We start from the raw sequence: 57,671 nt of genomic DNA on the forward strand, positions 1-57,671 counted from the left end.
GTATGTCCCGGCATATCCACTTCGGGAATAATCATAACATTTCGCTCTTTTGCGTATGCCTGTAACTCTTTATATTCTTTTTGCGTTAAAAAACCGGCACGACCATTTTTTACGGCAGACTGCCCTCCTATTTCGGTTAATTTTGGCCATTTCTTAATCTCAATTCTCCAACCCTGATCATCGCTTAAATGTAAATGAAAACGATTCAATTTATATAGGGCCATGCGATCTACGTGCTTTTTCAAGTAATCCAAATCAAAAAAGCTTCGTGCCACATCAAGCATACTGCCGCGCCATTCGTAATAAGGCTTATCGGAAATGTTAGCCGCCGGAATATTAAATGCCGAGCCAATTTTACCTGATTCCACTTCAGCAGGAAACAATTGTCTAAGTGTGGTTATTCCGTAGAAAAGTCCGGCATTATCTGCCGCTTCAATCATTATTTTTTCTGAAGTAACCTTGAGTTGGTACCCTTCATTTCCTAAGGAAGAAGAAAGATCCTTATTGATTTTTAATGAAATCTTAGCTTCTTTCTCTGAAGCTTTTTCAAACTCACTTCCTGTAGTATTCAATAAAGCTTTAAGCCATTTTAAACTTTCTTCGGCCCTGGCATCTGCATAAAAAGTTACGGTAGACGGAAACTGAAATTCGCTATTTTTCCATTCAATTTTGGAAGGCATTGGAATAATAGCTGGTTTATCCTGAGCGTAAGCACCTATAAAAATAAAGGCTACAAGGAAAACAGAAAAGAAAGAACGTTTCATACTTATATTTTTTACACGAATAAATTTAGGCTAAACATTTAATTTTCCAATTTTTAAATAATTAAACAGCTTTCCCTGGCTTTAATTCTCTTGATATTTGGCCTTTAGAGGCATTTTGGTTTGGCTATTCAAACTCCTCAATAAGATTTTTATCTAATTTTATATCCCTTAACCGCAAAGAAAAGGATATATAAATAACATGGAATCACCACCCAGTATGCCTGTTGCAATCCGAAACTATCTGCTAAAGAACCATAGGCTAAAGGTACAATCGCACCACCGGCAATCGCCATAATTAAAAACGACGAAGCAATTTTGGTAAACCTTCCCAAACCGTCTAAGGCTAAAGGCCAAATGGCCGGGAAAACTACTGCATTTGCCAATCCTAACATCGAGATACAAAGTACAGAAACAAAACCATCAGTAAAAATTGCAGCTAATCCCAGCAAAATACCCAAAATTCCGGAAATTCGAAGAGCTTTTGCCTGACTAATATATTTTGGAATCGTTACAGTCCCTATTAAATAACCAACGATCATCGCTGCTAAGGTATACGAAGTAAATTGTAAAGCTGCTTCTGAAGGTATTCCCTGCCCGTCTTTCGCGTATGTAATTACGGTATCACCAGCAATTACCTCAACTCCTACATATAAGAACATGGCCAATGTTCCCAGAAGCAAATTAGGAAACTGGAATACACTGGTTTTATTTTTATTAGCTTCAGCAAGACTTTCATCTTCTTTATCGGTTTCGATTTCTGGTAAAGAAGAAAAATAAATAAGTACCGCTAAACCAACAAGAACAATCGCCATAACGATATAAGGCATTTCTACCCGGGACGAAAGCAAATCTAATTCGGCTTCACGCTCAGCACCGGTCAATGTACTAAGTTTAGCCTCAACCTGATCCATATTTTTAAGCAAAATAGCACCAATGGTTAAAGGAGCTAAAATCCCGGCAACCTTATTACAAATTCCCATAATACTAATACGCTTTGCTGCACTTTCAATAGGCCCTAATACGGTAATATAAGGATTGGCAGCAGATTGTAACAGCGCCAATCCTGTACCCTGAACAAATAATCCTGTAAGGAATAAGGCATACGTTCTGGAGGCTGCCGCAGGAATAAATATCAAAGCACCTACCGCCATTACTATTAATCCCAGCCCCATCCCTTTTTTAAACCCGGTTTTCTCTAAAACCTTTGCTGAGGGAATAGCCATTACGAAATATGAAATATAAGAAGCAAAAGCCACAAAAAACGATTGGAAGTTATTCAGCTCGTTTGCGGTTTTTAAATAAGGGATTAACACTGAATTTAACCAGGTGACAAATCCAAAAATAAAAAATAAGATTCCTATAATAATGATCGACCTGCTGGTTCCTGAAGTATTCGAGTTATTGCTCATAATATTTATTTACCCCTATTTTAAATTAGCATATTAAAAAAGCTTAAATTCAAATCATTAAAATTTTACAGAAAGCCTCTTACAAAAAAAAGAAACTTTTTTATAAAACTTAAACACTTTATTAACTTTTTTTATAATTAAAAAGAACATAGATTAAATTTTTACTTAGAATTATGTATTGAAACTTTTAAATTCCTGAATTTTTAAACAGCTTCGTAAAGTTTATATCAGGTATTTGAAATACACTATATTTGCAGCCCAAAAATTTTATAACTATACTGTCAAAAATCGATATTTTCTGACTTTTTTTATTTTGGATTTTTGGATGGCGTTTATTTTAATAAGTCACGAAGGCTTTAAGATATTGAAAAACGCTTAATAATTTTAAAATATCCGAGTTTTAAACTCAGCGAATAAAGCCTTATAGGTTTAAACAAATTAATGTTCACAATTGCATGAAACACATTCGTAATTTTTGTATCATCGCCCATATCGATCATGGAAAGAGTACACTAGCCGATAGACTTTTAGACTTTACAGGATCGGTAACAGAACGAGAAAAGCAGGCACAGCTTTTAGATAATATGGATTTGGAGCGGGAGCGTGGTATCACTATTAAAAGTCATGCAATCCAAATGGATTATGTTCATGAAGGTGAGCATTACACGCTAAATTTAATCGACACCCCGGGACACGTGGATTTCTCTTACGAGGTTTCCAGATCTATCGCCGCCTGTGAAGGTGCTTTACTGGTAGTTGATGCCGCACAAAGTATACAGGCACAAACAATTTCTAACCTTTATCTGGCTTTAGAAAACGATCTTGAGATTATCCCGGTTTTAAATAAAGTAGATCTTCCCAGCGCAAATCCCGAGGAAGTTACCGATGATATTGTGGACCTTTTAGGCTGTGATCCTGATGATGTTATCCCTGCAAGTGCTAAAACAGGAATTGGTATAGAGGAAATATTACATGCTATTATTACCAAAATACCAGCTCCCAGCGGCAAAGTAGATGCACCATTAAGAGCTTTGATTTTCGATTCGGTTTACAATCCGTTTCGCGGAGTAGAAACGTTCTTTAGGGTGATTAACGGAAGTATTAAGAAGAACCAACACATCAAATTTGTGGCAACTGGTAAAGATTATTCCGCAGATGAAGTTGGTACACTAAAGCTTATTCAGCATCCAAAACAGGAAATTAAAACCGGAGATGTTGGTTATTTAATCACCGGAATCAAAGACGCTAGAGAAGTAAAAGTAGGGGATACCATTACCGATGCTAAAAATCCAACTACCGAAGCTGTTGCCGGATTCGAAGATGTAAAACCTATGGTATTTGCCGGGATTTATCCTGTAGATACTGAAGATTATGAAGAATTACGAGCTTCTATGGAAAAACTTCAGCTTAACGATGCCTCTTTGGTGTTCACTCCAGAGAGTTCTGCAGCATTAGGTTTTGGTTTTAGATGTGGATTCCTGGGAATGCTTCACCTGGAGATAATTCAGGAACGATTAGAGCGTGAGTTCGACATGACAGTAATTACCACCGTTCCCAACGTATCTTACAACGCTTATACCAATAAACATCCGGACGAGGTTATTTTGGTAAATAATCCATCAGATCTACCCGAACCCTCTACATTAAATAGGGTAGAAGAGCCATATATTAAAGCGACGATTATTACGAAATCTGATTATGTTGGCAATGTAATGTCTCTTTGTATCGAAAAACGAGGAGAAATTACTAACCAGACATATTTAACTACAGAGCGTGTAGAATTATCTTTTGATATGCCTTTAGCTGAAATTGTTTTTGATTTTTATGATCGCTTAAAAACAGTTTCCCGTGGTTATGCTTCTTTCGATTATTCTCCTGTTGGATTACGTACTTCTAAACTGGTAAAAGTTGATGTTTTACTTAACGGAAATAAAGTAGACGCGCTTTCAGCTTTATTACACCAGGATAATGCTTATGATATTGGTAAGAAGATGTGTGAAAAACTGAAAGAATTGATCCCAAGACAGCAGTTTGATATTCCTATTCAAGCGGCGATTGGAGCAAAAATTATCTCCAGAGAAACCGTAAAAGCGCTTAGAAAAGACGTAACTGCGAAATGTTATGGTGGAGATATCTCCCGTAAAAGAAAGCTCTTAGAGAAGCAGAAAAAGGGTAAAAAACGTATGCGCCAGGTTGGAAACGTAGAAATACCTCAGGAAGCATTTATGGCGGTATTGAAATTAAACGACTAGTAAAAGTTTAAAAGCTGATTTTATATAAAAAACCCCTCATAGTTTTGAAGCTATGAGGGGTTTTGTTTTTCATAAACGCTTCAGACATTTTAAATCATTTAAACCACTTAAGCTGTAAAAACTTCTAATTAGAATACGTTTACTCGAACCTGTAAAACTTCAAATTTTAGCATTGTACTTCAATTTCTTAAATTTGTGAAAATTGCTTCATTTTTCATTAAAAACGACCTAAATTGAATGAAAATTGAGTAAAAAGCACTAAAAAGAAGAGGAAAATGGCTGGACATAGTAAATGGGCGAATATAAAACACCGTAAAGGGGCACAGGATAAAAAACGGGCTAAACAGTTTACCCGGGCAATTAAAGAAATTAGTGTAGCTGTTAAAGAAGGTGGAGGGGCAGATCCTGAAGCTAATCCAAGCTTGCGTAATGCGATAAGCAACGCAAAAGGGGTTAATATGCCCAAAGACACTATAGATCGTGCAATTAAAAAAGCAAGTGGGGCAGATGCGGATAATTACGAAACCGTAACTTTTGAAGGGTATGGGCCTAACGGAATTGCCATTTTTGTAGAATGCACCACAGATAATACCAATAGAACTGTAGCCTCAGTAAGATCAATTTTTACTAAAAATGGTGGAAGTCTGGGAACTAATGGTTCGTTAGAATTCTTATTCGATAAAAAAGGAGTTTTTGTGCTGGAAAAGGAAAAAATTGAAATGAACCTTGAAGAATTTGAGCTTGAACTTATTGAAGGGGGTGCGACCAAAATCGAAAAAGAGGACGACCTCATGACGATTTATACCGATTTTAATGACTTTGGAATGATGTCCTCCAAACTGGAAGAATTAAACATCGAGACAAAATCTTCTGAGGTACAACGAATTCCTTTAAATACCTTAGAACTTCCGGTTGAAGACGCTAAAAAGATCTTAAATCTCGTCGAAAAATTTGAAGATGATGATGATGTTCAAAATGTATATCATAACCTTGATATTACAGACGAACTGATTGGGGCAATGGAAGCCGAATAATGCTAAGAAGGCTAGCATGATTAAATTCAAAAAAATTAGCTAAAAATATAACTAGAAACGCCCAATTTCAATAATTGAAATTGGGCGTTTCTCATATAATCTGAATCTATATTAATCTTCCTCAGTATTGGTTTTCGTATCTTCTGCGTCTCCAGTATTCGAATTATCTTCAACCTCCATCTGCTTTCCTAAATACACCAGCTTAAAACCTTCTTCAATTTCTACTTCTTTACTATTAGACGGAATAATACTAAGATTTCCTTCGTTATTTTTTACAAATAGTGGAATAATATCTGGATCGGTTTTGGAAATTTCTATTAATCCTTCATAATGCTCTTTAGAGTTCAGCGTAATCTCATGCACCTGTGAATATTTTCGGGCAAGATTGGTAAGTTTAACATAATCATCTGTTTGAGAGAACAATCCTTCTTTTGGATTATTTTCGGGATCCTGCATTTCTTCTGGAGAAACTACTCTAAAAGAGCCGTTTTCACCAAAATGCTTTCTAAATTTTTCTATGGCATTCTTATTAATTTCACTGTTACTGGTCATCGCCATTAAATAACCTATGTCATTAAGCTCGATATTATTAATAAGATCTTCAGAATACACATTTTCTTCTATCGCATCTAAGCCCATGCTCTTGGCCTTTCTAACATTCATCCCATTATTATCAACCAAAACAACATGTCTTCCATTCTCCTCCATATACTTACCGATAATTCTTGAAAAAGACGAAGCTCCAATAATTAAAATTCCTTCAGAATCCTTTAAAAATACACCCACAAGCTGAGCAAATAAACGGGCAGTGGTAGCGTTTAATAATACCGTTCCCAACACGATCATAAACACCAGCGGTGTAATATATTCAGCACCTTCCACACCTTGATTCGCCAGCTCTATACCAAATAAAGAGGCAATACCCGCAGCTACAATTCCGCGAGGTCCAACCCAGCTTATAAACAGTTTTTCATTGAATTTTAATGAAGAATTGATACTACTTATAAAAACACCTAACGGTCTTACGACAAAAACAATTACTGCAAATAGCCAGATCGCCTTACTGGTAAATATCAGGTACAGATCTTCCATATTGATATTTGCAGCCAGCAAAATAAATAAAATAGAAATTAAAAGGACACTTAAGGATTCCTTGAAATATAACAGCTCTTTTAAGTTTGGAAGGTCGATATTTCCCATCACCATCCCCATCACTACCACAGCCAAAAGTCCGCTTTCGTGAGCAAACTGATCTGATAACACAAAAACCCCTAATACAGCGGCCAGGGTAAGCACATTTAATAAATAATGCGGAATAATATTTTTCTTGATACTGTAGGCCAGGGCATGGGCAAAAGTGAAGCCGAAAGTGAAGCCGAAAAGTACGATTTTACCAAATTCCAGTAACACGGTTGAAGTATACTCTTTTCCTTTTCCTGCACTAATAAACTCAAAAACCAACACGGCAAACAATGCCCCTATAGGATCGATAAGAATCCCTTCCCATTTTAAAATGGTAGAAACATCTTTTTTAAGCGGAATATTACGTAGGATAGGCGTAATTACTGTAGGACCGGTAACTATAATTAATGAAGCAAATAAAAACGAAATTTGCCAGCTTAGATCGAAAATATAGTGAGCAGCTATCCCTGCTCCTATAAATGTTATAATTACAGCAACCGTAATTAATTTCACAATTACAAAACCTACGTTTAAAATTTCTCCCTTTTTAAGGGTTAAACCACCTTCAAAAAGGATAATCCCAATGGCAAGCGAGACAAAATAAAATAAACTTTCGCCCGGGAACAATCCAGATTCCCCAGTCCAAATAGGCTCTATTAGTTTACTTCCATCATCTGTAAACATGGTAGCAATTGGCCCTACACAAAGTCCGATCAAAATCAATGGAAGGATTGCAGGAATTTTAAATTTCCACGCCACCCATTGTGCCAATATTCCTAAAATTACTATACCTGCTAATTCTAACATTAATCTTTTTGATTTGATTTAAAAGCTAAAAATATTAAAAATAGTTTAGTTTGCTCACAAGCTCGTCTTAAACTAAAATTATTTGTAATCTGATGTTAAATAGATTCAATAAACTGCTTTTAAGCATTTGATTTAATAATTTGCGATATATTTTGAAAATTTGATAATTTATGCAACTATATCCTATCGAAGCAGGGAATTTTAAGCTGGATGGCGGGGCTATGTTTGGCGTGGTTCCAAAAAGTATTTGGCAAAAAACAAATCCTGCAGATAGCAATAACATGATCGATATTGGCGCTCGAAGCCTTTTAATCGAGGATGGTAATCGATTAATTCTTATTGATACCGGCCTGGGAGATAAGCAAAGTGAAAAATTCTTTAGTTATTACTACCAGTGGGGCGATGATTCGCTAGACAAATCTTTACAAAAAAACGGATTTCACCGCGACGATATTACCGATGTATTTACTACCCATCTTCATTTTGATCACTGTGGTGGTTGTGTACAATGGAATAAAGATCGCACCGGTTATGAAACGGTTTTTAAAAATGCAAAATACTGGAGTAATAAAGATCACTGGCAATGGGCAACAACACCTAACGCTCGTGAAAAGGCCTCTTTTTTAAAGGAAAATATCTTACCAATAGAAGAAAGCGGACAATTACATTTTGTAGATAGAAACAATAAAGAGCATTTTACAAATATTCCAGAGCTTGGCTTTGGCGTACTCTTTGTAGATGGGCATACTGACAAACAAATGATACCTCATTTGGAGTATAAAGGAAAAAAGCTGGTTTTTATGGCAGATTTGCTTCCAACGGCAGGACATATTCCATTACCTTATGTGATGGGATACGATACCCGCCCGTTATTAACCTTGCCGGAAAAGAAAAGCTTTTTAGATAAAGCCGCAGATGAAGAAATTTATCTTTTTATGCAACATGATGCGCACAACGAAGTTATAACCGTAAAACACACCGAGAAAGGTGTAAGACATGACCAAACATACACGTTTAATGAATTATTTAACTAAAATGAAAATTCCATTTTATAAACCATTACTGGCTGCTACCTCAGCAGCCATTCTTGCGTCTTGTGGGAGTAGTGCTCCTGCAATTGTTTCAACTCCAATTGCAAGTATCGATACGATTCCGCTTAAGGTGACTGCACTTACCGATGCTCAGTTTAAAAACTGGCCAGAAGCCGATTTGGTGTATGATACCATTCCGGGTATGAGTGTAGATAGGGCGTATTCAGAAATTATCAAAGATCAAAAAGGCACCAAAGTGATTGTGGGGGTAATTGATAGTGGTACAGATATCGAACACGAAGATCTTAAAAATGTTATCTGGACAAATGAAGATGAAATTCCGGGAAATGGAATAGACGATGATAACAATGGATATATCGACGATATTCATGGCTGGAACTTTTTAGGCGACGCTGTAGATGAAAATTTAGAATTTGTAAGAATTTACAGAAAATTAAAACCTAAATACGAAGGAAAATCGGCAAGTGCCATCAGTGAAGCCAATCGCGAAGAATTTATTCTTTACAAAGATGCTGAAGCCGAATACAACAAGAAATTAACCGAAGCACAACAAAACCTGGCGCAGTACCAACAAATAAAATCTCAACTGGTAGCTGCACATCAGGCGGTTTCTTCTCAATTAGGAAAAGAAGATTACACGATAGATGAACTAAAAGCAATGCAGGCTACCGCACAACCTTTAAGCCAGTATAAAGCCATGTTGCTTCAGATTCAGCAAAATGTAAATGAAAATATTCCAAAAGCAATTGAAGAATTAGATGGTGCCATTGATTATTACTCAGATCAGGTTAAAATCAATTTAAATCTGGATCTTAACGGTAGAGAACTGGTTGGTGATAATCCTGATGATCTAAGTGATCGTAATTACGGAAATAACAACGTCATGGGACCTGAAGCCGATAAAGAAAACATAAAGCATGGTACGCACGTAGCCGGTATTATTGCCGCCCAAAGAAATAACGGCATAGGAATGAACGGTGTGGCGCAGAATGTTGAAATTATGGCCATAAGGGCGGTACCAAATGGAGATGAGTACGACAAGGATATTGCTCTTGCTATTAGATATGCAGTGGATAATGGTGCTAAAGTAATCAATACCAGTTTTGGTAAATATTTCTCTACACACCCAGATTGGGTAAGAGATGCTATTAAATATGCAGCAGATCACGATGTATTAATTGTAAATGCAGCCGGTAATGAAAGCTTAAACCTGGATGAGAAAATGGTGTATCCAAACGATCAAACACCAGATAATGCCATAGAAATTAGCGATAACTTCTTAACTGTGGGTGCCTTAAATTATGATTATGGTTCTAAACTGGTAGCCGATTTCTCTAACTACGGGAAGAAAAACGTAGATGTGTTTGCTCCGGGAAATAAAATCTGGTCTACGACACCAAATAATGAATATGAATATTTACAGGGAACTTCTATGGCTTCACCTGAAGTTGCCGGTATTGCAGCAATGATTAGATCATATTTTCCTAAATTAACAGCACCACAGGTTAAAAAGATTATTATGGATAGTGGTTTACCGGTACAGGCCAATGTAATTGTTGGTGGCGATCGTTTAAACACGCAGGAATTTAGTGAACTTTCTACCTCTGGAAAGATTGTTAATTTATATAATGCACTAATTTTAGCATCTAAAGTTTCTAAATAATAACCCACATTTATGAAAAAACTAATTTTTAGTCTGGCACTTTTGGTTTCTGCATTTTCGCAGGCACAAAATAATACCTGCTACTGGCAACAACATGTAGACTACGATATGAACGTAGATATGAATGTTGAAAATTACCGTTATACCGGTACTCAGGAGTTGGTTTATACCAATAATTCACCAGATACCTTAAATAAAGTATATTACCATATGTTCTTTAACGCTTTTCAACCGGGAAGCGAGATGGATCGACGTTTACAGGATATCAAAGATCCGGATGGAAGAATGGTAAATAATAAAGGAGATCGACAAAATCCAGATTACGAGAGTAGAATCGCCAAACTTAAAGAAGATGAGATTGGTTATTTAAGAGCTACTTCGTTAACCCAGGATGGCAAAAAAGTAGAAACAGAAGAAGAAGAAACGATTCTTATCGTACATCTTGCCGAACCTATTTTACCAGGAAAATCTACTACTTTTAAAATGGAATTTGAAGGCCAAGTACCCGTACAAATCAGAAGATCTGGTAGAAATAATGCCGATGGTGTCGCGCTTTCCATGACACAGTGGTATCCTAAATTAGCTGAATATGATTTTGAAGGATGGCATGCAGATCCTTATATCGCCAGAGAATTTCATGGCGTTTGGGGTGATTTTGATGTAACCATAAATATCGATAAAGATTATATTATCGGTGGGACAGGTGTTTTACAAAATCCTGAAGAAATTGGTTACGGATACGAAGAAAAAGGCACTAAAGTAAAACATAAAGGTAAAAAACTGGCCTGGAATTTTAAAGCCGAAAAAGTACATGATTTTGCCTGGGCTGCAGATCCAGATTTTATCCATGATAAACTGGAAACCAAAAGCGGTGTTATGCTTCACTTTTTATACAAAGATGATCCAAAAGTAACTGAAGCCTGGAAAAAAATTCAGCCCGAAACAGCTAAATTATTGGCGTTTTTTAACAAACATATAGGTCCTTATCCATGGCCACAATACTCTGTTATACAGGGTGGCGATGGTGGTATGGAATATGCCATGTGTACTTTAATTACCGGCGGAGAAGACTACAATAGCTTACTGGGCACTACTGCTCACGAATTTGCACATTCCTGGTTTCAACAATTATTAGCTACTAACGAATCTGAGCATCCTTGGATGGATGAAGGTTTTACCACTTATATTTCTGGGCTGGCTCAAAAAACGATCAAAGGAACTTCGGGAAATCCTTTTGCCGGATCTTATAGAGGCTATAACTACATTGCTACCTCTGGAGCAGAGCAACCTCAAACAACCCATGGTGATCGTTACGATATCAATACCGCTTATTCTATCGCCGCTTATAGCAAAGGAGCTGTATTTTTAGCACAACTGGGATATATTATCGGGCAGGAAAATTTAGCCAAAACGTTAAATCGCTATTACGACGAATGGAAATTTAAACATCCAACACCTAATGATTTTATTAGAGTTGCTGAAAAAGTATCTGGAGCCGAATTACACTGGTATCTAACCGATTGGACAGAAACTACTAATCAAATCGATTATGCAATCAATAGTGTAGAGGAAGCTGAAAACGGAACAAAAGTAACTTTAGAAAGAAAAGGTTTAATGCCCATGCCTGTTGAAGTTACGGTGACTTTAAACGATGGTAGTAAGAAATTATACTATATGCCATTACGTATGATGCGTTGGGAAAAACCGGCTGAAGGCGATGTAGAACGAATTGTAAAAGAAGACTGGCCCTGGGCTTATCCAACTTACGATTTGGAAATAGATACTCCTAAAGCTAATATAAAATCTATAGAAATTGACGAATCTCAGCTTATGGCTGATGTTAATCGTAGTAACAATACTTACGGACAAGTAGATTCTGAATAAAATATTATTATATTCTATTAAGGTCCGGCATAAGCCGGACTTTTTTATTTTAAAAAGCTTCTATTATAAATTTCATTTAAACCCTCAATTTTATATTTTTAAATATTCAAGATCAGAAAAATGAAATTAGCCTTTTTTAGCACTAAATCTTACGACAAAGAATTCTTTGATCCTTATCACAAGAAGGACATCGACTTAAAATACTTTGAGGTTAGATTATTTAAAGATACCGCCAATCTTGCCAAAGATTATGATGGTGTTTGCGTCTTTGTACATGATGATCTTAATGAGAAACCTTAGCTATTTTAGCTAAAAATGGCGTGAAATTCGTGGTTTTACGCTGTGCTGGTTTCAATAACGTGGATCTTGTCGCAGCGAAAAGATTTGGAATTAAAGTTTATCGAGTGCCGGCTTATTCACCCGAAGCAGTGGCAGAACATGCTATTGCCTTAATCCTTACCTTAAATCGAAAAACACATAAGGCCTATAATAGAATCAGAGAAGGTAATTTTTCTTTAGAACGCTTACGTGGTTTCAATCTTCATGGGAAAACAGTAGGTGTGATTGGTACCGGGAAAATAGGTAGCATTTTCGCCAAAAACATGATAGGTTTTAGTTGTAACGTTATCGCCTACGATAAATTCGAAAATCGAGAGATTTTAGCGCATGGCGGTACATATGTTTCTTTTGAAAAGCTTTTAGAGCAATCTGATATCATCTCTTTACACTGCCCATTAAATCCAGAAACCAAACATATTATTAATAAAGAAAGCTTTAAACTAATGAAAGATGGCATGATGTTAATCAATACCAGCCGCGGCCCATTAATTAACACGGTAGACACTATTGAAGCTTTAAAATCTGGAAAATTAGGCTATTTAGGCATCGATGTTTACGAGCAGGAAGAACAATTATTTTTTAAAGATTTATCTGAAAGTGTGATCAAAGATGATGTCATTGCTCGATTAATTTCGTTTCCAAACGTACTTATTACAGCCCATCAGGGATTTTTAACCAAAGAGGCATTACAGCAAATTGCTGAAGTTACCATACAGAATATTAAAGATTATAAAGCAGGAAGCGAGACCCAAAATCAGCTTAAGCTTTAGTTTGTAAATATCCATTTACAATACCTATTTTTGGGGCATGGAAGAAGGCTTCAATAAACAGGAAAAATTAAAAAGTAAAATTCTTATTGATACACTTTTTGCGGAAGGTGTTTCGATAAAGAATTATCCGTTACGATTGGTTTATATTCCTATCCCTTCCAGGAATTCAAAAACAGTTTCAGTTAAAAATCCATATTTTAAGACGGGATTTTCTGTTCCTAAGAAATTTATAAAAACTGCCGTACAGCGAAACCGCATTAAGAGACTAATGCGAGAATCTTTCAGAAAAAATAAGTATATTGTTATGACCGGGGCAAAGCAGCAATATGCATTGATGTTTATTTATCTTTCCCGGGAAGATATTTCTCAGATAAAGATGGAACAGTTGATGGTGAATCTACTGGAACGCTTAAAACAAAAGGAAAAAATAAGCGTTTTAAACTAGGATGAATCCATACTTCATCTTTAAACTAAAAAAAGGATGAAAAAGAAATTCTATAAAAAAACACTAATCTTAATTTTTGGTGGTGCGGTATTATTCACAAGTTTTGGTTTTAAATCTGATTTCTTTGAAATCGCCAAACAAATTGAAATTTTTACCACGCTTTTTAAGGAAATCAACATGAATTATGTTGATGAAACCAGCCCGGCAGATCTAATGGATACGGCAATAAAATCGATGTTGACCGATTTGGATCCTTATACCAACTTTTGGAGCGAACAGGATGTGCAAAGCTCCAGGATTAATATGGAAGGAGAATATACCGGCATTGGTGCTGCTTTAAAACAAGATGAAGATGTATTGTTAATAACTGAAGTTTACAAAGATTATCCTGCCGATAAAGCCGGACTAAAACCCGGCGATAAAATCACTAAAATTGGAAATACCAAAGTCTCAGATTTTACTGAAGGTGCGCAGGCATTATTAAACGGTTCTGTAAATTCTGCAGTAAATATTACCTACCAGCGGCAGGGCAAAACTCAACAAACCAGCATTAAAAGAAGTTCGGTTGAATTAAAAGCTGTTCCGTTTTATGCGCTTTTAGAAGATAATAGCGGCTATGTGGTGCTTAGCAGATTTAACCAAAAAGCTTATGAAGAAACCAGTAGAGCGGTAAAAGATCTTAAGAGCCAGGGCGCAGATAAAATTATTCTGGATCTTAGAGGTAATCCCGGTGGTTTATTGAGCGAAGCAATAAATGTAAGTAACATTTTCCTTGACAAAGGAGAATTGATTACCAGCACCAAATCTGTTATTGAAAAATATAATAAGGAATATTATACACAAAAAGAACCTATAGACACCAAAATTCCATTAGTAGTTTTAGTGAACGGTCAAAGTGCCTCGGCTAGTGAAATTGTATCTGGCGCCATTCAGGATCTGGATAGAGGAGTCGTGGTAGGTGCGCGTACTTTTGGTAAAGGTTTGGTACAACGACCAAAGGAAATCGCCTATGGCACTCAACTTAAAATTACGATCTCACGTTATTACACTCCAAGCGGACGTTGTATACAGGCCTTAGATTACCGCAAACGGGATGAAAACGGTAAAGCCGTTCGCACCAAAGTAGAAGATTATAACGCTTTTAAAACAAAAAATGGAAGAACGGTTTACGATGGTGGCGGAATTTTACCTGATGTGAGATTAGAATCCTCAGAATACAGTAGTATTACCAGAGCCCTTTTAGAGAAAAATGCAATTTTTAATTATGCTACTAATTACTATTATCAACATGATGTTCAAGATCCGGTAAAATATACGTTTAGCGATGCCGACTTTAATGATTTTAAAAGCTATTTAAAATCAACAGATTTTACCTATAAAACCAATACTGAACAGGAATTAGAAGAATTGTTGATAACTGCACAATCTGAAGGTTTTCAGCAAGATATACTTGATAGTTATAAACAAATCTCCTTAGAAATCGATAAAAGTAAGGCTGAAGAATTGGATCATAAAAAAGATGAAATCAAGTCGGTTTTACAAGACCAGATTATTAAACACTATTTTTACCAGGAAGGTTTATATCAGAACCATGTAGCCAGCAGCCAGGAAATAAAAAAGGCCAGGGAAGTTTTAAACAACCCAGGCCAATATGCTAAGATTCTACAAAATTAAACACTATTTTTTCATGGCAATGTGCGGGATACCATCTTCCAGGTATCCTTCGCCTTCACTTTTAAAACCATGACTTTCATAGAACTTGATTAAATATTGCTGTGCGGAAAGTTTTATATGATCTGTATTAAACCGATCTTTAATCGCTTTTATGGATGTGGTCATAATTTGGTGACCATAACCATATTTTCGCTGCTCCTGTTTTACGACCACACGACCAATCGAAGCTTCTTCAAAATAAAAACCTTTATCAAAACAGCGGGTATAAGCAACCATTTCACCATTATGTTTTCCTATAATATGTAAAGCTTTTTCGTCCTTTCCATCAATATCCTGGTATACACAATCCTGCTCTACCACAAAAACTTCAGCTCTCAATTGTAAAATATGATATAATTCGCTTAAGCTAAGTTGGTTGAATTTTTTTATACTTATTTCCATTATTTATCTTTAAAAAAATATATCCCGATTTTTTATAAAACCGGGATATAGCAAAATAGTTTATTAATTACTGGCAGGGAATCTTATCAATCCTCTTTTGGTGTCTTCCCCCTTCAAATTCAGTATTTAAAAAGATCTTTACCATATCTACCGCCTGTTGTGTCGACACAAAACGTGCGGGAATACTTAAAATATTAGCATCATTATGCGCTCTTGATAATTTAGTGATTTCACCGGTCCAACATAATGCACAGCGTATTTTCTGGTGCTTATTAGCGGTCATACTGGCACCGTTACCGCTACCGCAAATAATAATTCCAAAATCTGCTTTTCCGCTTTCAACATCTTCTGCAACGGGATGTACAAAATCGGCATAATCTACACTATCATCTGTATTCGTACCATAATTTTTTACTTCTATACCGGCTTCGTTTTCTAAATATAGCTGAATAAGATTCTTATACTGCGTCCCGGCGTGGTCATTACCAATGGAGATTTTCATAATACTGGTTTTATTAACTACATACAAAGGTATAAAAAGTGCTTATTAACCTACGAATATTGCATTGTTAATTACTTTTAAAACATCCTTTATTATCAGCGTTTTACAATTGACAACAACATGTGGATAACCTTTGATGAGAAAATAAAAACCTAATTTGTTTTATTGATTAAAAATTACAATACCAGCTATAGAAGCATATATCCAAATTATAAGTGGGTTATTTCTCTTCAAGTTTTCAGCAATCAATAACAGGTTATAAACAACCGATGAAATTTAAAGTTTCAAGATTTTATATGTTAATTGAAAATTTTAAAATTGTTAAGTAAAGCTTAAAAGTATAAGAAGATCAATAACTTAAGATTTTAATCACCTGTTGATAAGTTGTTATCAAATAATCACAAGTCAAATTCCAAATTATTCATCAGAATTTTATTGCACAAATTAACACGCAATCATATACCATCATTTAAGTTTAAAAAAAAAGAAAAGAAAAATAATAGATATATATAATGTGAATAACTATTAAAGATTAAACGATACGAAGATGATTGTTACGTCTAAAAGTTTGGTCTAAAATTTTTTTTGCTTTAGTTAGATGTGATTTATGAATATAAAGTTTAATCCCACCCAATGCAAATGAAGATAAAGGAATTAGATCGATAAGTGTTTCATTTTTAATGTAATAGATAATATTTTCATTATCTAAAAGATGTCTAACCACATGACATTCGTAGGTATATGTAAAACTTTGTAGGTAAATATAATCTTTCATGAACCTGATTGATAGGTACTTAAAGATACATTTTATTTATTAATTGTAATAGGTAATTTTATGCTGGCCGGAAGTTTGTGTAGGATGTAGCTGGGATCTATGATTTAATGACTTGTTGATATAAGTAAAAAATCCAATAACCCCAAGTAGAAAAATGAGGAAAAATAACAGAAAAAATCTTCTTGATTTGGAGGCTAACAACTTCATTGGTTTAAAACTAGCTAAAATTCTCTCTGAAAATTAGATTACAAATTTAAGAAATTATTAAGATAACTATAACATTTTTAACGTTATAAAATAAAGTTTATTTTATCCCAGAACCGTTAAATTTTGACGGTTTTAGTAAATTTTATCGAAATCACTTAACAAAACTTTACATTCATTTTCATCTAAAATCAGTTATATACACTAATTTTACCGGTATATGAGAATGAAACGAAAGAAAAAAAACAATAAATCCAGTGCAAAACTGGGAAATCTTGATAAAAAGATTACAGATATCCTGCGAAAGGATGCAGGTAAAGCTTATAATTACAAACAAATTGCATCGAAGTTAGGTGTAGACGATCCGAGCAGTCGAAACCAAATTACCAAAAAATTAGCTCAATTAGCTGCAAAAAAAGAAATTAACCAGGTTGATCGTGGTAAATTTATGATAGAAAAAGGAGCTAATTACTACACAGGCGTGCTCGACATGTCGAGCAAAGGATACGGATTTGTAATTGTAGACGAATTTGAGGATGATATTATGATTCCTCAACAAAACTTAAATTCCGCTTTTCATGGGGATGAAGTTGAAATTTATGTTTATAAACATCGACGTAGAAAAAAATCTGAAGGAGAAATTACCAGGATCATCAAACGTAAACGAACCAGTTTTGTAGGGGTGTTGCAACTGAAGAAGGACTTTGGTTTTGTAGTAGTCGATGATCCTAAAATGTATACCGACTTTTTTGTTCAGAAAAATAAGTTGGGAGAAGCGCAGGATGGGGATAAGGTTTTGGTAGAATTTGATGACTGGCCAAAAAAAGCCGATTCTCCTTTTGGAGTGATTACCAGAGTGCTGGGTACTCCAGGACATCATAATACAGAAATACATTCGATTTTAGCGCAATACGGCTTACCGGCAGATTTTCCTGAAGAGGTGGAAGAATTTGCTAATAAAATCGATACTTCAATTTCAGATCAGGAGATTAAAAAGCGTCGTGATATGCGCGATGTGCTCACTTTTACCATAGATCCAAAAGATGCCAAGGACTTTGATGATGCTTTAAGCTTTAGAAAACTTGACAACGGAAATATAGAACTGGGAGTTCATATCGCCGATGTTTCACACTATCTGCAACCTGATACTATTTTAGATCAAGAAGCCTACGATCGTGCGACTTCGGTTTATTTGGTAGATAGGGTAGTACCGATGCTTCCTGAAATTTTATCAAACGGCGCCTGTTCCCTACGACCAAATGAAGAAAAATATACGTTTTCTGCGGTATTTGAATTAGATAAAAATGCTAAAGTAAAAGATCAATGGTTTGGTAGAACGGTGACTTATTCTGATGCCAGATTTGCTTATGAGGAAGCACAGCATATTATCGAAACCATGGAAAATAAAATTCCGGAAGATATTTCTATTCGTGAAGAAGGTTCCTATACGGTGGATAATGCTATTGTAGAAGCTGTTTTAGAATTAGATCGTTTGGCAAAGAAAATGCGATCGGTAAGAATGCGTGAGGGTGCAATTTCCTTTGATAAGGTAGAAGTGAAATTTCATTTAGATGAAGAAAATGAACCTATAGGGGTATTCTTTAAAACTTCTAAAGATGCTAACAAACTTATTGAAGAGTTTATGCTCTTGGCCAATAAAAAAGTAGCGGAATTTATAGGAAAGCAAAAACCTAAGAAAACTTTTGTTTATCGATGCCACGACGAGCCCAATGAAGAGAAATTAGCGTCTTTACAAACCGTTGTAGGTCGCTTTGGTCATTCGCTTAATCTAAGTGACAGAAAAAGCGTTACGAGCTCTCTAAATAGCCTTTTAAAGAATGTACAGGGTAAAAAAGAACAAAATCTTGTAGATACGCTGGCAATTCGTACCATGAGTAAAGCTTATTACGGAACAGAAAATATAGGGCATTATGGTTTAGCTTTTGAGTATTATACTCATTTTACTTCACCAATTAGGCGTTATCCGGATGTGATGGTACATCGTTTGTTACAACAGTATCTGGATGGTGCAGCATCAGCCAGTGAAGATGTTTACGATGAAAAATGCCATCACAGTAGTGAGATGGAAAATCTTGCGGCGAATGCCGAGCGGGATTCCATAAAATACATGCAGGTGAAGTTTATGCAGGATCATCAAGATGAAGAGTTTCTTGGGGTAATTTCTGGAGTGACCGATTGGGGAATTTTTGTGGAGATCGAACAAAATAAATGTGAAGGAATGATTCGTTTAAGAGACTTATCAGACGATCATTACGAATTTAATGAAGAGCATTATGCTGTGATTGGCCGAAAAACCAAAAAGGTATATCAGCTTGGGGACGAGGTGTATGTAAAAGTTAAAAATGCCGACCTGGTGAAACGTCACCTGGATTTTACCATGTTGGGATTAAAAGAAGATTTTAAAGGATAGTTTTTAATAATTGTAAAAATGAAAAATTTATTAATTATTGCTTTTATGGCTTTTGGATTCGCTGTAAATGCGCAGGAAACAAAACATGATCTTGCCGATTTTCAGAAGATTTTCGTGTATGATGGTTTGCCGGTAAAACTGGTACGATCTGATGAAAATAAAGCGGTAGTAACCGGAGAGAGTAGGGAAGATGTTGAATTTGATATCGAAAATGCGACCTTAAAAATTAAATTAGGGATTGATAACATTTTTGATGATGACGATGATACTCAGGTGTTGCTTTATTATAAAAGTATCGACGAAGTTAGAGCAAAGCAAAATGCTTCAGTGATGATAGCTGACAAAATTAATGCTGAATTTTTCACGTTGGAAGCTCAGGAAGGGGCTGATATTACTGGAGAATTTGAGGTGGATAATTTAATTGCTCTTATAAGAAGTGGAGGAGAAATAACACCCTCAGGAAACGTAAAACATCAGGAAGTGAATATTAATACCGGAGGAAAGTATTATGCTAAAAATCTTCAATCTGATTATTTAAACGTAGATATTAAGGCAGGCGGTGTAGCCGATGTTACTGTTTCTGGAAAAGTAACCGCTAAGGTTAGGGCGGGAGGTACCGTAAACGTTTATGGTGATCCCGAAGAGATCGATAAAAGCACTTTATTTGGTGGTAAAGTCGTGAGAAAAAACTAATCTTTTATTTTTGCACTCTAAATAAAGCTTATGCTACATGATATTTTAGCAGCCATGCCATTAGGCTTATTTCTGGCTTTTATGTTAGGACCGGTATTTTTCGTATTACTGGAAACCGCAGCCATAAAAGGATTTAGGGCAGCTATATCTTTTGATTTAGGTGTAATAATAGCAGATACCGTTTTTTTATTTATTGCTTATCTAAGTACAACTAAATTACTGGAAAGAATAAAAGACGATCCTGCATTGTTCATTTTTGGAGGTGTAATTCTTACCACTTATGGTATCATGACTTTTATCCAAACCAAAAAAGCATTGCCACAGGAAGAAGAAAGTCCGGATATTCGTAAACTCGGCAAAAGTGACTATCTGGGATTGGCATTAAAAGGTTTTTTACTTAATTTTATTAATGTTGGTGTACTTGGTTTCTGGTTGGGATTAATCATTGTTTTTGGTCCGCGATTAGAAATGGATGGTAATAGAATCCTTGTGTTTTTTAGTACTGTTTTAATCACTTACCTAATTGTTGATATCTTTAAGATTTTACTCGCCAAAAAATTAAACCGTAAACTCACTCCGGGTAGAATTTACATCATGAAAAAAGGTATTAGTGTGATGTTAGTGGTCTTTGGTATTGTATTGATATCACAGGGTGCATTTCCAGGTGAAGTAAACGAAATAAGGGAACAAATCGACAATATTACTCCGGGAGAAGGCATAGGCTTTTTCGAATAAAATGAAATAATTAGTCCTACTGAAAATCTAATTTTTATCCCTGATCCAGGTTCTAAACAAAGAATTATTTTTTAACAAATGCCTCATGATCTTGCACTGAGTTAATTTACTGAAAATAATAGCTATAAAAAAAGGCTTTCCATCAATATGGAAAGCCTTTTGTTTGTAGAGGCATCGAGCGGATTCGAACCGCTGTACATGGTTTTGCAGACCACTGCCTAGCCACTCGGCCACGATGCCCTTTTATTAGGGAACGCAAATGTAATAAAAATTTTAAGTTCTAAAACTAAAAATCTATCTGGATTTACTTCTGGTTACGCTAACCATTGCCACATTGCCTCCTATTGGAGGATTAATTTTTGATACTGAAACGGTTACCTTTTGTACCAATATAATTTCTTTTAGTACCCGATTGTTAATTCGTTCTGCAACACTTTCTAAAAGTTTAGAACGTAAAGCCATTTCTTCTTTCACAATGTTATTTAAATGAACGTAATCGATGGTATCTGCTAATTCATCAGATTTTCCCGAATTAGAGAGATCGCCCTTTACTTTAAGATCAACACTATAATCACTTCCTATCTTTCCTTCTTCCTCCAAACAACCGTGATAAGCGAATACCTTGATATTTTTTAATTTTATACTTCCCAAAATTATTTTTTTGTAAAAATAAGGTTTAAAATTTTTTCTTGGGTGTTTCGCCGGTAACAACTTTTAAGCTATCAATATATTTTCCTTCGATGCCCATAATAAAGCAAGTATATAACTTTTGAGATTGAATAGCGAGTTGTTCTTGTGCTACGTTTACTTTACTTCCTTTTAATTTCCAGTTCACTTTTTGCTGAAGTGGCAAAAGCGCTTTTGTCTTGGAAACTTTGGGATAGGTAAGTGAAGACAGTGACACTGTTTTTTTATCTGAAGTGGCTACTGCCGAAATCTCTTCTACACCGGCAGCTAAATGAACCCATCTTATTTTTGCTTCGTCTTTACCGCATTCAAATTCATCGTTCAAAATTTTGAATTGCGGTAAATTTCCGTTTGGCATCGTCGCTTCTTCACCTTCTACAATTTCGTGTAATTTTGTTTTGCTGGTTTTTTCATTGGTAGTGGGATTTTCCTGTAAAATTCCATAAAGCATCAAAGTATAAACTCCGCTGTTACCAATACCTACTTTTTTCTTTAACAATGACTGGTTTTCAGCTTTTACTTCTACTGTATAAGTTCCAGAATTTATAGATTGATAATCTGTTAATTCGGTATACTTCAGTTGTTGTTGAAGAGTAGATTCACCATCTTTTGTAAAGATAATTTTTACCGGGCGATCAGTGAACATAAACTGTCCTATGCGTAATTTTGAAGGTTTTTGTTGAGAAGAATGACAACTAAAAAGCAGTAGCATTCCCATGAATAGCGTTATAAATTTAGTTTTCATCTACCTGGGCTTTTTGTTGTGTTTTTTCTTTCTTCTTCAGTAAGTAGGGTCTTCCCATAATGATAAGTAACACCACGGCTAAAATTCCGCCTAGGGCAACGGGTTTAGAAATCACCAATCTAAAAATTAAGGCTACTCCCACTAGAATCCCAATGATAATGCCCATTAACGGGATCCATTTTCGTTTTTCAGATTCGCGATAAGCAATCCAGTTTACAATCCCAAAGGTAAATAAGAAGGCCAAACTTGCTGCTTCTACCAATGAACTCAACGAGCCTACAATAGCTAAGGTCCCGGCTAAAGTACCTAGAACAATGATCGATCGATCGGGTACATCGTTTTTATTGGTGTGATCAAACCAGGAAGGAAGTTCGTTTTTAGAGGCAATACGTTTGGATAAATTGGCCGTGGAAAATAGAGTGGAATTGATGGCTGCGGCTGTTGCAAATCCTGCAGCAACCGTCATTACTATAAGTCCGGTTTTTCCAAAAGCCGATTCGGCCGAAATGGACAAAGCAATTTCTTTAAAACTAATCATAGACGTAGCACCACCCACCATGGTTGCTCCTAACGCTACTACCGCATAAAGGATGACCACAAATATGACAGCGCTCATTAAAGTAGGCATAAAGCTCTTTTCAGGATTTTTAATTTTATCGTATTCGTAGGTAAGTAGCTGAAAGCCTTCGTATGCCATAAATATGGAAGCTCCTCCAATTAAACTTGACCAAATAGGTCGAGGACTGATTCCCGCGGTAAGTTGAGAGGTGTCCCAATTGGCCAGTCCGTAAATGCCTAAAGCCAATAATACTAGTAGGTTCACCGATACGATAATAATCTCTACATTGGTCAGTTTTCCTACTCCGGCTAAATTCAATAAAATTAAAGCGATGACAATCCCGGCGGCAAGTAAACGCATTAATAAAGGATTGCCATGAAAAGCAAACGATAGGTAATGTCCAAAAGCATAAGCGTAAACCGATATCGTTAAGACATACCCGATAATTAACAACCAGCTGAGGTTTCCGGCCATTTTTTTATCGTTTACTTTTTCCAGAAATACAAAGGCACCGCCTTCTTCGTGAAATTTATTAGTTAGGAACACATAACTATAGGCTGATGGTATGGCGATTAGTCCTGTAAGGACAAAAGCGAGCCAGGTCCACTGTGCCGAAACGGCAATGACAACACCCAGCACGGTGTATATACCACCGCCTACCATTCCACCTGCGGCAAGTGCCCAAACTGATAACGGATTTAGTTTCGAGGAATTATTGCTCATCTTAATACAGGTTTTAAAGATGGAATAATAGAGGTTTTGTAGTAGTTCATCATTATTTTTTTTGCTCTTATAAAATTAAAGAATATCGATGTGAAGAACTTTGTATAACTTAGGTTTAGGTTTATTTTAACCCAATTAGTTCATTCCGGTTAGTCTCCAGTGAATTATAAATCAGGAAACTTATCTAAGATTTAGAGACGTGATTATGGGATTATACTTTTAAAGAATGATTATTTTTTATTTTCTAATTGTTTTACTCCTGCAAGGCGATTTTATTTTTGATAACTTTGCTTTTTTACAAGAAAAATTATGGCGGAAGAAAAGAAGTCTCTAAATTTTATTGAGCAAATTATAGAAGAAGATCTAAAGGCAGATTATAAAAGGGAAAAACTGATGTTTCGTTTCCCACCAGAGCCTAATGGCTATCTGCATATTGGGCATGCTTCTTCTATTTGTTTAAATTTTGGTTTGGGAGAAAAATATGATGCTCCTGTAAATTTAAGGTTCGACGATACCAATCCCATAAAAGAAGAAAAGGAATTTGTTGAAGCTATTAAGAGAGATGTGGAATGGCTTGGCTATAAATGGGCTAAGGAATGTTATGCATCAGATTATTTTCAGCAGTTGTACGATTGGGCGGTAGAAATGATTAAGAATGGCGATGCATATGTAGACAGTCAGACTTCTGAAGACATTGCGCAGCAAAAAGGAACACCAACACAGCCAGGTACAGAAAGTCCTTACAGGAATCGTAGTGTAGAGGAGAATTTGGATTTATTCGAACAAATGAAGAATGGAGAAACTCCTGAAGGTGCTCATGTGCTTCGCGCTAAAATCGATATGTCCAGTGGTAATATGTTAATGCGGGATCCTATTATGTATCGATGTGTTCATAAACCACATCATCGTACGGAAGGGGAATGGAAAATCTACCCAATGTACGACTGGGCACACGGGGAAAGCGATTTTATCGAGCAGGTTTCCCATTCTTTTTGTACCCTGGAGTTTTTACCGCATAGAGAGTTGTATAACTGGTTTATTGCCAAAGTAAGTAAACCTGGAGAGTTTATCCCAAAGCAGCGGGAATTTGCGCGAAGAAACCTTAGCCATACAGTGGTAAGTAAACGAAAACTGGCACAACTTGTAGAAAAGGGAATTGTAGAATCATGGGATGATCCCAGGATGCCAACCATCTCTGGGTTAAGAAGACGTGGATATACTCCTGCCGCTATTAAAAATTTTGCTGATTCTATTGGTGTTGGGAAGCGTGAAAATATGATCGATGTAGCGCATTTAGAATTTTGTGCACGTGAAGATCTAAATAAAATCACACCCCGTGTAATGGGTGTTCTAGATCCTGTGAAGTTGGTAATTACTAATTATCCTGAGGGAGAAGAAGAGTGGTTAGAAGCCGAAAATAATCCGGAAGATGAAACCGCGGGTACAAGACAGGTTCCCTTTAGCCGCGAATTATATATCGAGAGAGAAGACTTTAAAGAAAGTGCAAATCGTAAGTTCTTTAGATTAACTTTAGGTAAGGAAGTTCGTTTAAAGAATGCCTATATTATTAAAGGAGAAGATGTAGTTAAAGACGAAGAAGGTAATATTCTGGAAATTCATTGTACTTACGATCCCAAGAGTAAAAGTGGTAGTGGGACTGAAGAGTCCTTAAGAAAGGTAAAAGGAACATTGCACTGGGTTTCTATAAAGCATGCATTAAAAGCTGAGGTTCGTCTTTATGATCGCTTGTTTACAGAAGAAGCTCCCGATGGAGTAAAGGATAAGGATTTTCTTGAATTTGTAAATCCCAATTCTTTAAATACTATTACAGGTTTTGTTGAACCGAGTTTAAGTACTGCTGAAGAATTAGAGAAATTCCAGTTCCAGAGAATAGGTTATTTTTGTATTGATAGAGATAGTACTAAAGATCATCTGGTTTTTAATAGAACAGTGGGTTTAAGAGATAGTTGGGCCAAAATGCAAAAGTAAATTTTGGATAAGTGCTTGTTTAAGAATATTTTAGTATTGGTAAAATACATATTAACCGGTTATTAACAGGGCTTAAGCTGTTGATACCGTATATTTGATAGAAAGTATTAATCAAAAACTTATTTATTATGGCAAATACAGGAAGCACATTGTTAGCATTAGTAACTGGCGCAGCTATTGGAGCTGGAATTGGGTTATTATATGCTCCTGATAAAGGTGAAAAAACAAGAAAGAAACTTAAGAAAGATGCTTTAGACGCACAGGATCGTTTTAATAAGAAATATAACGAAACAGCTTCTAATCTAACAGAGAAAGCTAAAAAAGCAAAATTTGATTTTGAAGAAAGATTAGAAGAAACACTTTCTAATGCGAGCCATAAAGCAGATGATATCCTTTCAGCAATGGAATCAAAATTAGAAGAATTGAGAAAACAAAACGCGAAGTTACAAAAGGAAGTTAAGAAGGAAGAGGCTGAAACTAAAGCGAATAAAGTAGTGGTATAATATTTATGGCGTTTGAAAAACTAAGTAATAGTATAGACGAACTTAATGACAACGTTAGGGCATTTACGCATAGTAATGCTGAATATTATAAACTTTTAATATTTAAACAAACAACAAAGTCGGCAATATTGCTGGTGATGTTTTTGATTGTAGCTTTTGCGCTAAGTACTGCCGTGGCTTTTTTATCCCTTGGGGTTGCTTTTGCAATTAGTGCTGCCTTGGATCAACCATCTTCTGGATTTTTTATAGTCGGTGGTTTTTATTTGGTTGTGATTGTTTTATTTGTGATATTCGGAAAAAAACCGCTAAGCAAGTTTATGCTTAAGAAGTTTTCACGGGAAATTTTTAATGAAGAGAATTAAATGAAGCAGTATACCAGTTTTGAAGAAATAGACAGGGATCTGAAAATTTTAAAACTTCAGGCTCAAATCGATAAGGAAGAAATTAAACTAACGATAGAGGAAGTGAAAGATTCTTTATCTCCACTTCGTATTGTAGGAAATACTATTGGCGCAATAATGCAAAAAGCAATCGTTTTAAAGGCTGTAGCGAAGATGTTTGGAATAAAACGTGTATAACCTTACCTAATTTAAGAAACTCGCTTAAAAGATATTAAAAAGGCTTCTAATTTTAGAAGCCTTTTCTTTTTTTTATTACATACTCAAATGTTAGCGAAGCGTTTCATTAGCTTTTTTAATTCGTGCTATCGTTTCGTGTTTTCCAATAGCTTCAGATATTTCAAAAAGATCTGCTCCCTGTAAGGATCCTACTAAAGAAATTCGATAAGGTTGCATTATTTTACCAAAACCTATTTCTTTTGCGGTAATCCAGGATTTTACTTTTTCAGCAATTATATTGGCCTTAAAATTTTCAATGCCCTGTATCACTTCTATAAGTTCAGTCATTAAAAGATGGGTATCTTCTTCCCAGGCTTTTTTGGTATTTTTAGGATAGTATGAAGTAGGGGAGGTGAAAAAATAAAATCCCTGCTCCCAAATGTCTTCGATAAAAATGGCCCTTTCTTTTACCAATTCTATAACATGTTTAGTATATTCTTTAGTAGCTTCAATTTCTTTCTTTTTTAAAATGTCTAAAAATTGTTCAGCTATAAAATTATTATCGGCTTCCTGTAAATAGTGTTGTTGAAACCATTTGGTTTTCTCAGGATCAAATTTTGCGCCGCCTTTATGAACACGTTTAAGATCAAAAGCTTTTGTCAATTCTTCTAGTGAAAAGAATTCCTGTTCGGTTCCCGGGTTCCATCCCAAGAAAGCTAACATGTTGGTAACGGCTTCCGGGAAATAACCATCTTCGCGATATCCAGCAGAAATTTCTCCGCTCTCTGGATCTTTCCATTGCAAAGGAAATACTGGGAAACCTAATTTGTCACCATCACGCTTACTCAATTTGCCTTTACCCTGAGGTTTTAGAATAAGTGGTAAATGCGCAAATTTTGGAGCAGCCCATCCAAAGGCACGGTAAAGCATAAAGTGTAGAGCTAATGAAGGTAACCATTCTTCACCGCGAATTACATGAGAGATTTTCATTAAATGATCATCTACGATATTGGCTAAATGATAAGTTGGCATGCCGTCACTTTTATATAGTACCTTATCGTCTAATATATTCGTATCGATCTCCATATTTCCCCTAATTTCATCTGAGATTTTTAAGATTTCATCTTTGGGAGATTTAAAGCGCACTACGTAATGTTCGCCATTTTCAATTCTCTTTTTAACTTGCTCTTCCGGTAGTGCTAAAGAATTATCAAGCTTTTCACGATTATGCCAGTTGTAAATAAAAGTTTTACCTTCTGCTTCGTGAGATTTTCTATGCTTATCTAAATCCTCTGCGCTATCAAAAGCATAATAAGCATTACCGCTTTCAATTAATTTATCTGCATAGGCTTTATAAAGACTTTTACGCTCACTTTGGCGATAAGGGCCGCAATCTTTTTCTTTTCCTGGTCCTTCGTCATATGGGATGTTACACCAGTTTAAAGAATCAATAATATATTTTTCAGCGCCTTCAACATAACGGTTTTGATCGGTATCTTCAATTCTTAATATAAAGTCACCGCCATGTTTTTTCGCAAACAAGTAATTGTATAAAGCTGTTCTTACTCCGCCAATGTGTAAAGGCCCTGTTGGGCTAGGTGCAAATCTTACGCGTACGTTAGAAGACATAATTGGTTTTATTTTTGTAGCAAAGATACAACCTAATTTATGCAATCCTAAAATATGTGATCTTTCGATTTGGGTTATTGTTGAAATTTTAATCTGCTGTTATTTATGATGAATATTACTTACATTTAGGCAAATCAATAGGATAGAGAATTTGAGTGGAATTTTAAAGGAGGAATTTCTTTAAATTGTTGATGTCCATCCTTTAAAATTAGTCGCGTAAACCGGGAAGTGAAGATAGAATTTTATGGCAGAGTTTGAAGCAATTAAAAATCAATTACAGTCTTTTATCAGAAAATATCAATTAAATCTTCTGATTAAAAATACTGCGTTGTTTATTTTAATCGGATTATTATTTTGGCTGCTTCTAGTGCTTTTTGAGAATTTTATTTGGTTTGATACGAGTGTAAGATTCTTACTTTTTCTTTTTTTTATCATTGTTGAATCCGCCTTATTAATTTTTTTTATCGGCTTACCGCTTATAAAATTTTTGGATATAAGACGTGGAATTTCTGATAGAAAGGCCGCTGTACTTATTGGAGACTATTTTCCTGAAATTGATGATAGGTTGCTAAATTTGATAGAATTAAAATCACAAGATAATTCTGAATTTCTACAAGCTGCTATTCATCAGAAGTCTTTGGAATTAAAATTCTATAATTTTAAAAATGCGGTAAGTTTTGGTGAATATTTAAAATACGTACTGTCCGCTGGAGTTCCTTTATTGTTAATTTTAGCTTTAATGATTAGCGGAAGAGGGGATTGGTTGTTTAGTTCTTTTGACCGCTTAAAAAATTATGATCAGGTCTATGAGAAACCAGCTCCTTTTAGTTTTGTACTGAAGGAAGAAAATCTTAGAGTTATTGAAGGCGAGGATTATAATTTAGAAGTTAATGTGGTGGGGGATGAAATTCCAGGTCAGTTAAAGATAATATTTAAGGATTCAGAATATTTCATGAGGCAGTTGGAACCAGGCCGATTCACTTATACTTTTAAAAATATTACTAAAAATCAGGAATTTAGACTTTTAGCTAATAATATAAGTTCAAGAACTTATAATTTGGCCATTATTGCTATACCTGAATTGGTTAATTTTAATATTGAAATTGTATATCCTAACTATTTGGGTCTTGAGGATGAACAAACAAACGGAGAGGGAAATCTAACTATTCCTGAAGGAACATGGCTTAAATGGAGGTTTGAACATAGAAATACCGAGACGGTCAATTTGGAATTTTCTGATACACTGGTAAGCGTAAAGAATAGTTTCGAAAGTCGCTTTTTGCAATCTGTAAATTATACCTTATCAACTTCAAATTCTTTTTTAAAGAACTATCAACCTCTTTCTTTTCGGTTGGAAATTATAAAAGATAAATCGCCATCAATACAGGTTGAGGAAAAAGTGGATTCATTGAATCCATCTTTAAAGTATTATGGGGGTAAGATTAGTGACGATCATGGAATCTCTGGTTTAATGTTACGTTACAGAGAAATAGGAGAGGAGAGCTTTCAATCTGAATACATTAACTTTAGTGCAGGTACGATTAGTCAATTTTATGTTTCTTTTCCGGGTGATTTGGATTTAAAAGCTGGAAGGAATTACGAATATTTTTTTCAGGTTTTTGATAACGATGCCGTGAATGGTAGAAAGTCCGCTTCATCATCATACTTTACCTATTATAAAAAGACTGCTGAGGAAATCCGTGATCAAAATTTACAAGGCCAGAAGGAGAACATTGGTAATTTATCTGATGAATTAGATAAGTTTAAACAAGAGGATCAATTAAATAATTTACTGAATGATGAGTTGGAAAACAAAGATTTTGATTATGAGCAGCAACAAAAGTTAGAGAGTTTTATTAAATCTCAGGAGCGTGAAAATGCTTTAATGAAAAAGTTTTCCAAGAATATTAAAGATAAATTAGACACTGAAAATCTTGAAAATGACAAGGGGAGACGGCTTAAAGAGAGACTGGAAAATACTGAAAATAAGCTACAGGATAATAAAGCCTTATTAAATGAATTAAAGGAATATTCAGACAAGATTCAAAATGAAAACTTGCAGCAAAAATTACAGGAATTATCCAAAAACAAAAATTCTTCTAAGCGTAGTTTGGAGCAGTTAGTGGAGTTAACAAAGCAATACTATGTAGAACAGAAGTATAATCAATTAGTAGATAAGTTGGATAATTTAGGAGATGATCAAATAAATTTAGATAAATCCGGAAAATCCCAAAAGGAAATTGATGAGAAATTTGATGATATTCAAAGGGAACTGGATCAGCTGGATAAAAAGAATGGTGAACTAAAACGTCCAAAATCTCTAGAACGTAATAAAGAGGCAGAATTAGATATTCAAGAAAAATTAGAGAATTTAATTAATACTTCTGGATCTGCAGAAAGGGAAAAGAAAAACAAGCAGGATAATACGGGTCACAAAATGAAAGAGCTCGCGAAAGAAATGAAGCAAAGTTCTGCCAATATGGATATGCAGACCTTAGAAGCAGATATTGAATCGCTGAGAAAGGTTCTTGACAATTTGGTTATTTTTTCCTTTAAGCAAGAAAATTTAATGAATGCTTTTCGTGATATAAATACCGGTAGCCCGGAATTTTCTTCTCAGCTTAAAGAACAATATGTCCTAAAAGAAAATTTTGAGCATGTAGATGATAGTTTATTTGCTTTGGGGTTAAACAATCAATTTATAGCTGAAAAGGTTTTTGAGTTTTTGGAAAATGTGTCTTTTAATTTAATTAACTCTTTAGAAGAATTAGCTGATCTGCGTCTTTCCAAGGCACTTTCTTCCCAACAATATACAATTACAGGAGCGAACGATTTGGCGGTGTTATTGAATGAAATTTTAGATAATATGAATGATCAAATGAATTCTTCTGGAAGTGGAGGGGAGGGAACAGGTCCACAATTGCAGGATATTATTGAGAAGCAGCAAGATTTAGGGAAGCAATTAAAAGAACAAATGGGTAAAAATATGAAAGGAGAGGGCCAAGAAAATACTGACGAAGGAGAGCATTCTAAATTATTTGAAATCTATAAGCAGCAGGAGGAAATTAGAAGAAATTTAGAGCGTATTCTGAAGGAAAATGATGAGCATCTTAATGATTTAAATCAAGACTATGATGAGCTTGAAAAAGATATTTTAAATAATGATATTAATCAAAATTCATTAAATACCTTAAACAAGCTTAATCAAAAGATGCTTAATCTAAAAGAATCTTTAAACGAGAAAGGAGAGCGTAACGAGAGGGAAAGTAAAACAAGTATGCGCGATTTTGATAATCAGTCTCCTAAAAACAATATAGAGATTAAAGATTATTTTAATAGCATTGAGATATTAGATAGACATAGCTTACCTTTGCGGCCCAATTTGAAACAACGCGTTAATACTTATTTTAATGATTAATCAAGACGGTATTATTAATTTTTATTCTGAAAATGACTTTGATATAATTGAGAAGGAAGTCTATAAAAAATGGATAGAACGTGTAATTTCTTCGGAAGGAAAACGACTTGGAGAGATAAGTTATATTTTTTGTGATGATGATTATTTGTTAGATATTAATCAACGTTTTTTAAATCATGATACGTATACAGATATTATTAGTTTTGATGATTCTATTGGAAATCTTTTAAACGGTGATATTTATATAAGTACTGAAAGGGTGCGTGAAAATGCGCTTGAATTTAATGAAGATTTTGAGACCGAATTAAAAAGGGTCTTAGTTCATGGTATATTGCATTACTGTGGTTATAAGGATAAATCTGATGAAGAGGCTATGCTAATGCGAGAAAAAGAAAGTGAGAAAATTAAATTGTTCCACGTGGAACAATCATAAATAATTCTAGATTTTATGTTCAATAAGGAGTATGATGTTATTGTTGTAGGAGCTGGACATGCCGGTAGTGAAGCTGCAGCCGCAGCCGCAAATATGGGTTGTAGTACCTTGTTGGTTACAATGAATTTGCAGAATATAGCGCAGATGAGTTGTAATCCTGCAATGGGTGGCATTGCAAAAGGACAAATAGTACGTGAGATAGACGCTATGGGAGGTTATAGCGGATTGGTAAGTGATACAAGTGCTATTCAATTTAAAATGCTAAATAAATCTAAGGGACCTGCGATGTGGAGCCCGCGGGTACAAAGTGATCGTATGCGCTTTGCTGAAGATTGGAGATTACGTTTAGAGCAAACGCCAAATCTTGATTTTTATCAGGAAATGGTGCATGGTCTAATTATAGAAAATGGCAAAATAAAAGGGGTTCGTACTTCTTTAGGAATAGAAATTAGGGCCAAATCTGTGGTGTGTACCAATGGTACTTTTTTAAACGGATTAATTCATATTGGTGATAAGCAACGTGGTGGCGGTAGAGCAGGAGAAGCTGCCGCAACGGGAATTACTAAAGATTTGATCGATGCAGGTTTTGAAGCAGGTCGTATGAAAACCGGAACTCCTCCAAGGGTGGATGGCCGTTCATTAGATTATTCAAAAATGATTGAGCAACCTGGTGATGAAGTACCCGGAAAATTTTCATACTCGGATGAGACAAAACCGCTAAGTAAACAGCGTTCTTGTTATATGACGTATACCTCGAATGAGGTTCACGATATTTTACGTTCCGGCTTTGATCGTTCTCCAATGTTTAATGGAAGGATAAAAAGTTTAGGTCCGCGTTATTGCCCCTCTATTGAAGATAAGATTAATCGTTTTGCGGATAAAGATCGTCATCAACTTTTTGTGGAACCTGAAGGCTGGAATACGGTAGAGGTTTACGTAAATGGCTTTTCAACTTCCTTACCTGAAGATGTTCAATTTGCTGCATTAAGCTCTGTCGCAGGCTTTGAAAATGTAAAATTTTTTAGGCCTGGTTATGCTATTGAATATGATTATTTTCCGCCTACACAGTTACAACATACCTTAGAAACTAAATTGGTTGATGGTTTATATTTTGCCGGACAGATAAATGGAACGACAGGTTATGAGGAGGCGGCTTGCCAGGGAATGATGGCCGGTATAAATGCTGCTTTAAAAGTGCAGGAAAAAGATCCTTTCATTCTGCAAAGAAATGAGGCTTATATAGGGGTATTGATTGATGATTTGATTACAAAAGGAACAGAGGAGCCTTATCGTATGTTTACCTCCAGAGCAGAATATAGAACTTTATTGAGGCAGGATAATGCTGATTTTAGGTTGACTGAACGTTCTTATAAATTAGGTTTGGCTTCGGAGGATAGGATGAGAAAAATGGAAGAAAAGAAGGAGAAATCTTTAGCTTTTGTGTCTTTTTTGAAAGATACTAGCGTTGTTCCCGAAGATGCAAATCCTGTATTGGCTGACTATAATTCTTCACCTATGAAACAGTCTGATAAGATTTTTAAGATATTTTCAAGGCCTAATATTGCAATGGATGATGTACGAAAATTTCCTGGTGTAGAGGAGTATATTCAGCAGCACCATCTAGATACAGAAATGCTGGAGCAAACCGAAATTCAGATTAAGTATTCAGGATATATTCAGAAGGAAAAAAATAATGCCGATAAGCTTAATCGATTGGAAGATGTGAAAATTCCTAAGCATTTTGATTATTCTAAAATCAAATCTATGTCGTTTGAGGCACGTGAAAAATTGAATAAAATTCAGCCTGCTAATGTATCACAAGCCTCAAGAATTAGTGGTGTAAGCCCAAATGATATTTCGGTTTTATTGGTTTACATGGGGCGTTAAAATACAACGTTCCACGTGGAACATTCTATTTGAATGAGGCAAAAATTTATAATTTCAGGATTATTATTTGTTATTGTAGCGTGCCAGGTTACCACTCATTCGGTACCGGATATCGAAGGGTCGAGAATACTAGAAAATAAAGATCATTTTAATTATTATCTTTTTCAAACAAAATTACAACGGCCTATTGCTAAATCCTGGTTTAAAAAATATCTGGGTTTAAAAAGAGAAAATGATTTAATAAATAGTGAAGTTATTCTTTTTCCAGAGTTAGAAAAAGAGTTTTTGGTTAGCATAATTGTAAAAGACGATCGTGAAGAATATACGGATGTGCCTATTGTAGAAAAAATTTTTGATGGAATTTTAGGAATTGATGATGACGATAAACCAATCAAGAGGGAAGAAGATGAAGAGGAGCAAACCGGGCCCGTAAAATTTTTTGTAAATATTACAATTTCCGATCGAAAAGGTGTCGATCATATTTCAACCTCGTCTTTATATTCCAGTAGAGTTAGAAATTATCTCCAACAATTAGAGAACCATTTTTTCGAATATCAGAAAAATTATAAAGCATTACCTTAAGTGGAAGATTCAACATTTTATTGCAAAGATTATTTAGTAAGTGGGGAAATGTATCGATTGGAAAGATGGAAACATTACGATATTTTAAAAACTGAACCTGTTCCAGAAAATCTTTCAGCATATTATAAAAGCGAAAGCTATATTTCGCATACCGATGCTTCAAAATCTTTTACTGAAAAATTATATAATATTGTAAAAACCTATATGCTTCAGAAAAAAGTTGGATGGATCTTAAAGGAAAAATCTGCCGGAAAACTTTTGGATATTGGAGCAGGTACCGGAGATTTTTTAAAGGCAGCTTCACGTTATTTTAAAGTAGAAGGAGTAGAGCCTAGTAAAGTCGCAAGAGAAAAAGCACAAAAGAAACATCTTAGGCTGAAAAAGAAATTATCAGAAATTTCTGATAAATATAATATAATTACGATGTGGCATGTTTTGGAACATGTCCCTAATTTAGAACAGCAATTTAAAGAATTTCATAGATTATTAAATGATGACGGACTATTAGTCATCGCAGTTCCTAATTATAAAAGTAAGGATGCTGATATTTATAAGGAGTATTGGGCGGCTTATGATGTGCCCAGACATCTTTGGCATTTTTCTAAAAAAGGAATTCAGACATTGTTTTTTGAAAACGGTTTTCAGTTATTTCATTCTAAAGGATTAAAATTTGATTCTTTTTATGTGAGTATGCTTTCTGAAAATCATCGTGCTGATAAACAAAATTTATTTAAGGCCTTTAAAAACGGACTAAAATCAAATTTGTCTGCGGCTCGAAGTGGCGAATATAGTTCGATGGTCTATTTCTTTAAAAAAACCTCCAAATAATCGAAATTAGCCATTTTAAGAGCTTTTTATCTGTTGAATATAAAATGCCCTATTGAAAAACAGATTTGTGTTTACGGGGCTTTTAAATAGCTAAATATTAATAGTGATTATTAATAACTATTTTTGTATTAATAAGAAATATTTATAGTTGAAAGATCAGCCAAATTTTGCCATTTAAGACATCAGTTAATAGAATAGATATTCTTCATACTTAATTTTATAAAGCTTATACTTAAAATACTTTTTTTACATTTGCGGCCAATAAAACTAAAAATATGAAAAAATTAATCGCGATAGGAGCAGTAGCAATTTCATTAATTTCCTGCAACCAGGAAAAAACGGCTTATGTAGATACTACTAAGGTTATTCAGGACTATCAGGAAATGAAAGATGTGGAATCTAAGTTTGAAGCTCGTAGAGACTCACTAACTCAGCTTATCACCGGTCCTCAGCAACAATTTCAGCAAGAAGTTCAGGAATATCAGCAAGGCATGAATTCTATGTCGGCTTCACAAAGACAGGCTAAAGAACAAGAACTACAGCAAAAAGGGCAAAGATTACAACAACAACAACAAATGATTGGTCAGCAATTAAGAAATGATAGCGATACGGCTATAGACGAGGTTGTGGAGAAAGTAAAAGATTTTGTAGCAGAGTACGGAAAAGAAAATGGATACACTTATATCTTTGGAAGTAATGAATCTGCAAATATTATGTATGCCAAAGACGGCTTGGATATTACCGATGAAATTGTAAAGAAACTAAACGAGAGTTACAGTGGAAAGTCTGGTAGCAATGCTGCTGTTAAAAAAACTGAGGAAGATACTACTTCAGCAAAATAAAATATTCAATTTTATAATTTAAAGTCCGGTTTTTTAACCGGACTTTTTTATTTGGTTTGATGCTGAGAAATTACTGTGCCAAAGCGAAGAATCCCAGGATCACCAAAATAAAATAAATGGTAATTCCTGCCGAACTTTGGTAATCTTTAGCCACTCTTTGCCCAATTAAGAGCATCATTAGGCTTATGGCACAGGCTATAAGCGCAAATGGGCTAAAATTAATAGTGATGATCGTAAAAAAATAATTCAGAATCGCTAAAATCAGCATAATTACGGCTATCAGCTCTACAGCAACTAAAATTGGTAAAAGGAAAGCTATTTTTTTTGCTAAAAAGGTATTTTTAAAATGGGATTCCATAAAGGATTTTGTACCCGGATAATCACAAATTTTTTCGAAAAACGACATGAAAAATGTGATAAGTAAAAAGAAGAGTATAAATAATAAGGCAATATTCATATCTATATTTTCCATATTTTAAGCATCTTTAATATGTAAAAAACGGGTAAGCCTTATAGAAAGATCGGTTAGTACGATCTTTGCATTAGCATTTCTTTCGATGTGGTAAATGGCATCTTCAATAGCCTTTGTAATGGGTAAAATATTATTACCATGAACAAAAGGAGCAAATTTTTTAAGTTGGAATCCTTTAGTTTTAGGGGATAGGAAAACAAGAGGTTCAGCTTTGTAATTTAGCATTAATGCTTGTCTAAAAAAATCCAGACAATACAATAAAAAGCTTTTCTGTTTTTCACGTCCCATGGTGGCAATTTCTTCACTCCAGCTAATCAACTCGAGCACTGTGGCCTTATTCCCTTTAGCTTTAAAGGCAGTACGAACCCATTCGATAAACCATTGCTCATACTGGTCGTCTGCCGTGTCTTTTTCTAAAAGATGTAAAGCCCTGGTGTAACTTCCGTTTGATTGATGCGCTATTAAACTGGCTTCCTGCGTATTCATATTTTTAGAAGCCATCAGTTTTTCAGCAATATCTGCTTCTGCCAATGGAGGAAATTTTAGCGTTTGGCATCTTGATTTTATGGTTTGTATAATCTGCTCTTCATCTTCAGCAATAAGTATAAAGATGGTTTTATTAGGCGGTTCTTCAATCAGTTTCAGTAATTTATTGGCTGCTGCAGTATTCATACGATCGGCCATCCAGATAATCATTACTTTTAAGCCGCCTTCATAGGCTTTTAAGGATAAAGATTTTACGATATCCTGGGCTTCATCTACACCAATCTGGCCCTGTTTATTTTCAATCCCAATATGTTCATACCAATCGGTTAAACTGCCATAAGGTCGATGTTGAATAAAACGACGCCAATCTTCCATGAAATTTGCTGATACCGGATGACTTTTTATCGTTTGATTGGTTGCTACCGGAAAAGCGAAATGAAGATCAGGATGCGAGAGATTGGTAAACTTTAAATTACAGGAGGGATTTCCATGCTGGTTCTCGCCATCCTGGTTTTTACATAGTAAATATTGCGCATAAGCAATTGCCATGGGCAAGGTACCACTACCGCTATTCCCAATAAATAATTGGGCATGCGCTATACGGCTGTTATCGGCCGTAGTGGTAAGATGATTTTTAATATGTGGTAGTCCTACAATTTCTGAAAAAAGCATGAGCAAATATAAAAGTTATATGCGGTTTTATATCTTCGGAAAAAATTATATTTGTAATAAACCGAAATTATGAAAACAGTAGACGATTTTAATTTTAAAGATAAGCAGGCTTTAATTCGAGTAGATTTTAATGTACCCCTTAATGATGATCTTAAGGTAACTGATGCTAACCGTATTGAAGCTGCTAAACCAACTATAGTAAAGATTTTAGAAGACGGTGGTAGCGTAGTTTTAATGTCTCACCTTGGAAGGCCAAAAGGAAAAGAAGCGAAATTCTCTTTAAAAAATATCGTAAGTAAAGTATCTGAAGTTATTGGTGTAGAACCAAAATTTGTAGAAGATTGCGTTGGTGCAGAAGTAAAAAAAGCGGCTGATTCTTTACAATCTGGAGAAATTCTTTTACTTGAAAATTTACGTTTTCATGACGAAGAAACTGCAGGAGACGAGGATTTTGCAAAACAACTTTCAGAATTAGGTGATATTTATGTGAACGATGCCTTTGGTACTGCCCATAGAGCACATGCATCGACCACTGTTGTGGCTCAATTTTTTGAAGATAAATGTTTTGGATATCTATTAGCGAAAGAAATTGAGAGCTTAGATAAGGTTTTAAACAGTAAAGAAAAACCAGTAACTGCTGTTTTAGGAGGAGCCAAAGTTTCTTCAAAAATTACGGTTATTGAAAATATTCTGGATGCTATTGATCATTTGATCATAGGTGGAGGTATGACGTATACTTTTATTAAAGCGCAGGGAGGAAAAATAGGGAATTCCCTTGTAGAAGATGATAAGCAGGAATTAGCTCTAGAGATTCTTAAGAAAGCAAAAGAAAAAGGGGTACAGGTACATCTTCCCGTAGATTCTGTGATCGCAGATAGTTTTTCTGAGCAGGCAAGCACACAGGTAGAAGCCGTTGATAATATTCCTGATGGTTGGATGGGATTAGATGTAGGTCCTGAAACTTTAAAACATTTTTCTAATGTTATTGCAGAATCTAAAATAATCCTTTGGAATGGTCCGTTAGGAGTATTCGAAATGGAAACTTTTGCCAAAGGAACGATCGAGCTAGGAAAAGCAATTGCTGAGGCAACCAAGAACGGAGCATTCTCTCTTGTAGGAGGTGGAGACTCGGTAGCTGCCGTAAAACAATTTGGTTTTGACGATAAAGTTAGTTATGTTTCAACCGGTGGTGGAGCAATGCTAGAAATGCTGGAAGGGAAGTCTTTACCAGGTATCGCTGCCATTGGCAAGTAAATCTTTTTTCGAATGATTCATTTTCGATAAAATAAGGTATACTTTTTGATCAAATTTTAACTAAATTTAAGAACCTCGAAATGAACTTTCGAGGTTCTTAGTTAGCGATCAAAATTAAAAGATTAAAAGCAAAATTTAATTCCTAAATTAACAGGTAAAAACGTTCTAAACTAGATATGAAGAAGCAGGTATGTTTATTACTGGGTTTGTTTTCAGTGTTTGCTGTGAGTGCCCAGGAGAAAGAAAAATCTAAAAAGCAGGTCGAAAAAGCTAATTTTAGAGTTCAGATTTTTCAAAAGGTGGATAGTACAGAAATCATACTTGCCGATCCAGATCCAGAGTTTCAGGAAAAGCTACCAATTTCTGCCGTTATTAGAGACTCTTCTAAAGTATCACTGGCTGATATGCCTCAAGCGGCTAAAATCGATTCGGTTTGGCGGGCAGAACTTACCAATTCAGACCTCTATGAAACCATACAAAAATCTATAGCCGAACAGGATTATGATGAAGTTGTTTATGACGAATTACCTACTGATACTTTAAAAGCACGTTTGGCAAGATTAAATGCCAGAACGCCATTTAATATAGAATATAATCCAAGTTTAGAGAGCGTTATAAAAATGTATTTAAAACGCAATAAACAGGCAATGGAACGCTTAATGGCCTTAAGCGATTATTATTTTCCGATGTTTGAGCAGGAACTCGATAAATACGATATTCCCTTAGAGATTAAATATCTGGCGATTGTAGAGTCTGCTTTAAATCCAAGAGCAAAGTCCAGGGTAGGGGCTACCGGTTTATGGCAATTTATGTTTACTACAGGAAAAATGCATGATCTTAATGTGAGCAGTTACGTAGATGAGCGTATGGATCCTGTAAAAGCAACAGAAGCTGCTGCGAAATATCTTTCAACTCTATATAAAGTTTTTGGAGATTGGGATTTGGTGTTAGCCTCCTATAATTCGGGTCCTGGAAATGTTTCCAAAGCTATTAGGCGAAGTGGTGGTTCTACAGACTACTGGTCGATGAGGCGTTATTTACCTAGAGAGACAGCAGGATACGTACCGGCTTTTTTAGCCACATTGTATATTTTTGAATATGCCGATGAGCATAATTTTCAGCCTAAACGGCCGGAGATTCCTTATTTCCAGACCGATACTATTCAGGTAAAGGAGTTATTAACTTTCGATCATATTGCTAAAGTAACTGGGGTAAATAAAGAATTACTTCAATTTTTAAATCCAAGTTATAAGCTGGATATCATCCCGTTTGTAGAAGATAAAAATTATGTAGTTAGGTTACCAAGAACAAAAACAGGAGCTTTTGTAAATAATGAAGCTGCCATTTACCAATACGCCGAACAGGAAATTGCAAATAGGGAAAAACCTTTACCAAAGTACATAGAAACTGAAGATCGAATAAGATATAGGGTAAGAAGTGGTGATTTTTTAGGAAGGATTGCAGAAAAATATGGTGTAGGTGTAAGCAGTATTAAACGTTGGAACAATCTAAGAGGAAACAATATACGGGTAGGGCAATATTTAACAATATATCCGCGAAAACCCGTGTCTGCCAGTCAAAGTGCCACAGCTTCCAGCAGTGCTAAAACAAACAAAAAAGGAGACACAAAACTTTATACGGTACAGCAGGGAGATTCATTATGGAGTATTTCTAAAAAGTTTCCTGGCGTTACGGTACAGAATTTGAGGACATGGAATGATATGAGCAGTACACGCCTTAAACCGGGTATGAGGATTAAGGTGTCTAAAGGCTAGAAACCAAACTTAAATTCAAAACTAATAACATGAAAAAATTAGTATTTCTTGCGCTTTCCTTTCTGATTGTCGTTTCCTGCAAAAAAAAATCTGAAGAGCCGGAATCACGGATCTTAGCAGATTCTTCAGGAAATATCAATCAGCTTTCCGTCATTGTAGATAATAGCCTTTGGGAAGGCCAAGTAGGCGACGCTCTAAGAGATAATCTGGCGGCACCGGTAGAAGGTTTGCCTCAGGAGGAACCTTTATTCAGTTTAAGTCAAATTCCGCCAGAGACTTTCACCGGGTTTGTACGTAGAAGTCGGATTTTTATAAAAATCGAAAAGGGTAAGGATAGTCTGGCAATTATCAAGGATGAATATGCGACACCCCAAACGGGCATTATAATTAGCGGGGAAAATCAACAGCAAATAATAGATAGGATTAATGCATCTTCAGACAGTATTATAGATGTATTAAAAGCCACTGAAATTAAAGAAAAACAGCGAAGGATTGGGAAATCACCAGAGTCTGATGAAGAATTGGAAAAAGCATTTGGGGTTTCTATGAAGTTTCCAACAGCGTATCGTTATGCTGCGCAGGAAGATAATTTTATCTGGATTAGAAAGGAAATACCGAAAGGATTAATGGAAATTTTGGTGTATCAGGTGCCATTAAATACCATTGATAAAGACTCTAGCGTGATTGCCAATATTGTAAAGATGCGAGATAGTATAGGCGAAAAGTATATTCCAGGGCCCGTAGAAGGAAGCTATATGATTACAGAAGAGGCTTACGCTCCTTATTTATTCGAAACCAAAATCGATGGGCATTTTGCTTATGAAACCAGAGGTACCTGGGAAGTAAATAATGCGTATATGGCCGGTCCTTTTGTAAATTATGCTATTCGTGATGAAAAGAATAATCGATATATTATTGCTGAAGGATTTATCTTTAGGCCAGCCAGCAGTAAAAGAGATCATGTATTTGAGTTGGATGCTATTCTAAAATCCTTAAAATTTGATTCCAATTAAATCGAATTTTAATACTGAAACAAATAAAAAAGCCCATTTACTGAAAAAATGGGCTTTTTTATTAATTTTTTAGGAACTAAACTACTTAGGATCTTCAACTTTTTTAGCATCAGAGGCAGAACTGGTAGTGGTATCGTCATCATCTTTAGATGCATCCTTAAACTCCTTAATCCCACTTCCTAATCCTCTCATCAATTCCGGAATTTTTCGACCTCCAAATATTAGTAAAACCACAATTACGATAAGTACGATTTGTGGTGCTCCTATAGCTAACGGTAACATAAATGCATTCATAACTCGATATTTATATTTACAAACTTAACAAGAATAAACCAATATATAAGTTAATATAGACAAAATATATGCAATTTGTTAATTATAATGCTTATAGCTGCGTTGATTAGAACAATTGTTTTGCATTATTTTTATAAAGCTATATTTCTTTTAAATTTTAAAAAAGCTAGGATTTATGCATAAATATCTTCTAAAAGAAGCCAATTTCAATTCTCAGGTAAAACTGTCATTATGCATAAATTTTCCAGTATCTTTGTTTTAGGTTTTTATGTATGTCGAAAAAGAAAAAAAATAAGAAAAAATTTACCAGAAAACTTCTTCATAAATACCGAATGGTAATTTTAAATGAAGATACTTTTGAAGAAAGATATTCATTAAAATTAACCCGTTTAAACGTATTTGTTCTGGTAACTACAAGTGCTATATTATTAATAGCAGCAACTACTTTTATCATTGCTTTCACTCCATTAAGAGAATATATTCCTGGATATTCTTCGCCAAAATTAAAAGAACAGGCAGCGCAATTGGCCTATAAAACAGATTCCTTACAAAATGTTTTAAAACTCAATAATCAATTTTTGGGATCAATAAAGGGAGTACTGTCCGGAGATTTGCAAACCTCAGATCTTAACAGGGACTCTATTGCCAAATTTTCGCAGGAAAACATGGAGGTTGAAGTTATTCCACCTTCTAAAGCAGATAGCTTATTAAGAGAAGAGGTCGCTATGGAAGATAAATATAATATTTTGCCTGGTGCGACAGATGATATTGATTTCTCCCTTTTCCCGCCGGTAAAAGGAACGATCTCTGAAGGCTATGATGCTGAAGAAAAACATTATGCCGTAGATGTGGTAGTGCCTAAGAATTCACCGGTAAAATCTGTTGCCGATGGGCGGGTTATTTTTGCGGAATGGACCACCGAAACCGGTTATGTAATTATTGTAAAGCATGATTATGGTCTAATTTCAGTGTATAAACATAATGCCTCTTTAACCAAAGAACAGGGTGATTTTGTAAAAGCCGGAGAGGTAGTCGCAACTGCCGGTTCTACCGGAGAATATACCACCGGCCCGCATTTGCATTTTGAATTATGGAATGAAGGAAACCCTGTAAACCCAACCGATTATATTGATTTTGAATAGTCTATGTCTTTAAAATCCTTTGCAGCTAAAATATTCGCTAAAACCGTAAGAAAGAAAATCCAGGCCTGGTCCTCGAAGCCTGTTGAAGTTCAGGAGAAAATTTTTAATGAATTAATTTCTAAAGCGAAAGACACCAGTTTTGGTAAAGATCATCATTTTGATCATATAAAAACCCATGCCGACTTTGTAGAGAAGGTACCCATAAGGGACTATGAAGATTTACGAGCCTATGTAGATAAAATGGTGGCCGGTGAGGAGGATATTTTGTGGCCTGGAAAACCGCTATATTATGCCAAAACTTCTGGTACTACCAGTGGCGCAAAGTACATCCCGATAACCAAAGAAAGTATGCCAACACATATTGAAGCGGCAAGAAATGCTATTCTTTGTTATATCGCTGAAACCGGAAAAGCGAAGTTTGTAAATGGCAAAATGATCTTTTTACAGGGAAGTCCAGAACTTACTGAGAAGAACGGAGTAAAACTAGGCAGATTGTCTGGAATTGTGGCGCATTATGTGCCTGGATATCTTCAGAAAAACAGGATGCCGAGTTGGGAAACCAATTGTATCGATGACTGGGAAACTAAAGTTGATGCCATCGTTGAGGAAACTCGAGACCTGAATATGACCGTGATAAGCGGAATCCCTAGCTGGGTGCAAATGTATTTCGAAAAATTAGAGCATAAAACCGGTAAAAAAATAGGGGATATTTTTAAGAATTTTGAGTTGTTTATTTATGGTGGCGTAAATTATGAGCCTTATCGCTCAAAATTTGAAAATCTTATAGGCCGAAAAGTAGATAGCATCGAATTATATCCTGCATCTGAAGGCTTTTTTGCTTTCCAGGATAGCCAAAGGAAAAAAGGAATGCTACTTCAGCTTAATAGCGGTATTTTTTACGAGTTTATTAAAGCGGAATCATTTTTTGATGAAAACCCTAAGAGGCTTACCATTGCAGAGGTAGAGCTTGGGGTAAACTATGTAATGATCATTAGCACCACCGCCGGTCTTTGGGCTTATAATGTAGGTGATACCATACAATTTACGAGCTTAAAACCATATCGAGTGATGGTTTCGGGTAGGATTAAGCATTATATTTCGGCTTTTGGAGAACATGTAATTGCAAAAGAGGTAGAAGAGGCGATGCAAGTAGCATCAGAAAAAACAGGCGCCAGAATTAATGAATTTACGGTGGCCCCACAGGTAAACCCTGTAGCAGGAGAATTGCCGTACCACGAGTGGTTTATAGAGTTTGAAAAAGCGCCTGAAAATTTAACGAATTTCAGGAATATCCTGGATCAGTCTCTTCAGCAGCAAAATTCGTATTATTTCGATTTAATAGAAGGGAATATTCTACAACCGGTAAAAATCACTAAAGTCCCTAAAGAAGGATTTCAGGCCTATATGAAGTCCATTGGAAAATTAGGCGGTCAAAATAAGTTGCCAAGATTATCAAACGATCGTAAAATAGCAGATGCTTTAGAAGCAATAATAAAAAAATAAAAATTTTGAAGTTGAAAACAGACGGAAGAACAAGAGCGCAGGAAAGTACCAACGCGATAGAACGTATGTATATTACCATGAGACACCTTTTTAATAGAGGGTTTTATAAACCTATGGGTGTTTCTGGAGAAACTTTAAGAGAAGGCTTATTGGCCTTACGACCTGAAATATATGGCTCTGTAGCAGAAGATAAGGCTGAGCTTAATGGATTGTTATACGTTTTAGAACGTCTTCCTATAGGGATCGAGCAGTGTCGCTATATCAATCTTACCAGTGACGAGGGATACGGAGATTCTCATTTTCAGCCTATTGTGCCGCCAAAACGTCGAAGAAATTGCTATCGTATAGATGAAGAGCAAATGAATATCGAGATCACCAGAGGCCGATCTGAAATCTATGATATTCTTACACATCTAACCTTCTTATTTATCGAATCGCATAAAATTATGAGACGTGTGGTTATCGATGAAGATGGTAGTGTAACCCGAGACTGGAAAAAACTTGAAGCGATCGTGCTTTCTAAAGAAGACATCGATAAGGCCGAGCGTGAAGTAGCTTTAACCCACGCTGCTAATATTTTAGGACGTACTTTTTATGAGGTTTCTAAGATCTATCCCAAGTTTTCTACACCAAATAATCCAGAGCAGTTTTTGCATATTATTTACTGGATGGGAAAACTGGCGATTGAAGAAACCGTAAATAATGATAAAAGAATCATCACTTTTAGTCCTATTCTTAGAGAACGTTTAGGACACCATATTCACGGGGAGGTATGGGCAGATAAAATCAAGAAATATCTGGTAGAAGAGCAATTATTACAGCGGCCTATTCATATTATCAGCGCCAATATGCATAGTGTAATGAATACGCTTTATGCGCCATTAGCACTAAAAGCTGAGATTAAAAAGAAAAATATTCTTCAGATTTATGAAACGCTGAGTGATTCATCGAACGGGCAGGTTCGTCAAAAAGTTTCGAAATCTGCTCTTTCTGGTGGGATGAAGTTTATAGAGGATACCAGTGGTACCAATATCGATGTTCAGGTTTTTGATACCGCAAAACTGGAAGAAGGTTTTAGAAATAAAGGTTTTAAATCCCTAAAAGAAGAAGAAAAGCCGGTAATAATCGTGATGGACTACGCCTTTGGAGAACAGGCTTATGAAACCATGGATGAACTTCTTAAACCTTATATTCTGGATGGTGAAGAGATAAAAATGAATGTAAAATCAGTTTCCATCATGGGAAAGGCTGGTATTTTAGAAGGTGGCAAAGGTGATATAATGATTCCTTCAGCCCATATTTTTGAGGGTACGGCCGATAATTATCCTTTTAAAAACGAATTGAAAAAAGATGATCTTGAAGGTCATGGAATAAAAGTAGTAGATGGTAGTATGATTACCGTTTTGGGAACATCCTTACAAAACCGTGATATTCTTAAGTTTTTCCACGATTCTACATGGAATGTAAGTGGTCTTGAAATGGAAGGAGCGCATTATCAAAAAGCCATACAGGCAGCCAGTAAATTAAGAAAAAGTATTGCTGAAGATGTGAAGGTAAGATACGCGTATTACGCATCTGATAATCCATTAGAAACCGGAAGCACTTTAGCCTCTGGCGGGTTAGGAACAACAGGTGTTAAACCAACATATTTAATAACCGAAAAGATACTGGAGCAAATCTTTAACTCTTAGGCTTGTGTCGTAAATTGAAACTGAAATGTTTTCTGAGTGATTTTTAAATCGATTAATAAAAAGTAAATGGGCAAAACTGTATTAATTACAGGAGCAGCAGGTTTTTTAGGTTCACATTTGTGTGATAAATTTATTAGTGAAGGTTTCCGTGTTATAGGAATGGATAATCTTATAACGGGTGATATTCGTAATATAGAGCATCTATTTAAAAACAAGGATTTTGAATTCTATAACCATGATGTAACCAAATTTATCCATGTTCCCGGAAAATTAGATTACATTCTTCATTTTGCGTCGCCCGCAAGCCCTATTGATTATCTAAAGATTCCTATTCAAACTTTAAAGGTAGGCTCTTTGGGAACACATAACTGTTTAGGGCTGGCAAAAGAAAAAGGAGCCAGAATACTTATCGCTTCAACTTCTGAAATTTACGGAGATCCACTGGTGCATCCACAATCTGAGGATTACTACGGAAATGTAAGTACCATCGGGCCACGTGGGGTCTATGATGAAGCCAAACGATTCCAGGAATCTTTAACAATGGCTTATCATCGATTTCATGGCTTAGAAACCCGCATCGTAAGAATATTTAATACGTATGGGCCAAGAATGAGGTTAAATGACGGCCGGGTAATTCCTGCATTTATTGGTCAGGCACTAAGAGGAGAGCACTTAAGCGTTTTTGGAGATGGATTGCAAACTCGCTCTTTTTGTTACGTAGACGATCAGGTTGAAGGGATTTACAGATTACTCTTTAGTGAGTATGTCGAGCCGGTAAATATTGGTAATCCAGACGAGTTAACCATAAAAGATTTTGCGGAAGAGATTATTAAGTTAACCGGCACCAATCAAAAAATCGTATATAGAGAATTACCAAAAGACGATCCGTTACAACGCCAGCCTGATATAACAAGGGCTAAAGAGATTCTTGGTTGGGAACCTAAAGTTTCCCGGGAAGAAGGGATGAAAATCACTTATAATTACTTCAAAAATCTATCGAAAGAAGATTTACTGAAGAAAGAGCATAAAGATTTTAGTAAGCATAATAGAAAATAAATAATGCAAAACCCTTTGGTTTCTGTGATCATGCCCGCCTATAATTCCAATGAATTTATTGCGTTGGCTATCGAATCGGTTATTGCTCAGGAATATAAAAACTGGGAGCTTATTATTGTAGACGATGCTTCAAAAGATGCTACCGTTAATACGATTCGGAATTATATAAAGAAAGAGCCTCGTATCAAAATTTTTAGAAATCAAACCAACCATGGTGCAGGGTATTCAAGAAATAAAGCGATTAAGGAGGCTTCAGGAGAGTTTATAGCTTTTTTAGATGCAGATGATCTTTGGAAACCAGAAAAGTTATCTCTGCAGCTTAAATTTTGCGAAGAAAACAATGCAAAAATTGTATTTAGCAGTTATGGCCGCATTAAAGAAAATGGCGAAAATTTAAATGAAATAATCGAAGCTTTACCTTTTGTTAATTACCCTAAATTGATTAGGAGTAATTATATAGGCAATTTAACGGGAATGTATAATGCTGGTAAAATTGGTAAAGTGTATCATCCCGACATACGAAAAAGGCAGGATTGGGCTATGTGGCTTGAAGTAATTAGAAAAGGAGGAACGGCCCATGGGATGGAAGAATCGCTGGCTTTATACCGAATAAGAAAAGGATCTGTTTCAGAAAACAAATTTGAAATGCTTTCCTATAATTTCAAAATTTATAATAAAGTTTTGGGCTATGGAAAGCTAAAAAGTATGTATTGGGTTCTTATCTTTTTAGGAGAACATTTTTTTGTAAAATCCAGGCAACTAAAATCAATTGATTAAAGAAGTAAACTGTTTGAGCTTCCCGCTTTTGCTTCGGGTTAAGCTCTGTTTTCTTCTAAAATTAACGTTCAAATTTTTCCCTACATACTTTTCTACCGCTTCAGCGATTTTGGTCGTTTCTTCAGCGTCAAAATCAGTATCTCGTACATATTCAATATCAAAAGAATCTATTTTAGTTTGGGTCACTATAAATTCTTTGGTGCTCCCGGTATCGTCGATAATCGTTTTAGTTACGTAATAAAATGTAAGTCCGGGAACTACTTTTCCATCTGCAAGTTTTGCCACATCACTGGTTCTTCCTATCAAAGAGGCTAATATTGGCTTTTTGGGAGTACTTTTTTTAGACATTATACCAATGTCTCCAATAGCATACCTAATTATGGGATGGGCTTTATTATACAAGGAGGTTATTATTATTCTTCCTTCTTTACCATGTGGTAAAGTTCTATTGTCTTCATCCACGATTTCTATAAAAAGATCGCTGCGATTAAGACACCATTCTCCGTTAGGGTTTTCGAAAGCGATAAGGCCTACTTCGCTGGCGCCATATTCGTTTACTACGGGTATGCCTATAGCCTCTTCAATAACTTTTTTATCCTTTTCAAATAATCGCTCTGAAGTTACAATGCAAAGTTTTAAACTAGGACAAATCTCTTTAAGTACAATCTTTTCTTTTTTTAAAAACTTAGAAAAAAGCAGGATAGCGCTGGTGTAACCGTTTAAATAATCAAATTTACTTCTCCTAAACCGATCAAGAAAGCCTTGCAATTTAGTCTCGCTAAGATCAAAAATACTAAAACGCCTTCTTAGGCTTATCTGGTCTTTAATTCGTTCTTGAAGATGACCGTAAAAATCTAACGGAATTCCATAAAATCTTGCCTGTAGTGATTTGTTGAGATCTATACCGTGCCAGTTATAATGATTGTTAAAACCTTCCCAGGTCATGGCATGGCAAAGTTTGTCTTTGGCAAAAGTAAAAGGGTGGCCGCTACTTCCAGAGGTCTTACCCACATAGCTATTCTTTAAATTAAAACTTTGGCTTAGGCGGTTCTCTAAGGGTTGTTGTAGATCGGTTTTGGTCATAATAGGAATATCCTCCCAATTTGGGATCGCCTTACTTCCTATAAAGCTCTTATAGAAATTATTGTTATTTAAATGATAATCAACAATTTCTTTTTTTTTAGTTTCAATATATTGTGGGTACTGGTTTGCGGGAATATTGTCTATTTCATCCAACATTTTTCGGGCCCGATTTACAGGAAATTTATTGAGCTGAAGCGAAAGTTTAAACCAATCCAAAACTTAACAATGCTTTTTTATTCGATTTTATTGGTGCTTCAATTTACAAACAATTATTTTTGAAGTCCAAAATAAATATTTCTAAAAAAATGAAAATCTTAATACTAGGTTCCGGCTTTTGGGGGAAAAGGAGATATTTTTGAGCCGGCCAAGATCTATTATCGTATTGTGTTGTACGGGGTGCCCATCCTCGCGCTTAATATGATGGGGAATAATGTGATAAGAGCTGAGGGCAAACCCACGTTTGCCATGGTCTCGATGATTATTCCATCTGTAGACATGTTGGTCGTGGGGCCAGAAGATCCTCTTGTCAAGGGAATTACAGACTTTTGTAAGGGAGAGCCAGACTTAAAAGACCTTTTGATTGTGGGGCCTTCAAAGCGCGGTGCACTACTGGAAGGAAGTAAAGAGCGTGCCAAAGAATTTATGGCAATGTATCAAATCCCAACAGCGGCGTACGAAAGTTTTACTATAGAAAGTTTAGAAGCCGGTAAAACGTTTTTGGAAACTTTAAGTGCCCCTTATGTGCTTAAAGCCGATGGTCTTGCTGCAGGAAAAGGCGTTTTAATTTTAAACGATCTTGCTGAAGCGAAAACCGAATTAGAAAATATGCTGAAAAATCAAAAATTTGGAGAAGCTAGTGCCAAAGTGGTGATCGAAGAATTTTTGGACGGAATAGAACTTAGTGTTTTTGTCTTAACCGATGGTAAAAATTATAAAATCCTGCCAACAGCTAAAGATTATAAGCGAATAGGAGAAGGCGATACAGGCTTAAACACGGGTGGAATGGGAGCAATATCTCCGGTACCTTTCGCTGATGCCGAATTGATGCAGAAAATCGAAGAGCGTATTGTAAAGCCTACGGTAAATGGTCTTACTGAAGAAAATATAGACTATAAAGGATTTATTTTTATCGGTTTGATAAAAGTAGGAAAGGAGCCTTATGTGATTGAATATAATGTACGAATGGGAGATCCTGAAACCGAAGTAGTCTTACCAAGGGTAAAATCAGACCTGGTTGAGGTACTTGCAAAAACCGCAGAGGGGAAACTTAATGAGGTCGATCTAGAGATTGACGAGAGAGCTGCGACAACAGTAATGATGGTTTCTGGCGGATATCCAGAAGCTTATGAAAAAGCTAAAGAAATAACCGGTATCGAAAATGTAAACGTTGAAGATGCGCTCGTATTTCACGCAGGAACTACGTTAAAAGATGGTAAAGTAGTGACCAATGGCGGGAGGGTAATCGCCGTAACCGCGTTTGGAGAAGATTATAAACAGGCACTAAAAAAATCTTATCAAAATGTAGAGAAACTACAATTTGATAAGATGTATTTTAGAAAAGATCTAGGGTTTGACCTTGCTTAGGATTATCCTAAGTAAGGCTTAGACCTTGTGTTTTCGTCATCGGCGTCTTGGAAAATCTTTAATTGTTTGCACCAGTATGCAAAAGCGATCATTCCAATGATAATAAATACAAAGTTGATGGCGTTAGCACCCCACCAGGAGTCTAGTTCTAGAGAACGTAGCCAATCAAGAGGAACAAGAAGTACATTTTCAAAAAGCCACGAGATTCCTTCAAAAAATTCAGTCATCGTTTAACATTGTTAGTTTAACACTACAAAAATAGAAAAAAGAGCAATGCTAACAAGCTTTTTTGCCAAATCAAAGCCAATTAATATTACGCTTGTCCTCGTATTGCTATCTGGGTTTTTTATAACAGCTAACTTTCATACCTGGTTTTTAGCTTTCGAAATCTTTAAATTCTTTAAAATTTTAGGCGTTTTTTTAGCGCTGATGTTGTCCTTATTTTTGCTGAATTTTATAGCTAAAAAAAACGACCTTACTCAGCGGAGTGCATATAAAGTCCTTTTATTTTCGGTATTTTGCGCTTCTTTTTTTTCCTTGCTTAAGGATTATAACGTGATTGTTGCCGCAACGCTTATTTTATTGGCACTACGCCGAATTATAAGCTTAAAATCACAAATAAGCGTACAAAAGAAAATATTTGATGCTGCTTTTTGGATTTGCATTGCTTCCTTATTTTATTTCTGGTCCATTTTATTTTTATTTATTGTACTAGGCGGAATTATAATTTATTCGCCCAGACCCAAAAACTGGTTAATTCCTATAACTTCAGCAGTTTGTGTATACATGATTTACTGCTCCATCCATTTGTTGGTCTACGATCAGTTTTATTTAATGGCAGATTGGTACCAGCCCTATAATTTTGATTTCTCTAACTATCAGTCTTTTAAATTCTTAACACCAATAAGTATCATTTTAGCTCTTACGCTATGGTCTCTTGTATATTACTTTTCAATTATTCAAAAAGCAGGTGTTAGTTTACGACCCTCCTTAAACCTTATTTTGTTTACGCTTATTATCGGTATTTCTGTAGGCATACTGGCGCCGAGTAAAAATGGAAGTGAGCTTATTTTTTTCTTCATTCCACTTAGTATTATTGTTTCCAATTATTTTGATACCGGCCGGGATAAAATCTTTAGGGAAATACTATTATTAATATTGATTTTGATGCCCTTTGGAGTGCTATTTATTCAGAGTTAAAATTGCTTCAGAAATATATTTGTGGTATTTGAATTTTTGGTCATTTAAAAGGAATGTTTAGCAATTATAGATTTTGTAATACCTTTGTATTTCAATTTAAAATAGTCATTAAAATCGCCAAATCCTGAAATTTTCAGATTTTAGAGGCGTTTAAGCTATTCAGTTTTAAAAAATCAACATAATGTTTACAGATAAAGCCAATAAGATCTTTCAGGAAGTGATCAAAAAATATCATGAAATTGATACTGTAGATCAGCTTTTTACAAACCCTTATGATAGCGATTCCCAACTTATAGAGCATCTTCTTTATAGAAAATGCTGGATAGATACCGTACAGTGGCATTACGAGGATATTGTAAGAGATCCTAATATCGATCCTATAGCCGGTTTAAAATTGAAACGCCTTATTGATGCTTCTAACCAGGATCGTACCGATACGGTAGAATATATTGATAGTTATTTCCTCGAAAAATATAAGGCGGTTGCGCCAAAAGAAAACGCGACTATTAATACAGAAAGCCCGGCTTGGGGAGTAGACAGATTATCGATCTTAGCACTTAAAATTTATCACATGCACGAAGAAGCTACTCGTGAAGATGCTTCAGCAGATCATAAAGAAAAATGCCAGGCAAAGCTTGATATTTTATTAGAGCAGCGGGTAGATCTTTCTTCAGCAATCGATCAGCTTTTAAAAGATATAGAGAACGGGGATAAATATATGAAAGTCTATAAGCAGATGAAAATGTATAATGATGACGAATTAAATCCTGTTTTACGAAATAAATAAAATTAGATGAGCACTGCACATCAACATATTCCCAATGAAAATAGAGAGAAAGGTGCTCATATTCTTGCTATCCGTTTATCAGCAATGGGAGATGTTGCCATGACGGTTCCGGTGATTAGAACCTTTATGGCGATGTATCCCAATTGTAGGATTACCTTTCTTACCCGGCCTTTTTTTGCGCCCATGTTTAAGGGCATTCCCAATATAGAAATTTATGAGGCCGATATTAATGGCGAACATAATGGCGTGATGGGGTTGGGAAGGTTGGCCCGGGAATTACGAAATCATGAGATCGAAATGGTAGCTGATCTTCACAATGTTCTTAGGAGTAACGTATTGAAATCGGTTTTTTATTTCTTTGGAATTCCAGTAAAACAAATCGATAAGGGTAGGGCTGATAAAAAGAAATTAACACGTGAAGATCATAAAGTTTTTAAAGAGTTGAAAAGTACACATCAACGCTATGTAGATGTGTTTACGGCTTTAGGATTTCCTCTTGATTTTAATAAACATATTTTTCCGGAAAAGCAGCAAATTCCCTCCAAAATACATGAAATTGTAGCTCATTCTTCTAAAAAATGGTTAGGAATAGCGCCTTTTGCACAACATAGTTCCAAAGCTTATCCTGCAGATTTAATGGAAGAAGTTTTAAAAAAACTGAATAAACAAGACAATATTCAGGTGTTTCTTTTTGGCGGTGGTAAGGCAGAAATCAAAAAACTACGATCTTGGGAGCAGCAGTTTGAGAATAGTATAAACGTCGCCGGGCTTTTATCTTTTGAAGAAGAACTGGCTTTAATATCTAATCTTGATGCCATGTTATCTATGGATAGCGGCAATGGACATATGGCAGCGATGTACGGGGTTCCGGTAATTACCATTTGGGGAGTCACACATCCTTTTGCCGGTTTTAAGCCTTTTCAGCAACCTTTCGAAAATTCAATGATTCCAGATTTAGAAAAGTTTCCCAAAATACCCACCTCGGTATATGGTAATAAATATCCTGAAGGTTACGAACTTGCTATCAGGACTATAAGTCCGGTTAGAGTGGTAAAAAAGATAAATTCAGTATTAAATTAAAAAAGAAAAAGGCTTTCACTAATACTGAAAGCCTTTTTTATATAAAAAATTGAAGATGATTTAAACATCGTCATAATCTACTTTAATGGTAGGAGTGAGTGGATGTGCCTGGCAGGTTAAAATCAATCCTTCTTCGATCTCATCATCGGTAAGAATCTGATTTTTACGCATTTCAGCTTTTCCTTCTACAATTCTTGCGATACAGCTACTGCAAATACCGCCCTGGCAGGAATAAGGAACATCAAGGTCGTTTTCCAGCGCAGCATCCAAAATTACATCAGTTTGATTCATCACAAAGCTTGTTTCCTCATCGTCAACCATTACTGTAATTTGAGTTTGGCCTTCAAGATTGGCTTCAACTTCGCCGCTATCATTACTGGTAAATAATTCGTAATAAATATTTTCTTCAGCAATTCCGTTATTGGTAAGGACTTCACTTACATGATTAATCATTTCTTCAGGCCCACAAAGATAAACAGCATCAAAAGGCTGATCTTTAAATTTGTTTTTCATTACGAAATTAACCGTACTGGTTTCTATCCGTCCAAAATGTGCATTGTCTTCTCTTGCTCTACTAAATACAAATTCAACAAAAAGACGATCTGGATAAGCGGCCTGAAGCTCTAAAAGCTCTTTAAAAAAGATGGTGTCTTCTGGAGATTTATTGCCGTAGGTAAGAATAAATCTACTTTTCGACTCTTCAGATAGTACTGTTTTAATAATCGATAAAACCGGTGTAATACCACTACCTGCTGCAAATGCAGCATAGGTTTTGGCACTTGTAGAAGGTTCTAAAACAAATTTACCCTCAGGAGGATGAACTTCTAAAATATCGCCCGCTTGCAGACTATTGTTGGCAAGAACGGAAAATTTACCACCTTCAACTTCCTTAACCGTTACTTTAAATTCTTCTGAATTTGGAGCTGAACAAAGGGAATAAGCTCTACGCAGTTCTTTGCCATCAACATCTGCTTTTATAGTAATATACTGCCCGGCTTTAAATTTGTATTCCTGCTGAAGCTCTGAAGGAATATCAAACGAAATACTCACAGCCTGAGGTGTTTCTCTAATGATTTCCTTTATTTTCAGTTTATGAAATGTACTCATCAAAAAATAATTTGTGGGCAAAAATACAAAGTAAGCGGCGTTTTGAAAGATTTAAAATTTAAAATTACATACCTAAGAATATTATGCATAATAAATTTATGTATATTTATCATCAAGAAATCTTTTTTCAATGTCGAATTCAAAATTATATAAGGGTAGTTTATCTACGATTATTTTAAAGCTTTTAGCTGAGAAAGATAAAATGTATGGTTACGAAATTACTCAGAAGGTAAAAGAAATTACCAATGGCGAATTGAAAATCACTGAAGGAGCGCTATATCCCGCATTACATAAGCTTGAAGCCGACGGCTTTTTACAGGTTGAAGTGAAAAAAGTGGATAATCGTCTTCGTAAATACTATAAACTTACCGAAGCCGGTATGAAAGAGAAGGTGCATAAAATCAATGAATTAGAGCAATTTATTGAGAACATTCAGGGAATCATTAATCCTAAATTCAGCATTTAAGATGAAAAAGTTGAACCCGGTACAGCTAGAAGAAATTCGAAGTATCCTACGACACAAAGGAATTATTTTCTTTAATATTCAGGAAGAACTTCTAGATCATATTGCCAGTGAAATAGAAGAGAAAATGGCTATGGAAAGTTTAAGTTTTGAAGCCTCTTCGAAAGCTGTTTTAGGCTTATGGGAAAATTCCTTTAGATTAAAACAAAATAGATTATTACTCGGTAAGGACTTGTATCCTAAAATTATTTACGAGGAACTTAAGCGTAACTCGGTAAAAATGCTTTGGCCATTATTACTGTTATCTTTGGTTTTGACAAGTCTTTTGGTCATTCTTAATTATGAAACCAATGAGTTATTTAAGGATTTTGCATACCTCATTGGTTTCTTTTCCCTAACTGCCGGAATCATTTCATTGTTCCTCTATCCTCAATTAAAAAATGGTAAGCAAACGATTTATAGCCATCTGCTTTTAAAAGATTTTAAAATATTTATTCCGATGGCGACTACAGTAATTTTACAGGTTTACGAACAAAAGTTGGAGAATGCCTCTATGTATCAAAGTATCCTTTTTTCTTTTTTTATGGCTATGATGCTTTGCTTTTTAATCTATTTAGTCATGTTGTATTTAAAGCATTTAGATCTTCACAGAAAGTATGCTTTATCCTAGGGGTCATGAAAAAATCATTTTAAAACGCTCGTGTGATGCAAAAAGTGAATTCAAATCAAATAGATAGACTTTATCGTTTTACTCGTGAGCATTTTGTAGAATATTATGATGTACAAACTGAGTTGGTAGATCATTTAGCCTCTGTTATAGAAAAGCAATGGAGAGAAGATCCGGCTATAGGCTTTGAAAATGCTTTACAGGAAGAATTTAAAAAGTTTGGGATATTTGGTTTTTTGGAAGTTGTTGAAGAACGACAGAAAGCAATGACGAAAACTTATTGGAATCTGGTTTTAAAAGAAAGTCTGGAATTTTTAAGGCTACCAAAAGTAATTCTTATGATAAGTATTGTTTCTTTTATTTTTTGGAGCTTAAGTGAGTTTGAGTACGGAAAAATAATGATAGGTTCGATTGTTTTAATTGAGATGATCTTTCTTTTTTATCACCTTATTAAACTTAACCGTGAAAAGAAAAAGCGGGTAAAAAGAAAAGGTAGAATATATCTTTTAGAAGATATGATTTTAAACGTTGGTCAAATTGTAGCGACATCTTTTTATCCAGGTTATTTGCTTTTGTATTTTGATAAAATAATTCCAAACGAAATCGCGTCTATTGTCATAGCAATATTGATCGCATTCGCATTTGTAATACATTATGTAGCAGTTATTGTCCTTCCTGAAAAAACGAAAGATATTTTATTAAGAATATATCCAGAGCTATCGTTAAATTATTAAATCACGTGTAACAAAAGTCAAAATCTAGACACAAGTAAGTAAAGCATTTTTTTATGGTAGGTAAATTACTCAGTTTAGAATGGAAGTCATTTACGCGTAGCGCAAGTTTTGGCAAAAGTCTCGGACTTAAAATCTTTATGATCTTTATCGCGGTATATTTTGCTGTTATGTTTCTTTTTATGGGAATAGGACTTTATCCTATACTAGAAAAAATGTATCCTGCTGAAGATCCGCTTTTTAAATTAAACGAATATATTTTAGCCTGGCTGGCATTTGAACTTATATTTCGGTTTTTTATGCAAAGTCTTCCGGTGGTACAAATAAAACCTTTATTACTTCAGAATATTAAAAAGCATAAGGTTATAAATTTTGTGCTTTTAAAGTCGTTATTCT

Annotated in this window: 52 protein-coding genes, 1 tRNA gene and 1 pseudogene (1 of these 54 running past the window's edge); 38 read left to right on the forward strand and 16 right to left on the reverse strand. The window is 35.3% G+C overall.

The features are described from left to right. Positions 1-14: 14 nt before the first annotated feature. Both ZPR_RS23310 and ZPR_RS00010 read right to left on the reverse strand, forming a co-directional pair. Positions 15-764: pseudogene (locus tag ZPR_RS23310) on the reverse strand (family 20 glycosylhydrolase); the annotation flags it as partial. Positions 765-913: 149 nt separating this feature from the next. After that, positions 914-2,173: a sugar MFS transporter gene (locus ZPR_RS00010; RefSeq protein WP_013069518.1), complete on the reverse strand. Its 1,260-nt coding sequence runs from the start codon at positions 2,171-2,173 to the stop codon at positions 914-916. A 455-nt stretch (positions 2,174-2,628) separates the two neighbouring features. On the opposite strand from ZPR_RS00010, the gene lepA reads away from it, so the two are divergent. Continuing rightward, on the forward strand, positions 2,629-4,425 hold the full coding sequence (gene lepA / locus ZPR_RS00015) for a translation elongation factor 4 (RefSeq protein WP_013069519.1): 1,797 nt from the start codon (positions 2,629-2,631) through the stop codon (positions 4,423-4,425). Between the two features lie 275 nt (positions 4,426-4,700). Then, positions 4,701-5,459 carry a YebC/PmpR family DNA-binding transcriptional regulator gene (locus ZPR_RS00020; RefSeq protein WP_013069520.1) on the forward strand — a complete coding sequence of 253 codons (759 nt, stop codon included), beginning with the start codon at positions 4,701-4,703 and terminating at the stop codon, positions 5,457-5,459. A gap of 111 nt (positions 5,460-5,570) precedes the next feature. On the opposite strand, the gene ZPR_RS00025 is transcribed toward ZPR_RS00020, so the two are convergent. Beyond that, positions 5,571-7,448 (reverse strand): cation:proton antiporter, encoded by a 1,878-nt coding sequence (locus ZPR_RS00025; protein ID WP_013069521.1) that lies wholly within the window; start codon positions 7,446-7,448, stop codon positions 5,571-5,573. Positions 7,449-7,618: 170 nt separating this feature from the next. Between ZPR_RS00025 and ZPR_RS00030 the strand changes: the two genes are divergently transcribed. The 7 genes from ZPR_RS00030 (at position 7,619) to ZPR_RS00055 (ending at position 15,275) form a co-directional block, all read left to right on the forward strand. Then, entirely contained in the window at positions 7,619-8,482 is an 864-nt protein-coding gene (locus ZPR_RS00030; protein WP_013069522.1) for an MBL fold metallo-hydrolase, read from the forward strand. Continuing rightward, the gene (locus ZPR_RS00035; RefSeq protein ID WP_013069523.1) at positions 8,466-10,163 is read left to right on the forward strand and encodes a S8 family serine peptidase; all 1,698 of its coding nucleotides are present in this window, start codon (positions 8,466-8,468) and stop codon (positions 10,161-10,163) included. The genes ZPR_RS00030 and ZPR_RS00035 overlap by 17 nt, the downstream gene beginning before the upstream one ends. A gap of 12 nt (positions 10,164-10,175) precedes the next feature. Then, positions 10,176-12,047: a M1 family metallopeptidase gene (locus ZPR_RS00040; RefSeq protein ID WP_013069524.1), complete on the forward strand. Its 1,872-nt coding sequence runs from the start codon at positions 10,176-10,178 to the stop codon at positions 12,045-12,047. A 120-nt stretch (positions 12,048-12,167) separates the two neighbouring features. Further along, complete coding sequence (locus ZPR_RS23905) at positions 12,168-12,347, forward strand: D-lactate dehydrogenase (protein WP_013069525.1); 180 nt, start codon at positions 12,168-12,170, stop codon at positions 12,345-12,347. A gap of 20 nt (positions 12,348-12,367) precedes the next feature. Further along, a complete protein-coding gene (locus ZPR_RS00045) occupies positions 12,368-13,156 on the forward strand; it encodes a 2-hydroxyacid dehydrogenase (RefSeq protein ID WP_316928299.1) in 789 nt (262 codons plus the stop codon). 37 nt (positions 13,157-13,193) lie between these two features. After that, positions 13,194-13,601 (forward strand): ribonuclease P protein component, encoded by a 408-nt coding sequence (gene rnpA, locus ZPR_RS00050; protein WP_013069527.1) that lies wholly within the window; start codon positions 13,194-13,196, stop codon positions 13,599-13,601. Positions 13,602-13,637: 36 nt separating this feature from the next. Beyond that, complete coding sequence (locus tag ZPR_RS00055; protein WP_013069528.1) at positions 13,638-15,275, forward strand: S41 family peptidase; 1,638 nt, start codon at positions 13,638-13,640, stop codon at positions 15,273-15,275. 3 nt (positions 15,276-15,278) lie between these two features. Here ZPR_RS00055 and ZPR_RS00060 read toward each other — a convergent pair whose 3' ends face one another. Both ZPR_RS00060 and rpiB read right to left on the reverse strand, forming a co-directional pair. Next, positions 15,279-15,716: a GNAT family N-acetyltransferase gene (locus tag ZPR_RS00060; protein ID WP_013069529.1), complete on the reverse strand. Its 438-nt coding sequence runs from the start codon at positions 15,714-15,716 to the stop codon at positions 15,279-15,281. 67 nt (positions 15,717-15,783) lie between these two features. Next, entirely contained in the window at positions 15,784-16,218 is a 435-nt protein-coding gene (rpiB, locus tag ZPR_RS00065) for a ribose 5-phosphate isomerase B (protein WP_013069530.1), read from the reverse strand. 1,205 nt (positions 16,219-17,423) lie between these two features. Between rpiB and rnr the strand changes: the two genes are divergently transcribed. The 3 genes from rnr to ZPR_RS00085 are packed head-to-tail and all read left to right on the forward strand — an operon-like array spanning position 17,424 to position 21,056. Then, the gene (gene rnr / locus ZPR_RS00075; protein WP_041578426.1) at positions 17,424-19,628 is read left to right on the forward strand and encodes a ribonuclease R; all 2,205 of its coding nucleotides are present in this window, start codon (positions 17,424-17,426) and stop codon (positions 19,626-19,628) included. An 18-nt stretch (positions 19,629-19,646) separates the two neighbouring features. Beyond that, a complete protein-coding gene (locus tag ZPR_RS00080) occupies positions 19,647-20,321 on the forward strand; it encodes a head GIN domain-containing protein (protein WP_013069534.1) in 675 nt (224 codons plus the stop codon). Positions 20,322-20,351: 30 nt separating this feature from the next. Then, entirely contained in the window at positions 20,352-21,056 is a 705-nt protein-coding gene (locus ZPR_RS00085) for a LysE family translocator (protein WP_013069535.1), read from the forward strand. A 169-nt stretch (positions 21,057-21,225) separates the two neighbouring features. On the opposite strand, the gene ZPR_RS00090 is transcribed toward ZPR_RS00085, so the two are convergent. The 4 genes from ZPR_RS00090 to ZPR_RS00105 form a co-directional block, all read right to left on the reverse strand. After that, positions 21,226-21,296, reverse strand: a tRNA-Cys gene (locus ZPR_RS00090). A gap of 54 nt (positions 21,297-21,350) precedes the next feature. Further along, positions 21,351-21,707: a dihydroneopterin aldolase gene (folB, locus tag ZPR_RS00095; RefSeq protein WP_013069536.1), complete on the reverse strand. Its 357-nt coding sequence runs from the start codon at positions 21,705-21,707 to the stop codon at positions 21,351-21,353. Positions 21,708-21,732: 25 nt separating this feature from the next. Further along, the gene (locus ZPR_RS00100; RefSeq protein WP_083759705.1) at positions 21,733-22,488 is read right to left on the reverse strand and encodes a DUF4397 domain-containing protein; all 756 of its coding nucleotides are present in this window, start codon (positions 22,486-22,488) and stop codon (positions 21,733-21,735) included. Then, positions 22,478-23,770: an APC family permease gene (locus tag ZPR_RS00105; protein ID WP_013069538.1), complete on the reverse strand. Its 1,293-nt coding sequence runs from the start codon at positions 23,768-23,770 to the stop codon at positions 22,478-22,480. Before ZPR_RS00105 ends, ZPR_RS00100 begins: the two co-directional genes overlap by 11 nt. Before the next feature lie 309 nt (positions 23,771-24,079). Between ZPR_RS00105 and ZPR_RS00110 the strand changes: the two genes are divergently transcribed. From ZPR_RS00110 to ZPR_RS00125, 4 genes are all read left to right on the forward strand, one after another. After that, positions 24,080-25,759: a glutamine--tRNA ligase/YqeY domain fusion protein gene (locus ZPR_RS00110; RefSeq protein ID WP_013069539.1), complete on the forward strand. Its 1,680-nt coding sequence runs from the start codon at positions 24,080-24,082 to the stop codon at positions 25,757-25,759. 128 nt (positions 25,760-25,887) lie between these two features. Continuing rightward, positions 25,888-26,262: a YtxH domain-containing protein gene (locus ZPR_RS00115; RefSeq protein ID WP_013069540.1), complete on the forward strand. Its 375-nt coding sequence runs from the start codon at positions 25,888-25,890 to the stop codon at positions 26,260-26,262. A 5-nt stretch (positions 26,263-26,267) separates the two neighbouring features. Beyond that, positions 26,268-26,624: a phage holin family protein gene (locus tag ZPR_RS00120; protein WP_013069541.1), complete on the forward strand. Its 357-nt coding sequence runs from the start codon at positions 26,268-26,270 to the stop codon at positions 26,622-26,624. After that, positions 26,625-26,840: a DUF6327 family protein gene (locus tag ZPR_RS00125; RefSeq protein WP_013069542.1), complete on the forward strand. Its 216-nt coding sequence runs from the start codon at positions 26,625-26,627 to the stop codon at positions 26,838-26,840. 90 nt (positions 26,841-26,930) lie between these two features. On the opposite strand, the gene gltX is transcribed toward ZPR_RS00125, so the two are convergent. Next, positions 26,931-28,448: a glutamate--tRNA ligase gene (gene gltX / locus ZPR_RS00130; RefSeq protein ID WP_013069543.1), complete on the reverse strand. Its 1,518-nt coding sequence runs from the start codon at positions 28,446-28,448 to the stop codon at positions 26,931-26,933. Between the two features lie 487 nt (positions 28,449-28,935). Here gltX and ZPR_RS00135 point away from each other — a divergent pair, with 487 nt between their 5' ends. From ZPR_RS00135 to ZPR_RS00160, 6 genes are all read left to right on the forward strand, one after another. Next, positions 28,936-31,866, forward strand: a complete 2,931-nt coding sequence (locus tag ZPR_RS00135; RefSeq protein WP_148211635.1) for a hypothetical protein — start codon at positions 28,936-28,938, stop codon at positions 31,864-31,866. Continuing rightward, positions 31,859-32,299, forward strand: a complete 441-nt coding sequence (gene ybeY, locus ZPR_RS00140; RefSeq protein ID WP_013069545.1) for an rRNA maturation RNase YbeY — start codon at positions 31,859-31,861, stop codon at positions 32,297-32,299. The genes ZPR_RS00135 and ybeY overlap by 8 nt, the downstream gene beginning before the upstream one ends. A 15-nt stretch (positions 32,300-32,314) precedes the next feature. Further along, positions 32,315-34,186, forward strand: a complete 1,872-nt coding sequence (mnmG, locus tag ZPR_RS00145; RefSeq protein ID WP_013069546.1) for a tRNA uridine-5-carboxymethylaminomethyl(34) synthesis enzyme MnmG — start codon at positions 32,315-32,317, stop codon at positions 34,184-34,186. Between the two features lie 33 nt (positions 34,187-34,219). Next, on the forward strand, positions 34,220-34,768 hold the full coding sequence (locus ZPR_RS00150) for a hypothetical protein (protein ID WP_013069547.1): 549 nt from the start codon (positions 34,220-34,222) through the stop codon (positions 34,766-34,768). Beyond that, positions 34,769-35,596: a class I SAM-dependent methyltransferase gene (locus ZPR_RS00155; protein WP_013069548.1), complete on the forward strand. Its 828-nt coding sequence runs from the start codon at positions 34,769-34,771 to the stop codon at positions 35,594-35,596. Between the two features lie 275 nt (positions 35,597-35,871). Then, on the forward strand, positions 35,872-36,438 hold the full coding sequence (locus tag ZPR_RS00160) for an OmpH/Skp family outer membrane protein (protein ID WP_013069549.1): 567 nt from the start codon (positions 35,872-35,874) through the stop codon (positions 36,436-36,438). 70 nt (positions 36,439-36,508) lie between these two features. Here the strand turns inward: ZPR_RS00160 and ZPR_RS00165 are convergent, their stop codons facing one another. Next, the gene (locus ZPR_RS00165; protein ID WP_013069550.1) at positions 36,509-36,910 is read right to left on the reverse strand and encodes a hypothetical protein; all 402 of its coding nucleotides are present in this window, start codon (positions 36,908-36,910) and stop codon (positions 36,509-36,511) included. A gap of 3 nt (positions 36,911-36,913) precedes the next feature. Further along, positions 36,914-38,068, reverse strand: coding sequence for a DNA polymerase III subunit (locus tag ZPR_RS00170; protein ID WP_013069551.1), 1,155 nt, complete (start codon positions 38,066-38,068; stop codon positions 36,914-36,916). 69 nt (positions 38,069-38,137) lie between these two features. Between ZPR_RS00170 and ZPR_RS00175 the strand changes: the two genes are divergently transcribed. The 3 genes from ZPR_RS00175 (at position 38,138) to ZPR_RS00185 (ending at position 42,110) form a co-directional block, all read left to right on the forward strand. Further along, a complete protein-coding gene (locus ZPR_RS00175) occupies positions 38,138-39,322 on the forward strand; it encodes a phosphoglycerate kinase (RefSeq protein WP_013069552.1) in 1,185 nt (394 codons plus the stop codon). A gap of 176 nt (positions 39,323-39,498) precedes the next feature. Beyond that, positions 39,499-41,097, forward strand: a complete 1,599-nt coding sequence (locus ZPR_RS00180) for a lytic transglycosylase domain-containing protein (RefSeq protein WP_013069553.1) — start codon at positions 39,499-39,501, stop codon at positions 41,095-41,097. A gap of 29 nt (positions 41,098-41,126) precedes the next feature. Then, complete coding sequence (locus ZPR_RS00185; protein ID WP_013069554.1) at positions 41,127-42,110, forward strand: DUF4837 family protein; 984 nt, start codon at positions 41,127-41,129, stop codon at positions 42,108-42,110. Between the two features lie 81 nt (positions 42,111-42,191). On the opposite strand, the gene ZPR_RS00190 is transcribed toward ZPR_RS00185, so the two are convergent. After that, positions 42,192-42,404 (reverse strand): twin-arginine translocase TatA/TatE family subunit, encoded by a 213-nt coding sequence (locus tag ZPR_RS00190; RefSeq protein WP_041578427.1) that lies wholly within the window; start codon positions 42,402-42,404, stop codon positions 42,192-42,194. Positions 42,405-42,676: 272 nt separating this feature from the next. Between ZPR_RS00190 and ZPR_RS00195 the strand changes: the two genes are divergently transcribed. The 5 genes from ZPR_RS00195 to ZPR_RS00215 all read left to right on the forward strand — a co-directional run bounded on the left by ZPR_RS00195 (position 42,677) and on the right by ZPR_RS00215 (position 48,573). Beyond that, positions 42,677-43,546, forward strand: coding sequence for a M23 family metallopeptidase (locus tag ZPR_RS00195; protein WP_013069556.1), 870 nt, complete (start codon positions 42,677-42,679; stop codon positions 43,544-43,546). A 3-nt stretch (positions 43,547-43,549) separates the two neighbouring features. Continuing rightward, on the forward strand, positions 43,550-45,049 hold the full coding sequence (locus ZPR_RS00200; protein ID WP_013069557.1) for a GH3 auxin-responsive promoter family protein: 1,500 nt from the start codon (positions 43,550-43,552) through the stop codon (positions 45,047-45,049). 2 nt (positions 45,050-45,051) lie between these two features. Beyond that, the gene (locus ZPR_RS00205; RefSeq protein WP_041578428.1) at positions 45,052-46,740 is read left to right on the forward strand and encodes a DUF6909 family protein; all 1,689 of its coding nucleotides are present in this window, start codon (positions 45,052-45,054) and stop codon (positions 46,738-46,740) included. Positions 46,741-46,806: 66 nt separating this feature from the next. Continuing rightward, positions 46,807-47,796 carry a UDP-glucuronic acid decarboxylase family protein gene (locus ZPR_RS00210; RefSeq protein ID WP_013069559.1) on the forward strand — a complete coding sequence of 330 codons (990 nt, stop codon included), beginning with the start codon at positions 46,807-46,809 and terminating at the stop codon, positions 47,794-47,796. 3 nt (positions 47,797-47,799) lie between these two features. Further along, entirely contained in the window at positions 47,800-48,573 is a 774-nt protein-coding gene (locus tag ZPR_RS00215) for a glycosyltransferase family 2 protein (RefSeq protein WP_013069560.1), read from the forward strand. Here ZPR_RS00215 and ZPR_RS00220 read toward each other — a convergent pair. Then, a complete protein-coding gene (locus tag ZPR_RS00220; RefSeq protein WP_013069561.1) occupies positions 48,562-49,872 on the reverse strand; it encodes a phenylacetate--CoA ligase family protein in 1,311 nt (436 codons plus the stop codon). The two genes, ZPR_RS00215 and ZPR_RS00220, sit on opposite strands and share 12 nt — an antisense overlap. A 249-nt stretch (positions 49,873-50,121) precedes the next feature. Here ZPR_RS00220 and purD point away from each other — a divergent pair, with 249 nt between their 5' ends. Next, the gene (gene purD, locus ZPR_RS00225) at positions 50,122-51,240 is read left to right on the forward strand and encodes a phosphoribosylamine--glycine ligase (RefSeq protein ID WP_233421451.1); all 1,119 of its coding nucleotides are present in this window, start codon (positions 50,122-50,124) and stop codon (positions 51,238-51,240) included. A 2-nt stretch (positions 51,241-51,242) separates the two neighbouring features. Here the strand turns inward: purD and ZPR_RS00230 are convergent, their stop codons facing one another. Continuing rightward, positions 51,243-51,467 (reverse strand): DUF6341 family protein, encoded by a 225-nt coding sequence (locus ZPR_RS00230; protein ID WP_013069563.1) that lies wholly within the window; start codon positions 51,465-51,467, stop codon positions 51,243-51,245. A 46-nt stretch (positions 51,468-51,513) separates the two neighbouring features. On the opposite strand from ZPR_RS00230, the gene ZPR_RS00235 reads away from it, so the two are divergent. From ZPR_RS00235 to ZPR_RS00245, 3 genes are all read left to right on the forward strand, one after another. Further along, a complete protein-coding gene (locus ZPR_RS00235; RefSeq protein WP_013069564.1) occupies positions 51,514-52,440 on the forward strand; it encodes a DUF6427 family protein in 927 nt (308 codons plus the stop codon). Between the two features lie 181 nt (positions 52,441-52,621). Next, positions 52,622-53,227 carry a DUF4254 domain-containing protein gene (locus ZPR_RS00240; RefSeq protein WP_013069565.1) on the forward strand — a complete coding sequence of 202 codons (606 nt, stop codon included), beginning with the start codon at positions 52,622-52,624 and terminating at the stop codon, positions 53,225-53,227. Between the two features lie 6 nt (positions 53,228-53,233). Further along, positions 53,234-54,307 (forward strand): glycosyltransferase family 9 protein, encoded by a 1,074-nt coding sequence (locus ZPR_RS00245; protein ID WP_013069566.1) that lies wholly within the window; start codon positions 53,234-53,236, stop codon positions 54,305-54,307. A gap of 60 nt (positions 54,308-54,367) precedes the next feature. Here ZPR_RS00245 and ZPR_RS00250 read toward each other — a convergent pair whose 3' ends face one another. Beyond that, positions 54,368-55,414: a ferredoxin--NADP reductase gene (locus ZPR_RS00250; protein WP_013069567.1), complete on the reverse strand. Its 1,047-nt coding sequence runs from the start codon at positions 55,412-55,414 to the stop codon at positions 54,368-54,370. Between the two features lie 130 nt (positions 55,415-55,544). Here ZPR_RS00250 and ZPR_RS00255 point away from each other — a divergent pair, with 130 nt between their 5' ends. The 4 genes in view from ZPR_RS00255 to ZPR_RS00270 are tightly spaced (at most 53 nt apart) and all read left to right on the forward strand, a layout consistent with a single transcriptional unit that may run on beyond the window. Next, positions 55,545-55,880 carry a PadR family transcriptional regulator gene (locus tag ZPR_RS00255; protein ID WP_013069568.1) on the forward strand — a complete coding sequence of 112 codons (336 nt, stop codon included), beginning with the start codon at positions 55,545-55,547 and terminating at the stop codon, positions 55,878-55,880. A 1-nt stretch (position 55,881) separates the two neighbouring features. After that, positions 55,882-56,547, forward strand: a complete 666-nt coding sequence (locus ZPR_RS00260; protein ID WP_013069569.1) for a hypothetical protein — start codon at positions 55,882-55,884, stop codon at positions 56,545-56,547. Between the two features lie 35 nt (positions 56,548-56,582). Beyond that, positions 56,583-57,278, forward strand: a complete 696-nt coding sequence (locus ZPR_RS00265; protein ID WP_013069570.1) for a hypothetical protein — start codon at positions 56,583-56,585, stop codon at positions 57,276-57,278. A gap of 53 nt (positions 57,279-57,331) precedes the next feature. Continuing rightward, on the forward strand, positions 57,332-57,671 hold the 5' portion of the coding sequence (locus ZPR_RS00270) for a DUF5687 family protein (RefSeq protein ID WP_041578429.1). It continues 1,145 nt past the right edge of the window; 340 of the gene's 1,485 nt are visible here — the first part of the coding sequence; its start codon is at positions 57,332-57,334; its stop codon lies beyond the right edge, outside the window.

The organism is Zunongwangia profunda SM-A87, assembly GCF_000023465.1.
GTDB classification, from domain to species: domain Bacteria; phylum Bacteroidota; class Bacteroidia; order Flavobacteriales; family Flavobacteriaceae; genus Zunongwangia; species Zunongwangia profunda.

What these genes read in the sequence shown, in the direction of transcription:
- ZPR_RS00260 (WP_013069569.1), top strand. Translation starts at nt 55,882, where the DNA reads ATGAAAAAGTTGAACCCGGTACAGCTAGAAGAAATTCGAAGTATCCTA.
- ybeY (WP_013069545.1), top strand. Translation starts at nt 31,859, where the DNA reads ATGATTAATCAAGACGGTATTATTAATTTTTATTCTGAAAATGACTTT.
- ZPR_RS00200 (WP_013069557.1), top strand. Translation starts at nt 43,550, where the DNA reads ATGTCTTTAAAATCCTTTGCAGCTAAAATATTCGCTAAAACCGTAAGA.
- ZPR_RS00035 (WP_013069523.1), top strand. Translation starts at nt 8,466, where the DNA reads ATGAATTATTTAACTAAAATGAAAATTCCATTTTATAAACCATTACTG.
- ZPR_RS00060 (WP_013069529.1), bottom strand. Translation starts at nt 15,716, where the DNA reads ATGGAAATAAGTATAAAAAAATTCAACCAACTTAGCTTAAGCGAATTA.
- ZPR_RS00025 (WP_013069521.1), bottom strand. Translation starts at nt 7,448, where the DNA reads ATGTTAGAATTAGCAGGTATAGTAATTTTAGGAATATTGGCACAATGG.
- ZPR_RS00030 (WP_013069522.1), top strand. Translation starts at nt 7,619, where the DNA reads ATGCAACTATATCCTATCGAAGCAGGGAATTTTAAGCTGGATGGCGGG.
- ZPR_RS00195 (WP_013069556.1), top strand. Translation starts at nt 42,677, where the DNA reads ATGTCGAAAAAGAAAAAAAATAAGAAAAAATTTACCAGAAAACTTCTT.
- ZPR_RS00265 (WP_013069570.1), top strand. Translation starts at nt 56,583, where the DNA reads ATGCAAAAAGTGAATTCAAATCAAATAGATAGACTTTATCGTTTTACT.
- ZPR_RS00255 (WP_013069568.1), top strand. Translation starts at nt 55,545, where the DNA reads ATGTCGAATTCAAAATTATATAAGGGTAGTTTATCTACGATTATTTTA.
- ZPR_RS00105 (WP_013069538.1), bottom strand. Translation starts at nt 23,770, where the DNA reads ATGAGCAATAATTCCTCGAAACTAAATCCGTTATCAGTTTGGGCACTT.
- ZPR_RS00240 (WP_013069565.1), top strand. Translation starts at nt 52,622, where the DNA reads ATGTTTACAGATAAAGCCAATAAGATCTTTCAGGAAGTGATCAAAAAA.
- ZPR_RS00020 (WP_013069520.1), top strand. Translation starts at nt 4,701, where the DNA reads ATGGCTGGACATAGTAAATGGGCGAATATAAAACACCGTAAAGGGGCA.
- ZPR_RS00125 (WP_013069542.1), top strand. Translation starts at nt 26,625, where the DNA reads ATGAAGCAGTATACCAGTTTTGAAGAAATAGACAGGGATCTGAAAATT.
- gltX (WP_013069543.1), bottom strand. Translation starts at nt 28,448, where the DNA reads ATGTCTTCTAACGTACGCGTAAGATTTGCACCTAGCCCAACAGGGCCT.
- ZPR_RS00085 (WP_013069535.1), top strand. Translation starts at nt 20,352, where the DNA reads ATGCTACATGATATTTTAGCAGCCATGCCATTAGGCTTATTTCTGGCT.
- ZPR_RS00120 (WP_013069541.1), top strand. Translation starts at nt 26,268, where the DNA reads ATGGCGTTTGAAAAACTAAGTAATAGTATAGACGAACTTAATGACAAC.
- ZPR_RS00190 (WP_041578427.1), bottom strand. Translation starts at nt 42,404, where the DNA reads ATGAATGCATTTATGTTACCGTTAGCTATAGGAGCACCACAAATCGTA.
- ZPR_RS00215 (WP_013069560.1), top strand. Translation starts at nt 47,800, where the DNA reads ATGCAAAACCCTTTGGTTTCTGTGATCATGCCCGCCTATAATTCCAAT.
- ZPR_RS00055 (WP_013069528.1), top strand. Translation starts at nt 13,638, where the DNA reads ATGAAAAAGAAATTCTATAAAAAAACACTAATCTTAATTTTTGGTGGT.
- ZPR_RS00185 (WP_013069554.1), top strand. Translation starts at nt 41,127, where the DNA reads ATGAAAAAATTAGTATTTCTTGCGCTTTCCTTTCTGATTGTCGTTTCC.
- lepA (WP_013069519.1), top strand. Translation starts at nt 2,629, where the DNA reads ATGAAACACATTCGTAATTTTTGTATCATCGCCCATATCGATCATGGA.
- ZPR_RS00100 (WP_083759705.1), bottom strand. Translation starts at nt 22,488, where the DNA reads ATGAAAACTAAATTTATAACGCTATTCATGGGAATGCTACTGCTTTTT.
- ZPR_RS00180 (WP_013069553.1), top strand. Translation starts at nt 39,499, where the DNA reads ATGAAGAAGCAGGTATGTTTATTACTGGGTTTGTTTTCAGTGTTTGCT.
- ZPR_RS00080 (WP_013069534.1), top strand. Translation starts at nt 19,647, where the DNA reads ATGAAAAATTTATTAATTATTGCTTTTATGGCTTTTGGATTCGCTGTA.
- ZPR_RS00150 (WP_013069547.1), top strand. Translation starts at nt 34,220, where the DNA reads ATGAGGCAAAAATTTATAATTTCAGGATTATTATTTGTTATTGTAGCG.
- purD (WP_233421451.1), top strand. Translation starts at nt 50,122, where the DNA reads ATGGTCTCGATGATTATTCCATCTGTAGACATGTTGGTCGTGGGGCCA.
- rpiB (WP_013069530.1), bottom strand. Translation starts at nt 16,218, where the DNA reads ATGAAAATCTCCATTGGTAATGACCACGCCGGGACGCAGTATAAGAAT.
- ZPR_RS00230 (WP_013069563.1), bottom strand. Translation starts at nt 51,467, where the DNA reads ATGACTGAATTTTTTGAAGGAATCTCGTGGCTTTTTGAAAATGTACTT.
- ZPR_RS00250 (WP_013069567.1), bottom strand. Translation starts at nt 55,414, where the DNA reads ATGAGTACATTTCATAAACTGAAAATAAAGGAAATCATTAGAGAAACA.
- ZPR_RS00235 (WP_013069564.1), top strand. Translation starts at nt 51,514, where the DNA reads ATGCTAACAAGCTTTTTTGCCAAATCAAAGCCAATTAATATTACGCTT.
- ZPR_RS00170 (WP_013069551.1), bottom strand. Translation starts at nt 38,068, where the DNA reads ATGCTTTTTTCAGAAATTGTAGGACTACCACATATTAAAAATCATCTT.
- ZPR_RS00010 (WP_013069518.1), bottom strand. Translation starts at nt 2,173, where the DNA reads ATGAGCAATAACTCGAATACTTCAGGAACCAGCAGGTCGATCATTATT.
- ZPR_RS00160 (WP_013069549.1), top strand. Translation starts at nt 35,872, where the DNA reads ATGAAAAAATTAATCGCGATAGGAGCAGTAGCAATTTCATTAATTTCC.
- ZPR_RS23905 (WP_013069525.1), top strand. Translation starts at nt 12,168, where the DNA reads ATGAAATTAGCCTTTTTTAGCACTAAATCTTACGACAAAGAATTCTTT.
- ZPR_RS00245 (WP_013069566.1), top strand. Translation starts at nt 53,234, where the DNA reads ATGAGCACTGCACATCAACATATTCCCAATGAAAATAGAGAGAAAGGT.
- ZPR_RS00175 (WP_013069552.1), top strand. Translation starts at nt 38,138, where the DNA reads ATGAAAACAGTAGACGATTTTAATTTTAAAGATAAGCAGGCTTTAATT.
- ZPR_RS00165 (WP_013069550.1), bottom strand. Translation starts at nt 36,910, where the DNA reads ATGGAAAATATAGATATGAATATTGCCTTATTATTTATACTCTTCTTT.
- mnmG (WP_013069546.1), top strand. Translation starts at nt 32,315, where the DNA reads ATGTTCAATAAGGAGTATGATGTTATTGTTGTAGGAGCTGGACATGCC.
- ZPR_RS00110 (WP_013069539.1), top strand. Translation starts at nt 24,080, where the DNA reads ATGGCGGAAGAAAAGAAGTCTCTAAATTTTATTGAGCAAATTATAGAA.
- rnr (WP_041578426.1), top strand. Translation starts at nt 17,424, where the DNA reads ATGAAACGAAAGAAAAAAAACAATAAATCCAGTGCAAAACTGGGAAAT.
- ZPR_RS00210 (WP_013069559.1), top strand. Translation starts at nt 46,807, where the DNA reads ATGGGCAAAACTGTATTAATTACAGGAGCAGCAGGTTTTTTAGGTTCA.
- ZPR_RS00115 (WP_013069540.1), top strand. Translation starts at nt 25,888, where the DNA reads ATGGCAAATACAGGAAGCACATTGTTAGCATTAGTAACTGGCGCAGCT.
- ZPR_RS00040 (WP_013069524.1), top strand. Translation starts at nt 10,176, where the DNA reads ATGAAAAAACTAATTTTTAGTCTGGCACTTTTGGTTTCTGCATTTTCG.
- rnpA (WP_013069527.1), top strand. Translation starts at nt 13,194, where the DNA reads ATGGAAGAAGGCTTCAATAAACAGGAAAAATTAAAAAGTAAAATTCTT.